This is a genomic window from Arthrobacter ginsengisoli (assembly GCF_031456935.1).
Classification (GTDB): domain Bacteria; phylum Actinomycetota; class Actinomycetes; order Actinomycetales; family Micrococcaceae; genus Arthrobacter; species Arthrobacter ginsengisoli.
Genome location: NZ_JAVDVQ010000011.1, coordinates 56,110 through 113,780, shown reverse-complemented (window position 1 = coordinate 113,780; position 57,671 = coordinate 56,110). Strand labels below are relative to the sequence as shown.

The window sequence follows — 57,671 nt, the reverse complement described above, 5'->3', positions numbered from 1 at the left end:
TTCCGCCGGCGCAGCGCCGCGTAGGCCTGGAACGGGGCCAGGGCGGCGGCGGGCAGTTCGGCCGCCAGCGCGGTGGTCAGGCAGACCTCGTAGGTGTTTCCCTCCGTGATCTCGTGCTGGGCTTGGGTGATTTTGGCCTTGTAGGAGGCTTCCGAGTCCCGCGCCCCAAAGTCCGGACGGGCCTGGGCGGCGGAAGGTTCGACGGCGCCGCTGCCGCCGGCCGCCGCCGGCTGCCCGTTTCCGGCCTCGACCGCGGCGGTGCGCGCCGTCTCCAGCCAGTCCCCGGCGTCGGCAGTGTCCAGGGCGAGCAGCCAGACTGTGCCCTTGACATGGTCCAGCACGACGGCCCGGCCGGCGAACAGCAGGCAGGCGTCCGGGGATTCCGCCGTGACGTCGCTGCCGCCGGTCTCGCGTTTGAGCTCGTAGCCCAGGTAGCCGAGCCAGCCCAGGGTGAACTCGCAGGGGTAGTCCGCGGGGCCGCGGAGGGCGCGGTGGCCCCAGACCCCGTCGAGCCAGCGGAAGAACGGCCCTTCAGCCCGGACCACGGCGTCGCCGACGCTCACCTGCGTTTCGCCCGAACTGTGCCGGACCGACTGGCCGAACGGGCCGCCGTCGTCCGCCAGGATGCTGAAGCGGCTCCGGTCCGCCGCGGTGCTGCCGTCCGCCGCCGCGTCCCGCGGGTCCAGGGAGGAGTCCAGCCAGACGGCATTGGCTGAGCGGCCGAAGAGGGCCGCGAACAGCCGGGCAGCGTCCGGGGTGCCGTCGAGCCGTTCCGCGCGGACCTCCAGGCCGCGGCGGGCGGCAAGTTCCGGGAGCAGCACCGGGGACAGTGCCGGGAGGTACTGGAGGGCCTGCATCACATCCGCCGGAGCGGTGCCGTCGGCCCGGTTGAGCACCCGGACATCGGCATGGGCAGGAACGTCGTCCTCAGCCAGCCAGTCCTGCTCCTGGGCGGCCCACTGGTCCCAGTAGGGTTCATAGCTGTCGCCGTCGCGGGCCAGGGCCCTGCTGCGCCGGTCCTGTTCCGGCGCCTCGGTCCAGATCACCGCACTCAGGAAGGGGCGGGCGGCGGCGGCGGCGGCGCCCACACCTTCCACCAGGACGATTTCGGCAGGTTGGGTGGTGCGGGGGTCGCCGTCGTAGTGCGCCGCCCAGTCCCAGCTGACCCATTCGGCAGGCAGGCCGCGGTGCAGCGGGGCCAGCACTGTTGTGGCGTAGCGTTCAATGCCGGCCGCGAGGCCGTTCCAGCCGGGATAGATGTCCTCCAGATGAAAGAGGGAAACCTTGTGGTGCTCTCGGAGCCGCGCCGCGAGTTCGATCGCCAGGGTGGTCTTGCCGGCGCCGGATCGTCCGTCGATGGCGATGATGACGGGTGCGGGGCTCATGAAATAGAGCGTACCCGGTGCCCTGTTGTGCCTGGCTGTTGCAGCTTGGGCCCCCGACGCTGGGCGAGCCCGGCCCGGACGTGTGCCACGATCCCGGGAAGTGCGGCGTGGATCAGGTCCCAGGTGAGGTCGAAGTCCGCGTGGCCGCCGTACCAGGGGTCTTCGATGCCTTGGTCGAGAGCGTCCCTGCCGGCGACGACCGGATCGAAACTGCGGAGCATCCGGATCTTGGACAGGGACTCGCTGTCCGGGGCCGCCTGCTGCAGCCAGCCGAAGTGGTCCACGTCGAGGGCCAGGATGAGTTCGCGGTGGTGGAACCATTCGGGCCGCCATTCGCGCGCAACGTGGCGGTCCGAGGAAATGCCCGTGGCGGTGAGTTTGCGGGCAGCCCGCGGGTCAATGGGACGGCCCACTTCATAGGCCGTGATTCCCGCTGAATCCACGACGGCGCCGGCCAGGCCCTCAGCGGCGATGGCCTCCGCCAGCATCAGTTCGGCCATCGGCGACCGGCAGATATTTCCGGTACAGACCATGATGATCCGGTACTGGCTCGAGGTTGGGCTCATAGTGCTAAGCATGAATCATGCCGGACCCGTTGGCTAGTTTTCGGGCCGCGGGTATTACAAGAATTGTCATGCTGATATTTTACACTTGTCATGACGCGGCGGCGGCGGGTTGGCAAGGCCGGGCAGGGCGGTTAGTGGATCAGGGCCAGCATGACGCCGACAGCCATAAACAGCACGCCGAAGGTCCGGTTGAGGATCCGCTGCCCGCGGGCATCGTGGGTGAAGCGCTGGAAGGTCGTTGCCGCGGCGGCGAAGAAGAACCACATCACCAGGATGTCGATCACAATGACCGTGGCGGACAGGACCAGGTATTGCGGCACCAGCGGATTCTCCGGGCGGATGAACTGCGGCATAAAGGCGAGGAAGAAGACGATCGCCTTGGGATTCAACAGGTTCACCCACAGGCCGCGGCGGAACATGGACGACGCCGGCTCGTTTCGCAGCTCGGCAGCCTTCTCCTGGTCCAGATCGGGTTTGTGCCGGAACTGCTGGATGCCCAGGAAGACAAGGTAGGCGGCACCGGCGTAGCGGATCACATTGAAAGCCACCGGTGAGCTGGCCACCAGCACCCCCACGCCGAGGGCCACGATCACGATATGCACGACCAGCGCGGCCTGCTGGCCGAGGATCCCCCAGATGGAACGCCGGAAACCGGAGTTCAGCGAGTTGCTCATGGTGTTGATGGCGCCCGCACCGGGCGTGAAGCTGATCAGGACGCCGGCGCCCGCCAGGGCCAGCCACAGGGAGGGTTGCACTGATTCAGTGTACGGCCGCGGGTGCGGCCCCCTGCCCCGGTGCTTCGGAACGCTGCTTGCCGGGACCATCCTGCTGGCCGTCTCATCCTGCGCCATACCAGGGGCCGGGCCGCCAGCAACCGCCCCGCGGACCACCGCCGCCAGCGCGGCTGTCACGCCGCAGGCTGCCGCCGCGACCCAGTTTGCGGCGGATCCAGGAAGCGCAGCGAGCCAGGCGGCTGTGGCTGTCCCCGGGGCGCGGTTCGCCAATCCGGACTACTACGCCATGCCCGGCCAGACGATCACCTTCGATGTCTCGGCGTCGCTGCCCGGCGGGGTCAACATCGCCCAGTATGAGTGGGACTTCGACGGCGACGGCGTTATTGACCAGGCGGGACCGCTCCCGGTCGCGAGCCACAGCTACGCTGCTGCATTCGAGGGCTCCGCCACGGTGCGGATCACGCACATCACGGGAGGCTCGTCGACGGCGTCGACCGGGGTCCATATCGGCAGGGGCCCCCGGGATGGGCTTCCCGTCGCCCCGGTCAACGTCAGGGTCGTGGTGACCGCCCACTCCGGAGGCATCAGCACCGTCCAAGTATCGTGGGAGCCGGACGGTGCGGAGCCCTATCGCTGGGGACTCACCGTGGACGGCTTTCCGGCCGGAATGGTGGAGGGCAAGGCGCGCACCGCGACCATGACGGATGTCCACCGGGCCATGGAAGTGGAGATCGGCGTGGTCGGATTCACCGAGAATCAAGGCATGGGAGACTCCGCCAGCGTGACGCTTCCGGCGCTGCCGGATTAGGCGCCGCACCCGCTCCGGCGTCGAAGCATCTCAGGCCCTTGCGATCACCTCGCCGTTGGGGATCAGGAACCAGCCATCGTCCGTGGAGCCCCAGCGGTGCCAGCCGGCTGAAATCCGGGCCAGGTCGGCGGCGTTGGCGAAGCCGTACTCGAGCGCCTGGTCTGCGAACGCCGAGTGCAGCACCCGTTCACCCCAGACCCGTGCCTGCCAGCGGCGCTGCTGGTTGGTGGCATAGAGCCAGTTGCTGCTGGTCGGGGAAACATCGGTGAACCCGGCGGACTGGGCCCAGGAAACCAGCCGGCGGCCGGCGTCGGGCTCGGCACCGTTGCGGCGGGCGATCCGCTGGTAGAGCTCCATCCACTCATCCAGTTCGGGGACGGCCGGGAACCAGCTCATGCCGTGGAAATCGGCGTCGCGCACCGCCACGATCCCGCCAGGCTTGGCAACGCGACGCATCTCCCGCAGGGCGGCAACAGGATCGGTCAGGTGCTGCAGCACCTGGTGGGCGTGCACGACGTCGAACGTTTCATCGTCGAGGTCGAGGTCGTAGATGTTGCCGGCGACAAAGCCGACGTTCTGCAGGCCGCGCTCGGCCGCGAGGGCGGTCGCCTGGCTGATCACTTCGGGCGAGCGGTCCAGCCCGGTGACCTTCCCGGGCGAGACCAGCCCGGCGAAATCACACGTGATGCTGCCCGGCCCGCAGCCGACGTCGAGCACCGAAACCCCGGGGGTGAGGTACGGAATCACGAAGGCCGCGGAGTTCTCCGCCGTCCGCGAGGCATGGGCGCGAACCACCGACTCGTGGTGGCCGTGGGTGTACACATCTTCAGGCTGCTCACTCATAAGGAAACGCTACCGCTCCGGCCGCGAAAATAGCCTCAGGGTGCGGTTTTTGGCGGTGCCGCCTGCTGCGCCGCCTCCTGCCCGGCCCGCATTGTCGCCTCGGTCATCGAGGTTATGAACCGGGTCGCGACTTCCAGTTCCTCCGGAGTGAATTCGGCCATCGCTGCGGCCATCTGGCGGGCCAGAGGCTGGAACATGGCGCCGCCGTCGCGGTAGGCCTTCGGAGTCATCCGGAGCTGGACCTGCCGCCGGTCCGGGCCCTGCCGTTCGCGGACCACGTGGCCCGAGCTGTGCAGCCGGTCAATCAGGGCCGTGGTGGCGGGTGAGCTCAGGTGGAGTTCCCTGCGGAGTACACCGGGGGTGACAACCTGGTTCTTCGCGGCGTGCTGCATGATCACGGACAGGGCATTAAGGTCCGTCCGGTGCATGTCATTGCGCCCGCCGGCGGAATCAGCGTAGCGGTTCGCCTCCAGGCTGAACTCCTGCAGCAGCCGGACCAGCGGTGGCGGTCCGGAAGATTCGGGGCGTGGCGGCGGATCGACTGTCACGGTGCACCTTCCTTTATCTCCATGATGGAGATAGTCTATTATGGATTCAATTCTACTCCTCCGAAGCCCTGCACCAGAAGGAATCATGAAAACGACCCCGCTCGGCAGTACCCGCGTCCCTTTCTGGCTGCGCTGGCTGGTTCCCGTGCTGCTCGTCCTCACCTGGCTGGCCATCGCCGGGATCGGCGGACCCACCTTCGGCCGGCTGAGCGAGGTTTCCTCGAACGACCAGGCGTCCTTCCTGCCGTCCGGAGCAGAGGCCACGGCGGCCCAGGACTGGCAGGCGAAGTTCCGGGACTCCAACGAGATCCCCGCCGTCATCGTCATTGAGAGCGACTCCGCTTTCACTCCGTCCCAGCTCGGCGAGGCGGCAGCCCTCAAGGACAGGCTTGAGGCACTGGGCGCGGGCAGCACCGTGATCGGCCCCATCCCGTCCGAGGATGCCCACGCCGTGCAGTTTGTGGTTCCGATCGATTCCTCAAGCACGGTCAAGGACGTCATCAAGGAGCTTCGCGCCGAGGTGCAGGCGTCCGCTCCGGAGGGAATGCAGACCTTCGTGACCGGTCCGGCCGGGCTCGCGGCCGACCTCGTCAGCGCCTTCGCCGGCATTGACGGCATCCTCCTGCTCGTGGCCCTCGGCGCGGTGTTCGTGATCCTGTTGATCGTTTACCGATCCCTGCTGCTGCCGATCGCCGTGCTGTTTACCTCGGTCTTCGCCCTGTGCGCCGCCATCCTGTTGGTCTTCGGCATGGCCAAGCTCGGCTGGATCCAGCTCAACGGACAAAGCCAGGGCATCCTGTCCATCCTGGTGATCGGTGCCGCGACGGACTACGCGCTGCTCTACGTGGCACGGTTCCGCGAAGCCCTGACGCACACCACCAACCGCACGGCCGCCGCGCTCACGGCGTGGAAAAAATCCTGGGAACCGATCATTGCCTCCGGCGCCACGGTCATTATCGCCCTGCTCTGCCTGCTCTTCTCCGATCTCAACTCCAACAAGGCCCTCGGGCCGGTGGCCGCAGCAGGCATCCTGTGCTCGCTCTTCGCCGCATTGACCCTGCTGCCCGCCCTGATGGCGCTGCTGGGCCGCGGCGCGTTCTGGCCCTTCCGCCCCAAGCTGCTCCCGGAGGCAGGACGCGGGCCTGAACTCGTCACCGGGCTTGAGGGCCAGAAGGGCTTGTGGCGTGCCACCGGCTCGCTCGTTTCCCGCCGTCCGAGGACCGTCTGGACTACCTCCGTGCTATTGCTCCTGGTCGCCTCCGCCGGCGTCCTGCAGCTCAAGGCCAACGGCGTCCCGCAGACCGACGTCATTCTCACTGCCTCCAACGCCGTCGACGGCCAGGACGCCCTGGCCCGGCACTTCGACGCCGGCTCGGGCAGCCCCGCCGTGATCGTCGTTGACGCGGCGAAGGCCCAGGAGGTGCTGGACAAGACCGCGGCGACCGCCGGCGTCGGGGACGCCTACCTGCTGGCCGACGGCGGCGCACCGATCGTCACCGGCGCACCCGCTGCCTCCGGCGCCCCCGCGGCGCCGGCAGCAGCCCCGGCGGTGCGGGACGGGAAGGTCCTGATCAATGCGACGTTGAACTTCGCTGCGGACTCCAACGAGGCCGAAAACGTTGTGGTGGCCCTGCGCCAGGACCTCAAGAAGATTGACGACGGCGCACTCGTTGGCGGCGTAACCGCGACGGCGCTGGACACCAACACCACGGCCCAGCGTGACCTCGTCACCATCATCCCGGTGGTCCTCGCCGTGATTCTCGTGATCCTGATGCTGCTGCTGCGCTCGGTGCTGGCGCCGGTGTTGCTGGTCGCCTCGGTAGTGCTGTCCTACGGCGCCGCGATGGGCGTCTCTGCCGTGGTGTTCAACAACGTCTTCGGATTCCCGGGAGCCGATGCCACCGTTCCGCTCTTTGGCTTCGTCTTCCTGGTCGCCCTGGGCGTGGACTACAACATCTTCCTGATGAGCCGGGTCCGGGAGGAATCCCTGAAGCACGGCACACGGCCGGGCATCCTGCGCGGCCTGGGGGTCACGGGGGGTGTGATCACCTCCGCCGGCGTGGTGCTCGCGGCCACCTTCGCGGCCCTGGGCATCATCCCCATCATGTTCCTGGTGCAGCTGGCCTTCATTGTGGCCTTCGGGGTGCTGCTGGATACCGTCCTGGTCCGCTCGCTGCTGGTCCCGGCACTCGCCTACGACCTCGGGCCGCGGATCTGGTGGCCAAGCAAGGTGGCACGTCCCGAGCCGGATGCCGCACCCCGTGCCCGTCCCTCCGCTCCGGAGCCGGAAACTGCGGAGGCGGGCCTCCGGTAGCAGGCACGCCTGGTCGCAGCCGTCGTCACTGCTCCTGGTTCCCCCACCAGGCAACCGTGGCGGCGGCTGCTGCTTTGAGCGGGGTGGGGTGCAGCCCCAGGGCCCGCTCGCTGGCGCGCGAGTCCATCACGAACGGGCGCTCGAACTGGTACAGGGTTTCTGCCAGTTCGCGGGAATCGGAGGAGAACATGCCCATCGTCCGCAGCACCCAGCCGGGGACGGCGGCCACCCGCGGTGTCCGGGCTCCGGCAGCGGCGGCGAACGCTTCGGCGATCTGACGCTGGCTCAGCGCGGGGCCGGTTGGCGTATGCCACACCCGGTTCCAGAGGGCGGGATCCTGCGCGGCCGCGATCATGGCGGCGGCCAGATCCGGCACATACGTGAAAGAGTGTGGCAGCCCCGTGTTGCCGACCACCATGAGGGATTTGCCCGCCCGGACCGGCTTCAGCATGCGCTCGCCGGCATGCGAGAGGCGCACCCTGGGACCGAAGAAATCGCTCGCCACGACACTCACGGTGTCCGTAGCGGACGCGGCGCGGGCCTTCAGCAGCGCCGTGCGCACACCCCGCTTGCCCCCGCGGGCATCCCGCGGCCCCGCCTCGGTCATCGGCCGGTCCGGTTCGCTGTAGGAGTACAGGCTTTCCGGAAATACGACGACGGCGCCGGCCTCGCCCGCCGCCGCAAGCACCGACTGCTCGGCGCCGGGGAGTTCCTCCGACCAGGTCCTGGCGCTGTACTGCGAGCCGTGGATGCAGTGGAAAACGGCGCTGGCGTCGCGGAAAGGCTCGCCGAGCTGCGACGGGTCGGACACGTCCACGGCCTTCTTCTCGATCCGGGGGTGGTCGGGCCCGCTGCCGGACCGGGTGAGCACCCGCACCCGGTGGCCCGCCGCGGCCAGTTGCTCGGCAACCGTCCAGCCGACAGGTCCTGCGCCGGTGACAACATACACGGCCTCCGCCGGGGACTCGGGGGACTGGGACATGGTGTTCTCGCTCTCGCTGGTTTGAATCGGGTGCTCGGGCTTGTGCCCGCCGACGCCGGGTCACGTCGTTGAGAGCGGTGCTCTCCGAATTCAGGATGCCCCCGGTTCCGACGTAAGTCAAGAGCGGTGCTCACATTTGTTGACACTGCTCTGCTTTGTGGAATGCTGGAATCATGCCGCAGACCGCCAGCACCCCGCCAGTGAAGCCGCCCACGCCCCGGCAGCGTGCCCGCGCCCGGACCATCGAGGACATTGTGCGTCTTGGCCGGGAGCATCTGGCGCTGCATGGGGCCGCTGCACTGTCCCTCCGCGCCGTGGCCCGCGATCTCGGCGTCGTTTCCTCGGCGGTCTACCGGTATGTGGAGAACCGCGAGGAGTTGCTGACCCTGCTGCTCATCGACGCCTACAACGAACTCGGCGACGAAGTTGACGCCGCAGTGGCTGCCCTGCCCGCGGCTGATTTTGCCGGACAGTTCCGCGCCCTGGGTGTCGCCGTGCGGCGCTGGGCGCTGCGCGAGCCGGCCCGCTACGGTCTCCTGTTCGGAAGCCCCGTGCCGGGATATCGGGCGCCGGTCGAGCGGACCACGGGACCGGGCACGCGTGTCGTCTACGCCCTGGTGGCACTCCTCGACGGCGCCTACCGTGCAGGACACCTGGCGGCACCCGGCGGCCACGCGACCGTCGCCGCGCCGCTCGCCGCCGACCTGGAACGCATCCGCAGCCAGATGGGACTGGCGGTGCCGGACCCGCTGCTGGCGCGCGGCGCGCTTGTGTGGACCTCGCTGTTCGGTGCCATCAGCTTCGAAGTGTTCGGCCAGTACGGCGCCGGCACCTTCGCTGCCGCGGATGAGCTGTTCGCCCACCATCTGGCCGTACTGGGGGATCTCGCAGGCCTTCGGCCGGCCGGGCGCCGGGCCGGCTGACGGGCCCTGGTGCTGCCCGGAACAGCCGTGCGGTGCTGCCCGGAACAGTCCAAGGTCCGGCGTTTCCGTCCCCTCTGTTGTCTCCCCGCGGCGCTCGATAGACTGCCCCTGCGCCTGCCTGGGCGCGCCGAAGCTTCCAGGAAGGATCCAACCATGTCCGAAAACAACGAGTCTGACCAGACTGCGGCGGAACCCGAAGACACCGCCGCCGAGGGCCAGTACGTCGAGGGCGACTATGGCCCGGCGGGCACTGCCGGGGAGAATCCGCCCGAGGCGGAAGAGGGCGAATATGCCACCGGCGACTACGGTGCGGCTGGCGTCAGTGGCACCACCGCCGTCGGCGTCGAAGAAGGCGATTATCCGGAGGGCGACTTTGGTGCGGCGGGCGTAACCGGTGCGCCGCCCGCCGCCGTCGAAGAGGGCGAGTATCCCGAGGGAGACTATGGCGACGCGGGCGCGGCGGGCGACGCCGGAGCCCGGCGGGCCCCCGGAAGGGTGGCCGGGCAACCCCCCGCACGGGACGACTCCTCCGGCGATGCGGGGCGCGGGGACCGCTAGGCGACCGACTTCGCGATCAGCGAACAGGGCAGGTGCCGGGCTTAGTGCTGCCTGAAAACGCCCGGAATTCCGGGAAGGAACGGTGCCCGGGATCGGCCAGGCGTCACTCCGGAATCCAAAGTTGAGCGCGTTGCACTCAACTTTGGATTGACTTTGTTCGGGGCCTGAGTAAAGTTGAGTGCAGATCACTCAATCACGCTCGGATTCCTTGGGTCCGCAGCAGCCCCGCAAGTTTCCCAGAAAAGAAGGAAGCACCACATGTCACGTGCAGTAGGTATTGACCTCGGAACAACCAACTCCGTCGTCTCAGTTCTCGAAGGCGGCGAGCCCACCGTCATTGCCAACGCCGAGGGTGGCCGCACCACGCCGTCGGTTGTTGCATTCTCCAAGTCCGGCGAAGTGCTGGTTGGCGAAATCGCCAAGCGCCAGGCCGTCAACAACATTGACCGCACCATCGCTTCAGTCAAGCGCCACATGGGCACCGACTGGAGCGTCGCCATTGACGACAAGAAGTACACAGCGCAGGAAATCTCCGCCCGTATCCTCATGAAGCTTAAGAACGACGCCGAGTCCTACCTGGGTGAAAAAGTTACCGACGCCGTGATTACGGTCCCCGCGTACTTCAACGACGCCGAGCGCCAGGCCACCAAGGAAGCCGGCGAAATCGCGGGCCTCAAGGTCCTCCGCATTGTCAACGAGCCCACCGCGGCCGCCCTGGCCTACGGCCTGGACAAGGGCAAGGAAGACGAGCTCATCCTCGTCTTCGACCTCGGCGGCGGAACCTTCGACGTCTCCCTGCTCGAAGTGGGCAAGGATGAAGACGACTTCTCCACGATCCAGGTCCGCTCCACCGCCGGCGACAACCGCCTCGGTGGCGACGACTGGGACCAGCGTGTCGTCAACTACCTGCTGAACCAGCTCAAGGTCAAGGGCATCGACCTTTCCAAGGACAAGATCGCCCTGCAGCGCCTGCGTGAGGCAGCCGAGCAGGCCAAGAAGGAACTGTCCTCCTCCTCCAGCACCAACGTCTCCCTGCAGTACCTCTCCGTCACCCCCGACGGCCCCGTGCACTTGGACGAGCAGCTCACCCGCGCCAAATTCCAGGACCTCACCAAGGACCTGCTCGAGCGCACCAAGAAGCCGTTCCACGACGTCATCAAGGAAGCCGGCATCCAGCTTTCCCAGATCGACCACATCGTGCTCGTCGGCGGCTCCACGCGTATGCCGGCCGTCTACGACCTGGTCAAGGAACTCGCCGGCGGCAAGGAGCCGAACAAGGGCGTCAACCCGGATGAGGTTGTCGCCGTCGGCGCCGCACTGCAGGCCGGTGTCCTGAAGGGCGAGCGCAAGGACGTCCTCCTGATCGACGTCACCCCGCTCTCCCTGGGCATCGAAACCAAGGGCGGCATCATGACGCACCTGATCGAGCGCAACACGGCCATCCCGACCAAGCGCTCCGAGACCTTCACGACGGCGGATGACAACCAGCCGTCCGTGGCCATCCAGGTCTTCCAGGGCGAGCGCGAGTTCACCCGCGACAACAAGCCGCTGGGCACCTTCGAGCTGACCGGGATCGCTCCGGCTCCTCGCGGCGTCCCGCAGGTCGAGGTCACCTTCGACATCGACGCCAACGGCATCGTGCACGTCTCCGCGAAGGACAAGGGCACCGGCAAGGAACAGTCCATGACCATCACGGGCGGTTCCAGCCTCTCCAAGGAAGACATCGACCGGATGGTCAAGGACGCCGAGGAGCACGCAGCAGAGGACAAGGCCCGCCGCGAAGCAGCCGACACCCGCAACACTGCCGAGCAGCTTGCCTACTCCGTGGACAAGCTGATCGCCGACAACGCCGACAAGCTGCCCGAAGAGGTCAAGACCGAGGTCAAGGCCGACGTCGACGCCCTCAAGGCCGCCCTCGAGGGCACCGACGACGCAGCGGTGAAGACCGCGTTTGAGAAGCTGCAGGCTTCCCAGAGCAAGCTCGGTGAGGCCATTTACGCGCAGGCCGGTTCCCCGGACGGCGCCACCGGCGCCCAGGGTGCTCCCGCGGGTGAGAAGGCAGCCGGAGCCGACGAGGACATCGTCGACGCCGAGATCGTTGACGAAGACGAGAAGAAGTAACCATGCCGCATCACGGTAACGAAGAAGAGCACGGTTCTTCCGAGAGCCGCCGCGACGCCGAACAGCGGGAGAACGAGCCGCAGAAGCCGATCATCCACGACAACCGCAAGGTTGATCCGAAGACCGGCCAGGCCCGCCACCCCGACCAGGAGCGCGCCGCAGGGGACGCTGGTTCCGGAGACGCGCTGTCACAGGCGGAGGACATCCTCAACAGTGTTGAGGTCCCGGCCGCGGAGTCCGTGGCCCAGGGTGCCGAAGGGGCGGAGGCGGAGGAGCTCAGGAATGACCTTCGCCGTCTGCAGGCCGAGTACGTCAACTACCGCAAGCGGGTCGAACGCGACCGTGCCGTGGCAGGGGAGATGGCCGTCATCGGCGTCATGAACTCCCTGCTCCCGGTACTGGACGACGTCGACGCAGCCCGCCAGCACGGGGACCTCACGGACGGGCCGTTCGCCGCGATCGCCGCCAAGCTGGAGAACGCGCTGAAGACGTACGGCCTGGAGCGCATCTCCGAGACGGGCGTGGAGTTCGACCCCACGATCCACGAGGCCCTCATCCAGCAGCCCGGCCCGGATGTCGAGATCGACACCGTCAGCCAGGTCCTGCGCTCGGGCTACAAGTCCGGTGACCGGGTCCTTCGTGCGGCACAGGTCATCGTGGCTGTCCCGGCGTAGCAGTACCCTCCACGCCTTCGCGGATGAGGGGGCCCCGCCCCTACGCGTGGCGGCCATGGTCCTGCGGACCACAGCCGCCACGCTTCGGCAGGCCCGATGCCACTCCCGGGCCCCCTCATCCGCTTCGGCGTTCAGCGGTAGTCTCGCCTTATCTCTTGTACTTTGAAAGGAAACGCCATTGGCTAGCCAGGACTGGGTGGACAAGGACTTTTACAAGATCCTTGGAATCGCCAAGGACGCTTCCGACGCCGATATCAAAAAGGCCTACCGGAAGCTCGCGCGGCAGCACCACCCGGACACCAATGCCGGCAACGCCGCTTCGGAGCGGAAGTTCAAGGACATCTCCGAGGCCTATTCCGTGCTCTCCGACCCCGATGAGCGGCAGCAGTATGACGCTATCCGGGCCATGGGTGGTGCACGGTTCGCACCCGGGGGCGCCGGTGGCGGGGCCGGCGGCGGGGCTGGCTTCGAGGATCTCTTTGGCGGGTTGTTCACCGGCGGCGGGGGACGCCACTCCGGCGGCTACAGCACGTCCGGCGGCATTCCCCCGGAGTTCGCCGACCTCTTCGGCGGTGGCGGCGGCTTCGGCGGGGGCGGCCAGTCCTTCCAGCGAGCACCGCAAAAGGGTGCGGACCGGACGGCGTCGACGTCCATTTCCTTCGCCGGATCCATCCGCGGCACCACCATCGGCCTGCGTGAACCGGACGGGGAAGTCATCGACGTGCGCGTTCCGGCCGGCATCAAGGATGGGCAGAAGGTCCGGGTCCGCGGCAAGGGCCAGTACGGTCCGGCCGGCAACGGGGACCTGATGGTCACGGTCTCGGTGAAACCCCACGATTTCTACGTCCGCGACGGTGACAACCTGCGCATCCACGTCCCGGTCACCTTCCCGGAGGCAGCCCTGGGCGCCGACATCGAGGTTCCGACCATCGACGGCGACAAGGTCCGGGTACGTGTCCCGGCCGGCACCCCGTCGGGCCGCACGCTCCGCGTCAAGGGCCGCGGCGTCAAGCACTCGAAGGCCACCGGTGACCTGCTGGTGACCATCGACGTTGCCGTCCCAAGGAAGCTGAACAAGGAAGCCGAGGAAGCCGTCAAGGCCTTCGCCGCGGCCACCTCCGGTGAGGACGTCCGCGCCGAACTGGCAGCCAAGGCCCGGCTCTAGGAACGGACGCCTGCCATGGCCATCGAGTTCGACTTCGACCAGCCGATCTTCGTGATCTCCGTCGCCGCCCAGCTGGCGGAGATGCACCCCCAGACGCTGCGGCAGTACGACCGCCTGGGGATTGTCTCGCCGAGCCGGGCGCCCGGCAAGTCCCGCCGCTATTCGCAGCGGGACATCAACGTGCTCCGCGAGGTGCAGCGGCTCTCGCACGAGGGCGTCTCGCTGGAAGGCATCAAACGGATCCTCCAGCTGGAGAACCAGGTCGCCGCGCTGCAGCGGCGCGTCACGGAACTGAGTGAAGAGCTCGACCGTCGCCCCCGCAGCCTGGAGTCACGCATCTTCGCGGCCGGCACTGCGGGCGACGTGGTCAGCCTGGCCCGCGGCAAGCGGCCCCGGGCCCGTTCCCAGGCCGTCGTCGTGTGGAGGCCGCGGAACAGCGAGTGAAGACAAGGCAGTGCCCGGGACCTTTGGCCCCGGGCACTGTTGCGTTACTTGCCTTCCGTAATGAGCTCGTCGACGGCGGCGCGTTCGCGCTTTCCCCAGGTTTCCCGGGTGACGAGGGCTGCGATGAGCCCGATGGCTCCGCACGCCATGTAGACGATTGACACGCCGCTCCAGCCCCAGGCGGCTGCCGTGGCTGCTGCGATCAGGGGGATGAAGCCTGATATGGCGGCCGAGAACTGGTATCCGATGGATGCGCCGGAGGTCCGGGTGTTGGCGGGGAACAGCTCGGAGAACCAGGCGCCCTGGGAACCGGCGAGCATGTCGTGGAGGACCGGCAGCCCGATGATGTACACGAGGATAACCAGGAATGGGACGCCGGTGTTGACCATGAGGAACATCGGGACGCCGAAGAGAATGATGCCGGCAGATCCGATGATGTAGAGCTTGCGGCGTCCGATGCTGTCCGTGAGTCGGCCCCAGAGGATGGTGGTCACCACGCCCAATGCTGCGGCGAGTACCAGACCGGTCAGTCCCGTCTGGCGGTCCACCAGCTTGTTGGCGACGATGTAGGAGAGCAGGTAGGTGACGATGACGTAGAAGCCGCCGGATTCTGCCAGCCGCAGGCCGATGACCCGAAGGATGGTGCGCCAGTCATTCTTGATGACGGTCAGGAGCGGATTCTTGACGAGTTCGCCTTTGGCTTTCGTTTCCTCGAACTCGGGGGATTCGCTGACCTTCATGCGGATGATGATGCCGGCAATGATCAGGATGGAGCTGGCGAGGAACGGCACGCGCCAGGACCATTCGTTGTTCCACCCGGTGGTGGCAAGGAAGACGAGGTTGGCCAGCAGCAGACCAAGCGGGACACCTGCCTGCGGGATGCCGGTGTAGCGGCCGCGCTGCCGCCATGGAGCATGCTCAAAGGTCATCATGATGGCGCCTCCCCATTCGGCGCCGAAGGCCAGACCCTGGATGATGCGGATCGCAACCAGAAGGATGGGGGCCAGGACACCCACCTGCTGGTAGGTGGGCAGGACGCCGATCAGGAACGTGGCAAATCCCATCACCAGCAGCGCGCCGACCAGGACCGGCTTCCGACCGTACTTGTCGCCGAGGTAGCCGCCGATCAGTCCGCCCAGCGGCCGCATGGCAAAGCCCACGGCGAGGGTGGCGAACGCCAGCAGGGTCGCGGCCACGGGGTCTTGGCCGGGAAAGAACGCGGTGCCGAAGTAAAGCGCGGCGGCCGTTCCGTAGGCGAGAAAGTCATAGTTCTCGATGGTGGTTCCGACGGCGCTGCCGATCGCGACCTTGAGTTTGTCCGGCGAGCCCTGCTCGGCCTGCTTGGCGTGTGATTGCGTAAGAGCGCTCATGTGCGTCCATATCTCCTTCGATATAGGGCCGGGATTCTCCCTGCCCTGCTTGCCGCAGACGCTGTACCAGATGAAGCCGGTCCTCCGGCGTCACGAGGCTGGTTCAGGCCCCGACGTTTCCTATGTTGTAAAAGCTGCGAATGTGGTCACCTACGGACTGCCTGGCCGCGGCCGGATCCCGGCGTTGAACGGCATCGAGGATTTCCCGGTGTTCGCGGCGCACCACGGTGGCCGTTTCTTTCCAGTTCTCCAGCCGGGCATATGCTTCGATCATTTGCCGGTTGATGGCGATCCTGAGTGACCCCATCAGGTGTGAGGTCAAGGAATTGCCCGTCGACTCGGCGATCCGGACGTGGAAGGCTGCGTCCAGCCGGTTGAACTCGGCCGTCGTGATGTCCGGGTCGTCCATCCGGTCCAGGATCAGTCCGAGGTCCCTGTGGTCCTGCTCGGTCGCCCGTCCAGCGGCTTCCTCGCAGCACCACGTCTCCAATGCGATGCGGGTTTCGAGTACATCGGTCTGGTCGAACTGTCCCAGCGCCAGCTGGAGTTTCAGCAGGTTGACGAAGCCGGATCCCGGCTCGCCCACGAGGACGGCTCCTCCTTCAGCCCCGCCACCTGGGCGGATATCCACGATGCCCAGGGCCTCCAGGACCCGGAGGGATTCCCTCAAGGACGGCCTGGATACCCCCAGCAACACGGCCAGGTCCCGCTCGCTGGGCAGCTTGTCGCCGGCCTTTAGCCGGCCATCGAGAATCCGCTCCTCGATCTGGGCCATCACTTGTTCGTATGTCCGGATCCGTTGTACGGGTTCCCATGCTTCTGCCGTCATACCGACCACCTCCTCGATTTCCTGCCGTCAGCGTGCTGCCGACGGGCTGCCCTTCCATCGTAGTTGTTGGCCTGACGGTCTGACCTAGGTGCTCAGGAGCAATTCGGCGCGGAATTCGCTCTCAAGTTCCCGCCGGATCTGGACGGCGAGGAGGGTTTCGTCAGCATCAATGTCGTCCCACGAAACTGTTCCGTCTTTGGGGACGTCGCGCTTGAGCTTCATGCCATGGGCGAGGCCAAGAGGCAGGGCGTTACGTTCGAGCGAGATCCTGGCCGGGGCCAGTTTCCCAAAGGCGGTGTAGCCGCCTTCCCCGTCCAGCGTTTCGCCGGCTTTGAGGTCCTTCTTGGCAGTGGTCATGACGTCTCCGCGGAAACCGGTAGGCGAGCCGGTGGCTTCGCCGCGAAGGACCGCGGAGGCGATGCTGACCCCCAGCTCCAGCCCGATCATGTGGTACGGACGGTACAGCGAGCCGTAGCGCCCGGTCGAGTCGGTCTTCACCCCGTACTCGGCAAAGCACTGCGCCGCGTAGTCTGTCTTCGCCTCGAAGGTGACGTAGACGCCCCAGCGGAGATCGCGCTCCACTTCGGTTCCATCACGGTTCAGGCTTGAGGCAATTTCCACGGTGCCGCGCCGGGTCAGGATGCCGCCGACCGACTTCTCGCGGTAGATGTTCGGAAGGTCGTCCACCCCGGCCGGCGGAAAGAAGAGGCCTTCATCCTGTGGGGTGAGCCCCGTGCCGTTCGCGACGGCCGCCATTTCAATGGCCGATTTGGTGCCGTCCAGGAACGAATTGAACATCTTGGGGTTAAAGTCCCCGGACGCGAGCTGCGCATCGCTGAAGCCGTAGTAGTTCCAGACGGTGTCCGGCGTGGAGTAGTTGTATTCGGGCAGGTACTTGGTGCCCTTGCCGGCGGCGACGATGTCGAAGCCCACCGTGCGGCACCAGTCGACCATTTCGCAGATCAGGGCGGGCTGGTCGCCGTAGGCCATGGAGTAGACGACTCCGGCAGCTTCGGCCCTGCGCTGCAGGATCGGGCCCACCATGCAGTCGGCCTCGACGTTGACCATGATGATGTGCTTGCCGTTGTCGATGCTTTGCACGGCGTGCGCTGTCCCGACGATCGGGTTGCCGGTGACCTCCAGGATGACCTCGACCTGCGGGAGCTGGATGAGCTCGGCGGAGCTTTCGGTGACGTAGGTGGTTCCGTTGCGGAGGGCTTCTGCGAAGTTCTTGGCCGCATAGCGGTCGGCGGGCCAGCCCGTGCGCTGGAGGGCGCCTCGCGCCTTCGGCACGTCGATATCGGCGACGCCGACGACGTGGATCTCCTCGGTGTTGAGGGCCTGGGTGAGGAACATGGAGGCGAACTTTCCGGCTCCGATGACACCGACCCGGATGGGTCCTTGCGCCGCGGTTCGCTTCTGCATCAGCGAGTAGAGATTCATGGGGCTACTTCCTCGTAAGTTTGGCTGGTACACGTTCCGGTCAGTTGGTCTGACCATCTGTTGTTAAACCATGACATTCGTGCCGGGATGTGTCAACCATCACGTTTGGCGTGAAGAGGTCCTGCCTCTTGAATCCGCGTAGCAGGCCTGCCGCACCTGAGTACATCGACTGCTCCATGGGTAGTCCTCGCCGGCAAAGACAGGTACAGGGAGGGCGTGACTTCAAGCCCGCCCGGCCGTTTGAATGAACCTGGCAGGAACGACTGGCGCCACAGCCAGCGGAGCAGCGAGGACAGCCGGGGGGCACCGCATGTTTGATCCAACGACGCCGGGGAAACCGGCGCCTGGGCCCGCAGTGATCGCGGGCGGGCCATGAATTCCGGGCTCCACGCTTTCGCCGTGTTCGCGGGATCTCTGACGGGTTCGATTCTGTTGTCGCTGGGCCAGGCAATCGTCGTCGTGTGTGTCTGTTTCGACATGGTCCGGGCCCTCTCGGTGCCGCGGTCCCACCGCCGCTACGTGGCAAACACCGTCTTCACTACACTCGCCTGGCCCTCGATCCTGATCTGTGCGGTCAGCGTGCTGATCGACGCCGCCAGCGGGACGTGGCAGGACGTTGCCGGCGGAGTCTTCATGATGGTGATGGTGATCTTCCGGTGGCACCACGGCGGTGATGAGGACAGCTGGTGGAAGGGCAGGGGAAAGAAACTGGCCACCTGGTTCCGGAACCAGACGTCCTCCCGGTCCGTGTCCGCTCCGGCCGCAGCCTGACCCGGACCATGAGGATTTCAAACGGAACGGGCCCCCGCACTGTTGCGTGCGGAGGCCCATTTGCGGACGGTGGTGGTTCTGTGGCGGCCCGGCGGGCCGTCCCCTATTTGGCGTAGGGGTCGGCGATGCCGATGTACTGGGTGGTGGTGTATTCGGCGATGCCTTCGGTTCCGCCTTCGCGGCCGAGCCCGGATTGTTTGACGCCGCCGAAGGGTGCTGCGGCGTTGGAGATGACGCCGGCGTTGAAGCCCACCATGCCGAATTCGATCTGTTCGGCCACCCGCAGCAGCCGATTGAAGTCGCGGCTGTACAGGTAGGACGCCAGACCGTATTCACTGGCGTTGGCGAGCCGGACCGCGTCCTCTTCCGTGGCGAAGGTCGTCACGGGGGCGACCGGGCCGAAGATTTCCTGGCCGAGGATCGACGCGTCGTTGGGCACGTTGGCGAGCACGGTGGGTGGGTAGAAGTAGCCGGGTCCGTCCACGGGGGCGCCGCCGGTGAGGGCGGTGGCGCCGGCGTCGACGGCGGCGGTGACGAGTGCGTGGACGTCGTCGCGGGCGCCGGCGTCGATCAGGGGCCCGACCTGGCTGGCCGGGTCGGTGCCCCGGCCAACGGTGAGGGCGCCCATGGCCGCGGCGAACTTCCGGGTGAACTCCTGCGCGACGGATTCCTGGACGAGGAACCGGTTCGCGGCGGTGCAGGCCTCGCCCATGTTGCGCATTTTCGCGGCCATGGCCCCCTCGACGGCCTGGTCCAGGTCCGCGTCCTCGAACACGATGAACGGGGCGTTCCCGCCGAGTTCCATCGAGGTGCGGAGCACGTTCTGGGCGGCGTCGGCGATCAGGCGTTTGCCCACCGGGGTGGAGCCGGTGAAGGAGACCTTGCGGAGCCGTGAATCCTTCAGCAGGGGCCCGGAGATCCCGGCGGCGCTGGAGGAGGGGACCACGTTCAGGACCCCGGCGGGCAGGCCGGCGTCCAGCATGGTCTGCGCGAACAGCTGGGCGGTCAGCGGGGTCAATTTGGCGGGTTTGAGCACCATGGTGCAGCCTGCGGCGACTGCGGGGGCGACCTTGCGGGTGGCCATCGCGAGCGGGAAGTTCCAGGGCGTGATCAGCAGGCAGGGGCCCACCGGTTTGTGCTGGACCAGGATCTTGTTTTTGCCCTCGGGGGCGGTGAGGTAGCGGCCGTAGTCCCGGACTGTTTCTTCGGAGAACCAGCGCAGGAATTCGGCGCCGTAGGCCACCTCGCCGCGGGCTTCGGCCAGCGGCTTGCCCATTTCCAGGGTCATCAGCAGGGCGAAGTCCTCGGCGCGTGCGGTGACCAGATCAAAGGCGCGGCGCAGGATTTCGGCGCGTTCCCGCGGCGCCGTCCGGGCCCACGAGGCCTGGACCGTGTTGGCCGCGTCGAGCGCGGCCAGGGCGTCTGCGCTGGTGGCCGAGGCGAGGGTGGCCAGCACCTCCCCGGTGGCGGGGTCATGGACGTCGAACGTGCCGCCGTCGGACGCGTCCCGCCACCGGCCGCCGATCAGCAAGCCGGTCGGCACGGACGCGAGGAGCGCGGCCTCCCGCTCGGGTGGGACGGCAGGGGTGATCGCAGCAGATGTCACAGTCATGAGGGGAGTCCTTAGCAAATAGCGGTCAGTAGCTGGCGGGGGTGTCGCCGTCGGCGCGCTGGACGTAGTTGGCGGCGAGGGCTTCGGAGCCCCTTGCCAGCAGGGCGACGTCGGCGCCGACCAGGATGAAGTCGGCCCCGGCGTCCAGGTAGCGGCGCGCGGTGTCGGGGTTGAAGGCGTTGACGCCGGCGGGTTTGCCGGCCGCGTTCGCGGCGGTGAGGCAGTGTTCGACGGCGGTGCGCACCTCTTCGTGGTCCTGCTGCCCCAGCAGGCCCATCGACGCGGCGAGGTCGGAGGGGCCCAGGAAGATGGCGTCCACACCGTCGACCTTCAGGATGTCCTCCACTGCGTCGACAGCGGCGGCCGATTCGATCTGGACGGTGACGCTGATGGTCTCGCCGGCCCGGGCCAGGTAGTCCGGGACGCGGTTCCAGCGCGCGGCGCGGGCCAAAGCAGAGCCCACCCCGCGGACACCCTGGGGCGGGTAGCGGGTGGCCGCGACGGCGGCTTCGGCGTCGGCCGCGGAGTTCACCATGGGGACCAGCAGGTTCTGCACGCCCAGGTCCAGGTACTGCTTGATCAGCACCGTGTCGTTCACCGGCGGCCGGACCAGGGTGTGGATCGGGTAACCATGGATGGCCTGGAGCTGGGCGAGGATGGATTCGAGTCCGTTGGGGCTGTGCTCGGCGTCGACCAGGAGCCAGTCCAGGCCCGACCCGGCGCAGACCTCGGCCACCAGCGGGCTGCCCGAGCACACCCACATCCCCGCCAGCGGACGGCCGGCAGCGCCCGTTTCGTTGCGCAGCGCATCCCGGAAGGTGTTTTGAGGTTCTATTCGAAGCGGCATGTCACAACTCCCAGTGGTCCGTAGTCTGCGTGGACGGTGTCGCCCTTGAACACCCACATCGGCCGGGTGAAGGAGCCGGCCAGGATGATATCGCCCGCCTTCATGCTGTCCCCGTGCGCGGCGATCTTGTTGGCCAGCCAGTGCACCCCGTTGGCCGGGTGGTCAAGGACCCCTGCGGCAACACCGGTTTCCTCCACGGTCTGGTTCTTATACAGGATGGCGGAAACCCAGCGCAGGTCCACGGCGTCCGGCTTGACCGGGTTGCCGCCGATCACCATGGCCCCCATCGCGGCGTTGTCCGAGATGGTGTCCACGATGGTCCGGCCCTCCATCTCGATCCGGGAGTCCAGGATCTCCAGGGCCGGAACCACGTAGTCGGTGGCCCTCAGGACATCAAAGATCGTGCAGCCGGGGCCCTTGAGCGCGTCCTTCAGGACAAACGCCAACTCCACCTCCACCCGCGGGTGGGTGTACTTGTCCCACTCCACCGAGCACCCGGTCTCCAGCACCATGTCATCGAAAATGGCACCGTAGTCCGGTTCGGTGATGCCCGTGGCAGCCTGCATCGCCTTCGACGTGAGACCGATCTTCCGGCCCACCAGGGTCCGGCCCGCTTCCTCGTTACGGCGCCGCCACAACTGCTGGACCGCATAGGAATCCTCCACCGTCATCCCCGGGTAACGGGCCGTCAGGCGGGGGATTGGTTTCCGGTTGCGGCCGGCGTCGACCAGTTCATCCGCGATGGCCTCGATCGTCTTGGCATCCAGCATGGCTACAGCTGCGCCCCGAGCTTGAAGCCTGTCCGGTCCCCGTCGGGGTTCCCGTCCTTGCGGGTGTAGGAGAAGCCGTCGGCGCCCACTGTGACCGCCATTTCGCTCTTCTCTTCGCGCTCGATGACGGGCTGGGGATTGCCGTCGAGGTCCAGGACCAGGGAGGCCTCGGTGTACCAGGACGGGACCACGGGGTTGCCCCACCAGTCGCGGCGCTGGTTGTCGTGGACGTCCCAGGTGATGGTGGGGTTGTCCGGGTCGCCGGTGTAGTAGTCCTGGGTGTAGATCTCGATCCGGTGGCCGTCCGGATCCAGGATGTAGAGGTAGAAGGCGTTGGACACGCCGTGGCGGCCGGGGCCGCGTTCGATCCGGTCCGAGATGCGCAGGGCTCCCATCTTGTCGCAGATCTGGATGATGTTGTGCTTCTCGTGCGTGGCAAACGCGATGTGGTGCATGCGCGGGCCGTTGCCGCCGGTCAGGGCGGTGTCGTGCACGGTCTGCTTGCGGTGCATCCAGGCAGCGTAGGTCACGCCGTCGGAGTCCTGGATGTCCTCGGAGACCCGGAAGCCGAGGTCCTCGAGGTACTTGCGGCCGCGGGGCACGTCCGGGGTGACCTGGTTGAAGTGGTCCAGCCGGACCAGTTCGCCGGCGGAGTACAGGTCGTAGCGCTGGGTGAGGCGCTCGACGTGCTCGACGTCATAGAAGAATTCGTAGGGGAAGCCGAGCGGATCCTCCACCCGGACGGAGTCGCCGATGCCCTTGGTGAAGCCTTCCTTGCGCCGTTCCGTGCGGCAGCCCAGTTCCTTGTAGTAGGCCTCGGCGGCGTCCACTTCAGCAGGTGACTTCACCCGGTAGGCGAAGGCTGCGACGGCGGCGATGGGTCCCTTGCGGAGCACCAGGTTGTGGTGGATGAACTCCTCCAGCGACCGAAGGTAGATGTTGTTCTCATCTTCCTCGGTGACGTGCAGGCCCAGCAGGTCCACGTAGAACGCGCGGGACTTGGCGAGGTCGGTGACCACAATTTCCATGTAGGCGCAGCGGACGATGTCCGGTGCCGGGATGGAGGGGGTGGGGACAAAGTTGGTCATGATGCTCTCTCTTCTTTGAAAGGGGGTCAGGTGGTTCTGTTGGCGCCGGAACTAGGCGCCGAATTTAGGCGTGTGGACGGTGCCGAGGGTGATGTGGACGGCCTGCTGGTCGGTGTAGAAGTCGATCGAGCGGTAGCCGCCCTCATGGCCCAGCCCGGAGGCCTTGACGCCGCCGAACGGGGTGCGCAGGTCGCGGACGTTGTGGCTGTTGAGCCACACCATGCCGGCCTCGACGTTCTGCGAGAAGTTGTGCGCGCGGGTCAGGTTCTGGGTCCAGATGTAGGCGGCCAGCCCGTACCTGGTGTTGTTGGCCAGAGCCAGCGCTTCCTCGTCGCTGTCGAACGGCGTGATCGCGACGACCGGGCCGAAGATCTCCTCCTGGAAGATCCGCGCGTCCGGGGCGACGTCGGCGAAAACGGTCGGCGCGATGTAGTTGCCCTCGGGCAGGTGGGCCGGACGGCCGCCGCCGGCCAGCAGCCGTCCCTCGGACTTGCCGATCTCCACGTAGGAGGCCACCTTGGCGTAGTGCTCGGGGTGGACCAGGGCACCGACCTCCGTTTTCGGGTCGTGCGGGTCACCGACCACAATGTTTTTGGCGCGGGCGGCGTATTTTTCGCAGAATTCCTCGTACACGCCGCGCTCTACCAGGATCCGGGAACCGGCCGTGCAACGTTCGCCGTTGAGCGAGAAGACCCCGAACAACGCGGAGTCGATCGCGGCGTCCAGGTCGGCGTCGGCGAACACGACGCACGGCGACTTGCCGCCGAGCTCCATGGATAGGCCTTTGAGGTTGGCCGCGGCGTTGCGGAAGATCGTCTGGCCGGTGGTGGTTTCACCGGTGAAGGAAATCAGCGGGACGTCGGGATGCTTCACGAGGGCGTCGCCGGCTTCCTCGCCGAGGCCGTTGACCAGGTTGAAGACGCCGTCGGGCAGCCCGGCGTCCTTGAAGATTTGTGCCCAGAGCGAGGCGGACAGCGGCGTGAATTCCGCCGGCTTGAGCACCACGGTGTTGCCGGTGGCCAGCGCCGGGGCGAGCTTCCAGGACTCCAGCATGAACGGGGTGTTCCAGGGCGTGATGAGGCCGGCGACGCCGATCGGCTTGCGGTTCACGTAGTTGATCTGCGCGCCCGGGACCTTCATGGCGTCGTCGAACTGGGCCACGATCAGGTCCGCGAAGAACCGGAAGTTCTCCGCCGCACGCAAGGCCTGGCCCTTGGCCTGGGTGATCGGCAGGCCGGTGTCGAACGTCTCCAGTTCGGCCAGCCGCGCCTCCTGGGCCTCGACGGCGTCGGCGATCCGGTTCAGGACGCGGGCGCGTTCGCGCGGCTTCATCCGCGGCCACGGGCCGTTCACGAATGCTTTGCGGGCGGCGGCGACGGCGAGGTCGATGTCCTCCTTCTGGCCCGCGGCGGCGGTGGCGTAGTTGGTGTTGGAGACCGGATCCAGGACATCAAAGGTCTTGCCGCCCACTGAATCAACGAACTCGCCGTCGATGTAGTGCTGGATGTGGGTGGGAAGGTCCTGCGGGACGTAATGGGATGTGGTTTCTGCGGCAGTCGTCATCATTGAGTCCTAACGGTGGTCATTACTGCTTGGTTTGTGCGAGGTAGGCGTCCAGAGTGGCGCTGCGGTGGAGCCGTGCTGCTTTTTCGATGGTGTCGGCGTCGGCACCTGTTTCAATGAGCTTCAGGAGGGTTTCGTGCTCGTCCACCGAGTCGTGCGCCCTGCCGGGCACGAACCTGAAGGTCGAGGAGCGGAGTGATGCGAGCCGGTTCCAGCCCCTATGGACGAGGTCCAGGATGTGCGGGTTAGGGCAGTGCTCAAACAGGACGCTGTGGAAGTCCTGGTTCAGCCGGGTGAAACGGACGGGATCGAAGTGCTGCAGGCAGTCGCGCATTTCCTCGTTCACAGCACGCGCCCGGGCGATGTCCGCCGCCCCCATCAGCGGCGCTGACAGTGACGTGGCGGCGCCTTCGACGATGCTGAGGGTCTGCATCGTGTAGAGGTACTCGGTGGGGTCGATCCCGGCGACAGTGGCCCCGACGTTCCGCTCGAAGGTCACCAGGCCCTCGGCCTCGAGCCGGCGGATGGCTTCACGGACCGGCACCACACTGACACCCAAATCCTCCGCGATCTTCGCCAGCACCAGCCGGTAGCCGGGGGAGTAGGTCCCGTCCACGATCCGGGCTTTGACAGCGGCGTAGGCCTGCTCGGATTTGCTGCCGGTTCCGGCTACGGCGGTGGCCGTCTCAGCCATTGGCTTTGCCGGCTTCCCACGTCTCGTACTTGGCCCGCCATTCGGCGTTCAGCGGGTAGAGGCCGTCCACGCTGTGGCCCTGCTGCACCATCTCGGCGATGAAGACCTCCTCGCGTTCCTGGGCGATGGAATCGTCCGCCAGTTCCTCGGCCAGTGCCGGCGGGATCACCAGGATGCCGTCTGAATCGGCCACGATGATGTCCCCGGGCTGCACGGTGGTGCCGCCGCACGCGATGGTGATGTCGGTGTCCCACGGGATGTGCCGGCGCCCCAGTACTGCGGGGTGCGGGTTGGCATAGTAGGTGGGCATGTCCATCGCGGCCACGGCGGAGAAGTCGCGGACACCGCCGTCGGTGATGATGGCGGCGGCGCCGCGGACCTGGGCGCGGAGGGCCAGGATGTCGCCAATGGTGCCCGTGCCCTTTTCGCCGCGGGCCTCCATCACCAGGATTTCGCCCTCGTTAACCGAGTCGATCGCCTTCTTCTGGGCGTTGAAGCCGCCGCCGTGGGTCTTGAAGAGGTCCTCGCGGTTGGGCACGTAGCGCAGTGTCCGGGCCAGGCCCACCACACGTTTTTCCGGGCGGGTCGCGGACAGCCCGTCGATGCTGACGTTGTTCAGTCCGCGCTTGCGCAGCTGCGAGGACAGGGTGGCCGTGCAGACGCTTTCCAGCTTCGCCTTCAGCTCCGGCGACAGGATGGGAGCCGGCGCTGCCAGCCCGGCGGCTTCGCGGGAACCGTAGGCTTCCTCCCGCTGGAGATCATCGGTCCTGGGCCGGGCGCCGAAGTCGGCGAACGGCGTCGTGCCTTCCTCCACCCGGGTGACCAGCCTGCCCGAGGTGAGGTCCCCGGCGCTGACTTCAACCTCGACGACGTCGCCCGGCTTGGCCACGGAGGCCCCGGCGGGAGTGCCGGTGAGGATGATGTCGCCCGCTTCGAGCGTGAGCAGCTGGGACAGGTCAGCGACGAGCCGGGCGAACGGGAAGAGCAGGTCCCCGGTGGTGTCGTCCTGGACCAGTGCGCCGTTGTGCCAGGTGCGGATCCGCAGCTGTGCCGGGTCGACGGAGTCCGCGGCGATCAGCCCGGGACCGACCGGCGTGAAGCCGTCGCCGCCCTTGGACCGGAGGTTGGAGCCCTTGTCCGCATAGCGCAGGTCGTATACGCCGAGGTCATTGCTTGCGGTCACCCACTCGACGTGGCTCCACGCGTCCTCAAGGCCAACCCGGCGCGCCGGCTTCCCGATGATCAGTGCGATCTCGCCCTCGTAACCGAGGAGTTCGCAACCGGCGGGGCGTTCCACCGTTGAACCGCTGAGAGCCAGGGAGGACGATGGCTTCAGGAAGTACGAAGGCTGCCCGGGTGTACGGCCCCGCTGGGCTGCCCGGCTGGGGTAGTTGATATGCACCGCGATGACCTTGCGGGCCGCGGCCAGGATGTGGTCGGTGACCTGTTCCAAGAATCTCTCCTCATCGAGTACGAAATCGTATACGATGACTATGACTCAGGAAGCGCGGATCGTCAACCCCTGGTTCCCGGGGTGTTTTCAATGCATTTGTAACCTGCGTCATATCTGCCGTAGAGTTCTGGATCACAGACATCAATTCGATTATCGAACACTAAGTTCTATTATCGAACGCCAAAGCAGGCGGCAGACCGCCACACAACGAAGTGAGGAAAGCCCATGCATTTCCACCATCACGGTTACGTATCCGGTGACCCGCGCGTCCAGCCGGCCGCCGGCGTCGGTATCGACCGTCCCGCTCAGCTTCCTGACGAGGTCGACGTGCTCATTGTGGGCACCGGGCCCGCCGGTATGCTCGCCGCCGCCCAACTGTCCCAGTTCCCGGGCATCACGACCCGCATTGTGGAACGCCGCGCAGGACGGCTCGCCATTGGCCAGGCCGACGGGATCCAGGCCCGGAGCGTTGAGACCTTCCAGGCCTTCGGCTTCGCCGAGCGGATCATCGCCGAGGCATACCGGATCACGGAAATGGCGTTCTGGAAACCGGACCCCGCGGACCCGGCCCGCATCGTCCGCGCAGCCCGTGCCGTGGACGACACGACAGGCATCAGCGAGTTCCCGCACCTGATCGTCAACCAGGCCCGTGTTCTGGACTATTTCGGCGAGTTCATGGCCAACTCACCCACCCGCATCTCGCCTGACTACGGCTACGAATTCCTCGGGCTCGAGGGTGGCGCAGGGGAGTACCCTGTCTCGGTGACGCTCCTCCGCACGGCCGGCCCCGACGAGGGCCAGACGCGCACAGTCCGGGCTAAGTACGTCGTCGGAGCGGACGGCGCGCGCAGCAAGGTCCGGGAGTCCATCGGCTGCACCATGGCCGGCGACCAGGCCAACCATGCATGGGGCGTCATGGACGTGCTCGCGAACACGGACTTCCCCGACATCCGCCTCAAGTGCGCCATTACATCCGGCACGGGCGGCAGTATCCTGCTGATCCCGCGCGAGGGCGGCCACCTGTTCCGCATGTACGTCGACCTCGGCGAGGTCGCCGCGGACGACCGCGGGGCCGTCCGCAAGACCACCATTGAGCAGATCATCGCCAAGGCCAACGCGATCATCCACCCCTACACGCTCGACGTGCGCAACGTGGCCTGGAACAGCGTGTACGAGGTGGGCCACCGCCTCACCGACCGGTTCGACGACGTCCTCCCGGAGGAGCTCGGTACCCGCACTCCGCGCGTGTTCATCACCGGCGACGCCTGCCACACGCACAGCGCCAAAGCCGGCCAGGGCATGAACGTCTCGATGCAGGACGGCTTCAACATCGGCTGGAAGCTCGGCCACGTGCTTGAAGGCCGCAGTCCGGACAGCCTGCTCTCCACCTACTCGGCCGAGCGGCAGGTTGTCGCGAAGAACCTCATCGACTTCGACAAGGTGTGGTCGACGCTGATGGCAAAAAAGCCCGAAGAGTTCGAGAGCCCCTCCGAGCTGGAGGACTTCTATGTTCGCACCGCCGAGTTCCCCGCGGGCTTCATGACCGAGTACGCGCCGTCAATGATCGTCGCTGAAGCGACACATCAGAACCTGGCCACAGGCTTCCCCATCGGAAAGCGCTTCAAGTCCGCGCAGGTGCAGCGCGTCTCCGACACCAACCCGCTCCAGCTCGGCCACCAGGCCACGGCCGACGGCCGCTGGCGCATCTACGTCTTCGCGGACGGGGCTGTGGCCGGAGCGCCGTCGCCGACAACGGATCTCGCCGCGTGGCTGGCCAACGCTCCTGACTCGCCGCTCGCCGCCACCCCCGCAGGGGCGGACCGTGATGCGTGGTTTGACGTGAAGGTGGTTTACCAGCAGGAGCACACGGGCGTCGACATCAGCGCCGTCCCTGCCGTGTTCAAGCCGGAGGTGGGGCCGTTCAAGCTCACCTACCTGGAGAAGGTCTACGGCACCGATCCCACCGCGGACATCTTCGAGCTGCGCGGCCTCGACCGCGGCGGCGTCGTCGTAGTGGTCCGCCCGGACCAGTACGTGGCAAACGTCCTGCCCCTGACGGCGACGGCGGAACTCGGCGCGTTCTTCGCGCCCATCCTGCAGGCAGGCAACCGCGCCCCCGAATTCCAGGATCACGTGGGCTAAGCGACGTCACCGCGCCCTGCCGACGGCGTGGTGACGCTCCCGCCCAGTTGCTTCTGGCCGCACCTCTGACCACCCGCGGAATCCCGCGGGTGGTCAGACGTGCGGCGGGGTCCGGCACCGAGTAACTGGGCTGGAGCGTCGTCCCCGGCACGTCGTACTTTTGTGCGCGGCGAGGACCTCAGCTTGCGGCTGCCTGCGCGGTCCGGTATTCGGCGGCGGCATACACGCCCAGGATGCGCACTTCGGTGGTGAAGAAGCCCAGCTCCTCAAGGGCCAGGCGGACGGGCAGGTCCTCGGGGTGACCTTCGACGTCGGCCATGAACATGGTGGCAGCAAACTCGTCGCCCACCATGTAGCTTTCCAGCCTTGTCATGTTCACGCCGTTCGTGGCAAACCCGCCCAGTGCCTTGAACAGTGCGGAGGGGACGTTCCGGACCCGGAACAGCAAGCTGGTCACCGCCGCTTCCGGCAGGGCCTCCCGCGACGGCAGTTCCTTTTCCCGCGCCAGGACCACGAACCGGGTGGTGTTGGATGGGTCATCCTCCACCCGCGAAGCCAGCACCTGCAAGCCGTAAATCTGGGCCGCCAGCGGAGGAGCGAGGGACAGCTTGGCCGGATCGTTCCACTCCCGCACTTCACGGGCAGAACCCGCGGTATCGCCGGCAATAACAGGCTTCAGGCCGGCACTGCGGATCAACTTGCGGCACTGGCCCAGGGCGTGGATGTGGCTGTGGACCTCAGTGGCCCCCTCGATGGTGCTGCCGGGGATGCCCAGCAGGTCGAAATGAATCGGAAGAAAGTATTCGCCCACTATCTGCAGACGGGATTGTGGCAGCAGGATGTGGATGTCCGCCACCCGGCCGGCGATCGAGTTCTCAATGGGAATCATGGCCAGGGCAGCCTCACCACCGGACACCAGTTCTAAAGCGTCCTCAAAGCTGGCGCACGGGACGCTTTCCAGTTCGGGAAACATCTGTGCGCACGCAATATTGGAATTGGCGCCGGGCTCACCCTGGTACGCAATCTTCTGGACCATGGTCGGTATGGTTTCATGCCGGGAGCCCACATACCCAACTGGCCCGCATTCAGCGTCACGCTTAGGGAGGCTGTCGCGCCGGCACGCGCCACTCAGAGGGGATAACCGGGAGGCCGGGGCGGACGCCCCGGCCTCCCGGTCAGGTTACCGTAGGCCGGTCAGCCGTTGATGACCTGGGGTACGCCGAGGGCCTTGAGGCCTTCGACGCCGAATTCCAGGCCATAGCCGGATTGCTTTGCACCGCCGAAGGGGACCCTCGGGTCAACGGCGCCGTGCTTGTTGATCCAGACGGTGCCGGCCTGGATCCGGGTGGCCACCCCGCGGGCCGCGGCCGGATCGGAGGACCAGACCGAGGCGCCGAGTCCGACGTCGAGGGCGTTTGCCATCGTGACGGCCTCGTCAACCGTGCTGTAGCGGATGATGGGCAGGGCGGGACCGAACTGTTCCTCGGCCACCAGCGGATTGTTGTTGTCGATGTCGGCAACCAGGGTGGCAGGGTAGAAGTATCCGGGCTGGTCCGTGTCCGGGTTTCCGCCGAGGAGGATCTTGGCCCCGGCGTCGCGGGCGGCGTCGACCAGCCGGGCCACGATATCGAACTGCTGCCTGTTCTGCAGCGGGCCGAGCACGTTGGCCTCATCCAGTCCTACGCCCATGGGCATGGCGGCGGCGACGGCCGTGAGCTCCTCGCAGACTGCATCATAGATGTCGCTGTGGACGTAGAGGCGCTTCAGGGCCGCGCAGGTCTGGCCGGTGTTGATGAAAGCGCCCCAGAACAGGCCTTCGGCGATGGCTTTGGGGTCGGCGTCGGGCAGGACAATGCCGGCGTCGTTGCCGCCGAGCTCCAGGGTGAGGCGTTTGACGGTGTCTGCGGAGGACCTGATGATGGCCTTGCCGGTGGCGGTGGAGCCGGTGAACATGATCTTGCCGATCGCGGGGTGTCCGGCGAGGGCCTCGCCGACGTCGCGGCCGCCGGAGACCACCGTGAGGAGGCCCTCGGGGAGCTCTTCGTTGAGGACCTTGGCGAGGGCCAGGACGGACAGCGGGGTGTATTCGGAGGGCTTGACCACCACGGCGTTGCCCATCCGGAGTGCCGGGGCGATCTGCCAGATGGTGATCATCATGGGCCAGTTCCAGGGCCCGATCGCGCCGACGACGCCGATGGGCCGGTGGTGCAGTTCGGCGCGGGTCTCGCCGTCGTCCACCACGGTTTCCGGCTCCATTGGAGTGCCGGCGGCGGCGCGGAGCCACGCCGCGCACGCGCCGACCTCAAACCGGGCATTCGGGCCGTTGAGCGGTTTGCCCTGCTCGCGGGAGAGCAGCCGGGCGAGTTCTTCGGCAGAGCGTTCGACGGCGTCGGCGGCCCTGAGCAGGGCGGCGCTGCGGGCGTCGTGGCCCAACGCTGCCCACTCCGGCTGGGCAGCCGCGGCGGCGGCAACGGCACGCTCCAGGTCCTCCAGCGCGTGCACCGGCGCTTCGCCAACGACGGTGCCGGTGGCGGGGTCAAGGATGGTCCGGGATTGCCCGGAGGTTGGGGCGATCGAGGCCAGGAGGGCGTCGTAGGTTTCCACGGGGGTACTCCACTTCGAGTAGGTGATGCAGGGTAATTGAAGGGCTGGGGGTGTTGACGTGCGGTGCGGGATGGTTCCAGTGCGGCCGCACTGTCACGTCCGAGTGTCCTCCGGCGCGGGGCGCCAGTCTTGTCATTGCGCGAACTGCAGTTGACCCACCGCGAAGGATCGCGACGGACTTGGATGCCGTTGCGCTGAGGAACAACAACCGATCGCTGATCGACAAAAGAGTGACGGGCGTCACCTGCCATGCTGGTTTGCACAGTGCATGCACCCCCAGTTCTCAGACCACCATTTCCCCGACTCATGACCGTTAAGAAGGATCCGATGAGTATTTCAAATTCCGAGACCCGGACCGCGGAAGCCAGTCCCCGCGAGGAGCACTCCACCGCGCTGCGCGCTGGCAGCGTCGGCGTCATGGGCATTCTCTTCTTTGTTTTGTCCGCCCAGGCCCCGCTGACCGGAATCGTCGGGGCGTCACCGCTGGCCGCAGCCCTCGGCAACGGTCCCGGAGCGCCCGGGGCGTATCTCGTGGTGGGCATCGTCATCGTCATCTTCGCGGTCGGGTTCGTGGCAATGAGCCGCAAGATCCAGGCCAATGGCGCCTTTTACGCCTACGTGACGGCAGCCTTTGGGCGCAATACCGGAGCGGGAGCCGCGTGGCTCGCTCTCCTCGCCTACAGCACGGTCCAGGCCGCGATGTACGGGCTGTACGGCGCGGCGTTCTCGGGGCTCCTCGCGTCCGCCGGCATCGTGGTTCCCTGGTGGCTGCTGGCCGTGGTCACCATGGCGGGCGTGCAGGTGCTGGGATCGCTCAACATCGAACTTGGGGCGAGGGTCCTTGCCTTGCTCGTGGGCCTGGAGGTCGCCATCCTGATCATGTTTGGCTTCACCGTGCTGTTTCGGGGCGGCGGGCCGGAAGGAATCAGTCTCGCGGCTTCCTTCTCTCCCGCGGCGATCGCCACGGGCGCCCCTGGCGTCGCCATCATGTTCGCTGTCGCCTCCATGTTCGGCTTCGAGTCAACGGCCATCTACTCGGCCGAGGCCAAGGACGCCCACCGCACGGTGGCCCGTGCCACGTACCTGTCGGTCGGGGTCATCTCGGTGTTCTTCTCCTTCATTTCGTGGATGCTGGTCAGCTACTACGGCCCCTCACATGTCATCGATGCTGCAGGGGCGGCCCTCGAATCCGGCGATTCCACCTCCTTCGTGTTGACGCCGATGGTGGAGCTGTTCGGGCCGTGGGCCGGAATAGCCACCGGCATCCTGCTCGTGACCTCATTGCTGGCCGGCATCATCGCCTTCCACAACGGCATCAACCGCTACCTGCATTCACTGGCGCTGCGCGGGTCGATGCCCGGCGCCGTGGCCCGCACCAACCGTCACCGGGCGCCCGCCGTAGCTGCGCGGATCCAGACCGTGGTCGCATTCCTGCTCGTGGCGCCGTTCGCCCTGCTGTCCCTGGATCCTGTCCTGACCCTCTTTTCCTGGTTCAGCGGGCTTGCCGTGGCTGCGCTCCTGGTCTTGTATATCCTCTGCTCCCTTGCCGTCGTGGCGTATTTCCGGCGCGAAAAGGTTGCCGGCCAGGTGTGGCAGACCAAAGTGGCGCCGACACTCGCCACCTTGCTTCTTGGCTGGGTTCTGTCCCTCGTTGTCAGCAACTTCACGGCACTGATCGGCGGCAGCCCCGAAACGGCCGTGGGTCTGCTGATCGCCGTGCCCATCGTGTTTGCGGCCGGCGTGCTGGTGGAAATCGGCGTGGAGCGCCGGGCCGCACGGCAGGGAGTCCCCGCTTAGCGACCGGCCTTAAATGCAGGGGGCGGTGCCGGACGGATCCGGCACCGCCCCCTGCATCCCTGCTGGCGTTACTGCCGTCGGGTGCTGCCAGCGCAACGGGAACTGTCACTGCGGGAGCGGTGCCCTTCCTAAGCGCCGCGCCGCCAGTCGCTGGGGGATTCGCCGAAGGCGTCCCGGAACGTGCGGCTGAAATGCGCCGCATCCAGGAAACCCCACCGCCCGGCCACGGCTCCTACGGGCAATCCGGCCAGGAGTGGATCCCGCAGCTCGCGGCGCACGCCTTCCAGCCGCTGGGTCCGGATCCAGCTCGCCACGGTGGTTCCGGACTCATGGAAGACGTTGTGTAGGTGCCGCGTGGAGATGAAATGGGCGGCCGCAATCGAAGCGGGCGACAGCAGCGGATCGGCCAGGTTTGCGTCGATGTATTCGCGGACGGATGCCGCCAGCAGGGCCTGCGGCCTCATTCGGTCCGGGGACATGTCCAGTTCCGAATGCAGCATCGTGGAGACGAGATCGAGGGCGTTCGTGGCGAGGCGGGAACCGCTGGGGCCGCTCAGTGCATCCAGATTCTCCGCCAGATGGGCGATGAACGGCCCGACGATCGCGGCGAGGCCTGAGTCAGCGGCCATCCGCACGGCCGAAAGCTGCGCGATGCAGTCCGGCGGCAGGGACAAGGCGTCCCAAGGAAACATCAACACCATCAGGCGGGCGTCGCCCTCGAAGGCAAGTGTGTAGGGGCGGCTGGTGTCATAGATGGAGATGTCGCCCGGCTGCAGGACTGCCTCGCGGTTGTCCTGGATGAGGAGACCGGTGCCCTGCATCTGGAGATTGAGCTTGAAATAGCGCTCGTTGGACTGCGCAATGAGCGCCGGCGTGCGGTGGACCTCATGGCTCGTGGAGGAAACCTCCACGACCGCCACGCGGTCCAGCCTGCGGGCCCTCATGCGGCCGCGGAAGTTGTCCGCATCCCTGCTCGACGCGGCCAGGGGAACGAAGGACTCCGCGACGAGGTGCCTCCAGTGGTCGAAGGAGGCCGCCGTACTGGTGTGGACGGCCTGCCCGGCGGCACTAAGCGATGGGCGGGCTGCAACTGCGGTCATCGAAGATCCTGACGCCGTCGTATTTCGGGGACTATGTCATGGGACACAGTCCTTTCAGGGTAGCGTCGCAGCACACCACTGTCACCTTTTTTCGACAACCGGCGAAAAAAGATTCCCCGCGGGCCTAGCAGGCCAGGAGGGTCAAGAATCCCTCCAGTTGCTCGTTCAGCCCGAGCTCTAGCTGGCCTTCCGGGGCGAGTGCTGCAGCGATCTGCGCGCCGAGGAGGAGGTTGAGCAGTTGCCCGGCCAGGGCGGCGTCGTCGACGGCGGTCGTGACGGCGCCGGCCTGCCGCGCCTCGGCCAGGTACTGCCGCATCGCGGCAAGCCACTGCTCCATCGATTCACGGTGGATGCGGGCCTTGCCGGGATCGTTGATGGCCTTCTGCCAGAACGGAATGACAATCCGGGCCTCGTTGATCCGCTCCTCATCCAGGGGTAGCACCTCGACGCAAAACGCCCGCAGGGCCGCCAGTCCAACCTGCCCGGCGGTAACTGAGGCGATGCGCTCGTTGGTGCGGTTGAAGACGTGCCCGAATGCGAAGGTCAGCAGGTCATCCTTCGTGGGGAAGTACGGCTTGAGGGCCCCGTTCGCGAAGCCGGCCTCGAGGGCGATCTCCCGCATGGTGGCGCCTTCGATGCCCAGCCGGGCGATGATCCGCCAGGTAGCATCCACCAGTTCCAGGCGCCGCACATCATGGTCAACAATCTTTGGCACGCTGGTGATCCCCCGGAACTTTTTTGGCTCGAACTCTTGTGACACATCTTACGTACGGTTATTCTCTGCAACTATAGAAAATAAAAATACGACCTGCCAAGGTCCCGGACAAAAGGCCGTCACGACACTCTCCACAACTGGCACGGTGACGCCGTACCGCCTTGCAGCGGCCGCGGAAATCACGGAAGTCCAAGGCATTCTCCGCGCCGGGGGACTTCTCGGGCCCGAGAAGCGGATCGCGTACCTCGGTCTGCTGGATCCCGCCCGGGGCGCGGCGGTGGATACCGAGGACCGTCGCTTCCGGGTATTCATCCATGATGTTTCAGGCGGCCGTCCCCTGGACGTCGCTGTTTCCGTCACGAGCGGCGAGGTGACCTCCGTCGTCGAGTTGGACAAAGCGTTAGCCGGTGAGCTTCCTGTCCTGGAAGAAGAGTTCGACGTCGTCGAGCAGCTCCTGGCGGCGGACGAGCGCTGGCTTAGGGCGCTGGCGCACCGCGGGCCCGACGTCGGCAAGGTCCGCGTTGCCCCGCTGTCAGCAGGAGTCTTCGAATACCCGGAGGAAAAGGGCCGCCGCATTCTGCGTGGCCTGGCCTTCGTGCAGGATTTCCCCGAAGACAGCGCCTGGGCGCACCCGGTGGACGGTCTTGTGGCGTACGTGGATGTGGTCAGCAGGGAGGTCACGCAGGTGCTGGACCTGGGCGCCATGCCGATTCCCGCCGAGCACGGCAACTACCATGGTGGCGGTGTGCCTGCCGTGTGCTTTGCACATCTGGCGGCAGGGGCGGGTCAGCGCCCTGCGCCGGGTCATGGCCTCGGCAGTGGCGATGACCGGGGTGCACGCAGTCCTGCTCTTGGGCGTCGGGTCCGGAGCGGTGTCGGCGGGCCACGCCCACTACGGAGCCGCCGCCACCGCCGGAGCCGCACCGTCGGGCGCCGGGGCGCTCCTGGCGGTCATTGCACTGGAAATGACGACGTCGCTGCTCGCCGCGACGCTCCTGGCCCGGCTCCGGGTGCAGTCCAGCGGTTGAAACGCGACAGCCAGGAACTCAGTCGTTGAACAGCCCGGCCAGGTCCTCCGCCGTGAGGGCTCCGCCGGAGAGCGCGTCGCCCTCCATGACGTCGGCGAACAGCTGGGACTTCCTGGCCTTGAGCGCCATGACCTTCTCCTCGATGGTGTCCTTGGCGACGAGCCGGTAGACCATCACGTTGCGGGCCTGCCCGATCCGGTGCGTGCGGTCCACGGCCTGCGCCTCCGAGGCCGGGTTCCACCACGGATCCAGCAGGAACACGTAGTCCGCCTCGGTCAGGTTCAGGCCGAAGCCGCCGGCCTTGAGGCTGATCAGGAACACCGGGGCGGCGCCGTTCTTGAACTCATTGACGACGTCGGTGCGGTTGCGGGTGCTGCCGTCGAGGTAGCAGAACTCAATGTTCTCCTCGACCAGCCGCTCGCGGACCTTGCCCAGGAAGCCGGTGAACTGGCTGAAGATCAGGGCCCGGTGCCCTTCCGCCACCAGGTCCTCCAGCTGTTCGAAGAGCACATCGAGTTTGCTGGACCGGACCCCTGACAGCGAAGGATCGATCAGCGAGGGATCCAGGCTGAGCTGCCGCAGCAGCGTGAGGGACTGGAAGATGGTGAAGCGGTTCTTGTTGACGTCGTCGATCAGGCCCAGGATCTTCTGGCGTTCGCGCTGCAGGTGGGTCTGGTAAACCTTCTGGTGCCGCGGGTTCAGCACGACCTCGAGGATCTGCTCCTGCTTTGGCGGCAGGTCGTGGATGACCTGCTCCTTGGTGCGCCGCATCATCAGCGGACGGACCCGACGCCGGAGCTTGTCCAGCTGCGCCTTGTCACCGTTCTTTTCGACCGGTTTCTGGTAGTACTCGGCGAACCGCTTCGGACTGGAAAACAGCCCCGGCGCGACGATCGAGGTGAGCGCCCAGAACTCCATCAGGTTGTTCTCCAGCGGGGTGCCGGTGATGGCCAGTTTGAACACCGCGGGAAGTTTCCGGGCGCACTGGTAGGCCTTGGACTGGTGGTTCTTGACGAACTGGGCCTCGTCCAGGACCAGGCCGGCCCATTCCTTGGAGGCGTAGGCCTCATAGTCGATCCGGAACAGGGCGTAGGAGGTAATGACGATGTCCGCCCCCGCCATTGCTTCCGCAGGGCTGGAGCCGCTTTTGGCGAAGGTCTCGCTGATGGCGCGCACCGTGAGGCCGGGGGCGAACCGTGCGGTCTCTGCCTCCCAGTTTCCGACGACACTCGTGGGGGCGACCACGAGGAACGGGGCCGCGCCCGGCGCGGCAGCGGCGCTGTCCTCCGCTGGTTCCGGGGCAGCGTCAGGGGCGGCCGCGTCGCCGTCGGGGGCAGCAGCAGCCCCTCCGGCCGCGACTTTGGCGGCGCAGATCAGCGCCAGCGCCTGCACGGTCTTTCCCAGGCCCATGTCATCGGCCAGCACGCCGCCGAGCCCGTGGCGGTAGAGGAAACTCAGCCAGTTGAACCCCTCCAGCTGGTATGGGCGCAGCTCGGCGTTCAGCGTTACCGGCAACGGCAGGCCCTTCACCCCGCCTTCCAGCAGCCCGCCGACGGCCTCGCGCCAGGCCGCGGCCTGCTGGTCCACGATGCCGAGCTGGGCCAGTTCATCCCAGAGCCCGGCCTGGAAGCGGCTGATCTGCAGCGGCGCGTCCTTGTTGCCCTGGTTGTCCTGAAGGATGCGGGCTTCGTCAATCAGTGCGCGGAGCTGGTGCAGTTCTGGGAGGTCCAGCGAGAAGTAGGCGCCGCTGGGCAGCAGCATGCGGGTCTGCCCCGCGGCGAGGGCGGAGAACAGCGCCGCGAAGGACACCGGCTGGCCCTCCAGGGTGATCACGATGCCAAGATCGAACCAGTCCCGGCTGTCGGTGGCCTTGGTTGAGATCGCCACGACCGGGGCCTCTTCTGCTTCGCGGTAGTCGGCGATGTCGCCGGCGGTATCCACTGCGACGCCGGGGATCTCACGGAGCCGCGGGAGCAGCTCCTCGGTGAACGCCAGCGTGTCCAAGCCGCTGAGTTCAGCCGATGCTGCCAGCCGCGGTGTGCCCCAGCCGCCCGTCGCGGACTCGCCCAGAGCGGGCACCAGGTCCCAGGGCTGCCCCACGGCTTCGAGAAGCCGGGCCTCGGCAGGGTCGTCCCGATAGCCGTGATCGCCGGGGTGGCGCCACAGCGGCTGGGCGGTGACGAGCTTGCCGGACTTGTAATGCCATTCCCAGTGCAGCCGGACCCGGTGGTCGGCGCCGTAGTTCGCCAGCAATGAGAGCGTGGGAACGGCCAGCTGGGGCAGTTCCACGGACTCATCGGAGGCGGTCACCCGGGCGCTCTGCTTGAGTTTGGGATAGAAGCCGGTCAGGAAGCGGCTCTCGTCCCGGGCCGGAATATGCAGCGTGGTTCCCGCCGTAACGAAGGTCAGGAGCTCCTCGCTGAGTCCGGGTTCCAGCGGGGCGAGCGTGATGACAGAGTCCGTCGGCGCGACTCCGGGCAGGGCGTCCGCTCCGGAGGTCAGGAAGATCCCGTGCGCCGGGCGCCCGATGGTCCCGACGGAAGCCGGATCGACTACCTCACCCTCAACCGTGATGGTAGGGGCGAGGGACAGCCCGCCGCCGTCCCCGCCGCCGGCCGGCGTAACGCCGTCGCCGTCGTTCGCCCCGGCCGGGACCGGTGCGGCGCCGAAACGGGTCAGGTTGAGCCCGACGGCGGCCGGCTGCTCAACGAGCCGCACGGGCTCCGGACCCCGGCTGTGGACGAGGGCGACGCCGACCTTCCGGGCCTGCGCCAGCAGGCTCCACAGGTTCTTGCCGGCATAGGTGTTCAGGCCCAGCCACAGCCCGGTCCCGGCATGCTGGCGGTTGGCCTGGGCGGTGTGCGAGGCGAGGAACTCCTGCATCCACTCGACGTGGGCCTCGTTGCATTCGCGCCGGTAGCTCAGGTAGCTCAGGGTGTTCCAGGAGACATCGCCGCGGATCCACTTGCCCTTGGTTCCCATGATCACGGGACGCGCCTTAAGCTGCCGGACGCTGCGGAGCGGATCTCGGCGGCCGGTGTAGGAGAAATGCGGGGCGGGTTCTTCGATTTCGAACTGCAGCGCCAGTGGGATGCCGTTCGTGGACTGTGTGATTCCCGGCCGGGCGATCAGCGGGCTGAGAGCCTGTTCCCAATCCGGCGCCTCTTGCACCGGCGCCTGCCGGGACAGCCGGCTGGTATCGGCCGGCGCCAGCAACTGGACACGGATCGCCGGGCTGTCTTCAGCGGCGAACAGCAGTGCGGCCACATGCTTGCAGTCCTTCCGGACCGGGCAGCTGCAGACGCCCACGGTGCAGCTCCAGCCGCCCGACTTCCGGACCAGCTTCGCCGTCGTTGAATACGGCACATCGGTGCTGCCCCGCACCTTGCCGAGCATGAGTCCGGTGGCGGCATCGAAGGAAATCCCGGAAACTCGGCTCCCCATGGCGTAGGCAAGTCCGGCCGCGAGGGAGCGGTCGTTGATCGCGGGAGTCTGTATTGCCAGTGCCGCACTCTCGTCCGGATGGGATGGCATGTGCGCACTACTTTCAGCAGTTGGTCATCTGATCCATCTTAGCGAGCCCGGCAGGAGTCCCCGTACCCGGCCGTCGGCCCACGTGGACAACGCGAGGGCGACGTGCACACCGGGACACCCAAACTTCGCCGGACGTTCAGCTCCGGCTCAACCGCGGCGCGGGCAAGGCCCCGTAGCGTGAAGGGGTTCGGAGCGCCACCCGCCTTCAGCAGTGAGGATTTTCCATGAGCAACGGCCTTGCCACCACCCTGCCCGCCACAAATTACGCGCCGGTCCTGCCGCGGGAGAGCATCAACGGCAGCGACGCGGATGTCGTTGACGCGAACGTGGACGTGGTCAACTCCATGTACGCGGAGTTGCTTGACATCGAGGAAATCGCGCCAAACGCACTGCGCAGCTACTACGTTGACTTCTACCTGACGCAGACTCTGGGCGGCGGGTTCGCCCAGTACGTGTTCACCACGCCCGATCGCGAGGACACCGACGCGTACGTCCGGGCGGGGCTCGAAGGTATGGGGGCCACCGCCCACCTGGACCTTTTCAACCGCACCGTCGCCGCCTTCGATTCCCTTTCCGAGGAGGAAGCAGACGCGTACCTTGACGGGGACGCGGACCTGGAAGATGCCACGGACACGGCTGTTCCGGACGCTGTCCGTTTTCTGGAAGAGCTCGACGGCGAGTTCGGAACCCTGCTGGAGACCGAAGACCTCATCGTCCTCAACGCCGCCTGGCTCCGCAGCCAGGCGGACCTCCTCCTGCTGGACGAGGAGGAACTCGACCGCCACATAGCCGAGCGCGTGTCCCGCATCCCGAACTTGGCTGAACGCCAGGCCGAGGCCGCCGAAGACGACCTGCTGGACACCCCGGAATTCGAGATAATCATCCGCGAGCTCTGCGCCGTGGCCGGCCACACGCTCCTGAAGATCACCATGGGCGACCCCAACTATGACCACGACGGCCAGACCACCCTGGCCTGGCATTTCAGCACGGACCAGGGCGAGTTCCTCATGCTGGAGGATGAACGCGAAGCGGTCATGATCCACCCGGACACGAAGGAGATCCTGGCAGCCGTCGAGTTCGAGGACGAGGACGACTGAGCCTGGCCTGCCGCCGCTGCCGCCGGCTAGTACCCGGCGGCGGCGGCGGTGATCATCTCTCCTGACGGTGCCACGAGATACCAAACGCCGCCGACGCCCTGGCCCAGGATGTCCCCGGTGGCCAGATCTTTGGCGTAGTAGTACACCGGCATCCCGTTGATGGTCAGTTGCTTCTTCCCATCGGGGGTGGCAATCGTTCCCACGGTGCCGGTGACACCCTCGACCGTCGGGGTGTCGGCGGCGGCGAGGACCGCGGGCCACGCGTCGAGGCAGCCGCCGGTGCACGTGCTGGTTCCGGAGTCCTTGACGTCCTTCGTGTAGTAGTAGACGCTCATTCCTTTGCCGTCGACCACGATTTTGCCGGCTGCGGAATCCGCGACCTTGAGGTCCGCCGTGGACACGGCCGGTGCCGAGGTCGACGCCGGAGCCGAACCCGGTGCGGCACTGCCGGGCGCCGTCGTCGTGGCTGCCGGCGGCGTGGAGGTGTTGGTTCCGCTGGTGCCGGCACAGCCGGAGAGTAGTGCGGCGAGGGCGAAAGCGGACAGGCCAATGCTGAGGTGCTTGTTCATCTGCTGCTCCTTGACTCGAACCGGCCAACTGGCCTGGCCGGCGCTAACCGGTACGACGCCCCTGGGGGAAGAATGGTTCACAGCAGATCGCGGACCGTGCCCGGGATTCCGCGCGTGTGAACCTTTCCGGCGGTCCGCACGTCATAGGGGTAGCGCGGACCGCATGAGCCAGGGAGGACGGTTATGTCGCTGGATGAAGACGTGGTGGCGGCGATCTACCGCGACCACGGGCCGGCGCTCAGGCGTTTTGTCCTCAGTGCCTGCCGGGATCCGCAGCTGGCCGACGACGTTGTGCAGGAGACCGTGCTGCGGGTCTGGCAGCAGGCGCCCCACATCACCGGAAGCCTGCGCAGCTACCTGTTCCGGACGGCCCGCAACATCATGATCGACAATTACCGCAAAGCCCAGCGAAGGCCCCGCGAAACGGCGGACCGTGATCTGGCCGACCCGGCCGACGGCGAGGAACGCGTCGACGAACTCCTGAACCGCGTGCTGATGGAAGAGGCGCTGCTGCGGCTCAGCGCGGAGCACCGGGAGGTTCTTGTGGCGCTCCATTACCGCCGCTTCACCGTCCAGGAGGCATCGGTCAGTTTGAATATCCCGAGCGGAACGGTGAAGTCCCGCGCGTTCTACGCCGTGCGCGCGCTCCGAACGATCCTTGACGAGATGGGGGTGCAACGGTGAGCGCCACTGAACTCCACCAGCTGCTCGGCGCCTACCTGCTCGGCGGGCTGGAGCCCGACGAGGCCGCCGCCTTCGAACAGCACCTGGGCAGCTGTGCGGACTGCCGGCGGGAGCTGGACGAACTGGCCAGCCTACCGGCGCTGCTGGACGCGCTCCCGGTGCCCGACGCCGTCGCCCTCGGCGCCGTTGCGGTCCGGGACCCGGCCCCGCCGGTTCCCGCGCCGGCTGCGGTGCCGCAGCGGATGCTCGACGAATTGTCCGCGCGCCGGCGAAAGGCGCGGCGGCGCTGGACCGCGGCGCTGGCTGCGGCGGCCGCGGCGTGCCTCACGCTCGGCATCCTGGCCGCGCCGCTGGCCAACCAGCCGCCCAAACCGGACGCCAGCTATTCCGTCCAGGCCGGCGACGGGCTGCAGATCACTGTGGGCATGGTCAAAAAGACCTGGGGCACCGAGCTCGCGGTCGAGGGACGGAGCCTGCCGGTGGACGGCACCTTGTCGCTGTGGGTGAAGGACACCGGCGGCGGCGAGGACCGCGCCTGCGCATGGTCTGCCACACCCAGCGGGAGGGTCAGGATTACCGGAGCCACGCCCCTGCAGCTGACCAACATCTCCAGCGTCGAGATGCGCGACGGCCAGCAACAGACCGTGGCTGTCATTGCCGTGCCCCGCGGGTAGGTAAGCGGCGGCGCTTTACCCGCATTAAGTGTCAGACCTCCTGCTCTACTCATGCTGGGGGAGCTGACCGCCACGAGGGTCGGAATAGCGGCCATCTGTGGAGAACCGATGGAGCCAAGCCGGGGAACGCGCCCACCCGGCCGCCCATCTGACACGAATGGCCGCCACCCGGGACGTCCGGCCGCCCATCTGACACGAATGGCCGCCATCCGGGACGTCCGGCCGCCCATCTGACGCGAACGGCCGCCACGAGGGGTGGAGTGGCGGCCATGTGTGGAGAATCGATGGAGCCAGTCCGGAGAATGCGCCACCCGGCCGCCCATCTGACACGAATGGCCGCCATCCGGGACGTCCGGCCGCCCATCTGACATGAATGGCCGCCACGAGGGACACACTCTCGCCCATCTGACGCGAACGGCCGCCACGAAGGTTGGAGTGGCGGCCATGTGTGGAGAATCGATGGAGCCAGTCCGGGGAACGCGCCCGCCCCGCCGCCCAGCTGACGCAAATGGCCGCCATCCGGGACGTCCGGCCGCCCATCTGACGCGAATGGCCGCCACGAGGATTGGAGTGGCGGCCATGTGTGGAGAATCGATGGAGCCAGTCCGGAGAATGCGCCACCCGGCCGCCCAGCTGACACGAATGGCCGCCACGCGGGACACACCCTCGTCCATCTGACGCGAATGGCCGCCACGAGGGTCGGAATAGCGGCCAGCTGTGGCGATTCGGCGCTGAACGAGGTGGCATAGGGGCCGTTCGTGGAGAATCGATGGAGCCAGTCCAGAGAACCCGCCCACCCTCGCCCAGCTGCACGGCTGTCACGGAAGGCCGCACCGTTCGAGCGTCGGGTTGGACACCGCGGGGCCCGCTGCCGGACCCCGTGGTGCCTGGCTAGGCCCGCAATGGAGCCAAACCGGTCGGCTTCACCGTTGCCGCAGCCGACAGCTCACTGAACGCCCCGCGGTACCGCGCTGCCGGGTGGCTTGACTCAAGTTTCGGGCCGCGGCCGAAGACCTTCTCACGCAGTGTGCCCGGCGCGTATTCCGTCTGGGCCAGTCCGCGGCGCCGCAATTCGGGCAGCACGCCCTGGATGAAGTCCGTGTAGGAACCGGGGATGATCTGGTTGATGATGTTCAGTCCGTCGATCCCGGCATCCTGCCAGCGTTCCAGTTCGTCCACGATCTGTTCCGGCGTGCCGGCGATCTGCTGGGCCTTGGCGCGGTAGCGGGCCAGGTCACCGATCGTTGGTTTGCCGCCCGGAACGGAGGCAATCGCCGCCTGGAGTACGCCCTGGGCACCCTCGGTCTCGATCTCGCCCAGCGGGGTGTCGAGCGGGAGGCCGCCCAAATCGACGCCAATCCCGCCGCCGATATGCGCGATGATCGTGTCGAGATCCAGGTACTCGTCATATTCGGCCTGCTTGCGCGCGACCTCGGCCTCGGTGCTGCCGATCACGAAGGATAGGCCGCCGAAGATCTTGACGTCGCCGGCCGCCCGGCCCGCCGCGGCTTCGAGGGCGCGGATCGAGGCTGTTTGCTTTTTTACGTATTCAACGTTGGGGGCAAAGAGGAATGTTGCCTCGGCGTTCTCCGCGGCGAACTTCTTCCCGCGCGACGAGCTCCCCGCCTGGAACAGGAAGGGGGTGCGCTGCGGGCTCGGCGAGACCAGGTGCGGGCCGTCAATGGAGTAACGGGGCCCGCGGTGGTTGATCTTGTTGACCTTGGCAGGATCCGCGTGGATGCCGCGGACCTTGTCGGCCAGCAGCGCGTCGTCGTCCCAGGAACCCTCCCAGAGCTTGTAGACGGCCTCGGTGTATTCTTCGGCCCAGTCGTACCGGTCGTCGTGCGGGGTGAGCCCGGCGTTACCGAAGTTCCGGTGGGCGTTCTCCAGCACGCTGGTAACGATGTTCCAGGCAACACGGCCATTGGAAATATGGTCCAGGGTCGACAACTGACGGGCGAGCTGGAACGGATCGGACTGGATCACGGAGCTCGTCATGGCCAGTCCGATGTCCTTTGTTACGGCCGCCAGTGCGGAGCAGAGGACCAGCGGATCATTCGAAGGTACCTGCAGCCCCCGCCGGAGCAGGGAGGCCCATCCGCCGTCGTGGTCGCCGTACAGCCCCACGACGTCGGCGAAGAACATCGCATCGAACTTTGCCTCCTCCAGCTCCCGGGCCAGCTCGACCCACAGCTGGAGTTCGTTGAAGCGGTGCTGCTGCGCCTCCGGATGGCGCCATTGACCGCCGAGGATGTGGTTGGTCGTGTTCATCACGAAAGCACTCAGGAGCAGGCGGGGACGTGCGTCGAAGGTTCCCATCAGGAATCGCTCCCCTGGCTGGTCTTGGTTGAGGGCACGGCATCGCCGATGCTGTTGAGCCCGGTGGGAATGGTCCCGTTGATGTGATAGTCGCCGACGGACCGCGCCTTGAACACCACCGGGTTGTGGGTGGCCACCGTCCGGGCGTTGCGCCAGTGCCGGTCCAGCCCTTTGCTGAGGCTGGTCGACGAGGCGCCGGTGACGTCGAAAAGCCCGTTGGCAGCGGCCAGGACCAGGCCGGGGACCGTCACATGGGCCTGCTGCACTCCCAGCTCGGCCCGGAGGAAGGCTGCTTCCTCATCAAGCCCAAGGGAAGGATCGACGGCGGCGTCCAGGTCGCGTGCGGCTGCCAGCACGATGGACTGGGCGGCGTAGACGCCGGCGGCGATCTGGCCGACGCGTTCCTGAATCAGCGGATCGTCACGGAACAGTGAACCGGAGCCGGTGTTGAAGGTGCGTGTGCGTTCCCGGACGAGTGTGCTTGCGTCGCGAAGCGCAGCGTGGCCGATTCCGACGAGCACGGTCAGCAGTGCGAGCTGGAAGAAGGCCGGTTCCAGGGTGCTGGTGACCTTGCGCTGGATGATGTCCTGGGGGTCGACGACCACGTCGGCAAAGATGGCGGTGCCGGTGCCGGTGAGGGGCTGGCCGAAGCCGTCCCAGTCATCGAGGATCGTGACTTGGGGGTCATTCACGCGGACCAGCGCATACTGCCGGCCCTCCAGTCCCTCCGTGCTCGCCATGACCACGACCCAGTCGGCGAAGATACTGCCGGTTGTGTAGTATTTTTCGCCGTTGAGCAGCCAGTGGCCATTCTCCTCACGGAGTTTCGTCTGGGTGGTGCCGAGTGCGTTGCCGGAACGTTCCGTGGCGGCGTTGCCGAAGATCTCCCCGGCCAGGACCCGCGGGAACCAGCGGCTGCGGAATTCGACGGGCTGAAGTGCGATGGTTTCCACGAACGAGAAGTGCGACCGCAAAAGATGCGAAACGTTGGAGTCCGCGGCGGCGAGTTCGATCAGCAGCCGGCTCAGGTGCTCGTAGCTGACCGGGTCCCCGCCGTGCTCGGCGGGGACCCGGATTGTGGTGAAGCCGCTGTCCCGCAGCCAGGCGACCGGTTCAAAGGGCAGGACGTGGTTCGACTCGCGTTCCAGTGCGCCCTCGGCGATGCGCGCGAAGACTGGCTGGAATCTGGCGGATAACGCCGCGTAGCGGGCCTCTTCGCTGAGTTCCCGAACTTGTGTGGAGATTGTCATCTTGTTCCTAACATGGACGTGGTTCTGAGTTCCAGGGGTTCTAGTGGGCGGTTGACGCAACGAGTTCGCGCAGGCGCCGGCCGGGATTGGAGTCCAGCAACAAACGCGTGTATTCGCTCTGTGGGTTGGCGAAGACCTGCGCAGTCGGGCCGACTTCCCGCAGCTGTCCCCGGCTCATCACGCCCACGTCTGAGGCGAAGCGTTCGACGACGTGCAGGTCGTGGGAAATGAACAGGTAGGACAGCCCCAGGTCGCGTTGCAGGTTTTCGAGCAGGACCAGAATCTGGGCCTGCGTCAGGACGTCCAGGGCGGAGAGGGCCTCGTCCAGCACAAGGGCCCGGGCGCCCAGGGCGAGTGCCCGGGCGATGGCCACGCGCTGGCGCTGGCCGCCGGAGAGCTCCTTGGGCCTGCTGCCGGCGACGCGCGCGGGCAGGTTCACCTGGTCAAGGAGCTCGGCAACCCGGGCACGGCGTTCCAAACGCGACCCGACGCGGAAGCTGGCCAGGGGCTCGGCGACGATGTCCCGGACGGTAAGCCGGGGATCAAGCGCCGAATCCGGATTCTGGTACACCAGCTGCAGGGAGCGCCACAGTTCCCGTTTGTCCTTCCCCTGGGTTGACGTGACATCGGTGCCGTGCACCCGCACGGTGCCTGAACTGGGGTCCAGCAGCCGCATGATCATGCGGGCCGTTGTCGACTTGCCTGATCCGGATTCGCCGACCAGTGCGAAAGTGGTTCCCTGGCGCACCGCGAAAGTGACGTCATCCACGGCACGGTGTTCGGTGTGGCCCCGGCCGAAGACTTTGGTGAGTCCGCGGACGTCGATCGCCGCGACGGGCTCGTCCCGGGCCGAATCCACGGCGGCCGGGACCTCCTTCGGGCCGGCCGGAGAGGCCTCCCGGAGCAGCCTGACCGTGTAGTCGTCCTCCGGATGCGCCAGGATGTCGGAGACCGGACGGTCTTCGCGGATTTTTCCCTGCTGCATCACCACAATCCGATCGGCCAGATCGGTGGCGACGGCCAGGTCGTGCGTCACGAAGATGACAGCCGTACCGTGGTCCCGTGCCAGCCTGCTGAAGACTTCGAGGACGCGGCGCTGCACGGTGACGTCCAGCGCCGAGGTCGGCTCATCGGCAATCAGCAGTTTCGGCCCGAGGCTGAAGGCGATCGCGATCAGGACGCGCTGCTTGAGTCCGCCGGAGAGTTCGTGGGGGTACTGTTTCAGCCGCTCCGCGGGACGGTCGATCCCCACCAGTTCGAAGAGCCGGATGACCTCCGCCCGGATCTCGCTCTTGGAGCGTTTGCCTTCCTCCGGGTGCAGCCGGAACACCTCGGCCACTTGGGACCCGACCGTCTTCACCGGATCCAGCGAGGCCCCGGGATCCTGCGGGACCATGCCGATCCGGCGGCCGCGGAACTTCTCCATTGCGCGTTCGGAAAGGCCGGCCAGATCAACGCCGTCGAAGAGGATGGATCCGGCGGAAACGGTGGCCGACTCGGGGAGCAGCCCGATGAGCGATTTGGCGAGGGTGCTTTTGCCCGACCCGGATTCGCCGACGAGGGCAACGATTTCGCCCGGTTTGAGGACGAGTCCAAGTGAGTCTGCGGCCACGATCGCCTCTGGGCCGTGGCCGTATTCGACATGTAGTCCACGCACCTCAAGCAAAGGCGCGGCGTCGCCGCTGGGTTTCACTGCGTTGATGGTCATTTGGGGCTCCTGACTAGAACCGGAAGATCTTGAGAAGTTGGCGTCCGAGTCCGGCCAAAAGAACGACCGTCAGCACGATGACCAGGCCCGGCAGGCTGGTCATCCACCACGCGCCGGCGAGGTATTGCCGCCCTTCTGAGATCAGCAACCCCCATTCCGGGGTGGGAGGAGGAGCTCCGAAGCCGAGGAAGCCGAGCCCGGAAATTGCCAGGATGGCGGCGCCGAGGTCGACGGCGAGCAGGGCGAGGACCGGGCCGCAGGAGTTCGGCAGAACATGCTTCCAGACGACGGACCAGTAGGATCCCCCGTTGAGGAATGCGGCCTCGATGTAGTCCAGGTTTCGCACGCGGAGGACTTCCGAGCGCACCACCCGGGCGAACGAGGCAATCGAGGCGATTCCCACGCCCACCCCGAGTGAGATGGGTCCGGGCGCAAACGCCGTCACGATGATCAATGAGATCAGGAACCCCGGCACTGCCAGGAGCACGTCAACGAGGCGCATGGTACTGGCATCGGCGGCGCGGCCGGCCGTCGCAGCGAAGAGGCCAAAGGCTGTTCCCACCACGACGCCGATCAGGACAGCGAGCCCCGCGGTGAGCAGCGTCTGCGAGGTGCCGTGGACGACCCTCGCATAAACGTCCCGGCCCAGGTGGTCGGTACCGAACCAGTGCCCCGAACTTGGCGGCTGGAATTTCTCCTTCGGAATGCCGCTGATGGGGTCGAAGCCGCTGAACAGGCCCGGCAGGAAGGCCCACCCTACGACAACCAGCAACGGAATGACGGTCAGCCACAGGCCCGCTGAGCGCAGGATGGTTCCGCGCTTTCCCTGGCCAGTCCGGACGGCGCCGCCGCCGGCCGGCGGCAGCGCCACCTCATGGACAGGGGCTGTTGGCAATAGCTCGAGGCTCACAGGATTCTCCGTTCGGTCTCAGGCGGTCAGTGCTCGTGGCGAGCCGTGGGCGCTGCTCTTGAGGATGCGGGGATCCAGCAGCGGGTACAGCAGGTCGACGATCAGGTTCACGGCGACGAAGGCCGAAGCCGTCAGCAGGACCAGGCCCTGGACCAGCGGGACGTCCTGGACGGTGACGGCCTGAAGGACCACCGATCCCAGGCCGGAGCGGGCGAAGACGGTCTCCGTGATGACGGACCCTGCGAGCAGGGTTCCGACGGTGATACCGGCAATGGTCATGGCCGGCCCCGCCGCGTTCTTCAGTGCGTGGCGGTAGAAGATCCACGCCGGGGAGGCGCCCTTGGCCCGCAGCACGTCGATGAACGGCTGCTCGTACACGTGGGTGGTGCTCTTGAGCAGTACCTGCGCGATCGGGGCGGAAACGTGCAGGGCCAGGACGAGGACGGGAACGGCCAGCGACGCGAAGGAGCCGTCCGGGAAGAGCGACATCACACCGAGCTGGATGGACAGAAGCTGCAGCAGCACGAGCCCGAGCCAGAACACCGGAACGGCTGCGAACAACGGCGGGAGGTTGGTGATGAAACGCTTCAGTGCCGACGATCGGCTCAAGGTGGCCGCGGCAACGAGCGCCACCGCAAGAACAACGGCCAACACGAACGCGCTGGACGCCAGCGCCAAGGTGGATCCGGCAACCGCGCCGATGCGGGTCGCCACCGACTGCCCGGAGGCCAGGGAGTACCCCACGTCCCCACCGAGCAACTGCCCGAGCTGGTTGACGTACTGCACCAGCAGCGGCTGGTCATAGCCGTATTGGGCCTTCATGGCATCAATCGTTGCCGGGTCGGCCGCAGCGTCCGCCGACAGGAAGATCGTGACCGGATCGCTGGGCAGCAGCTGCACCGCAAGGAAGACGAGGGTGTACGCCAGCCAGATGACAAGGAGTGCCTGTCCGAGGCGCCGCGCAAAGTAGAGGCCCATGACGCTCTACTTGCCGGTCTTCCAGGCACCCTGGAAGACCGGTGCGGTGCCGGAGGTGAACTCGACGTGCGACCTCGCGTTGGCGCCGTAGACCTGGACTTCGTCCCAGAGAACGAGGGCCAGCGCTTGGTCGACAACCAGCGCGCGCTGTTCTTCGGCGACGAACTGCTTGTGCGTGGCGGTGCTGGTGGCGGCGCGTTCCGTGGCGAAGAGCTCGTTGAGCTGGTTGTCCGCAGTCAGTGTCTGCGTGTTGGTTGCCGGGCCGAAGACCGGCCCCAGACCGCCGTACGCGAATTGCCGGGTTCCGAAGAATTCCACGCTGGGGTCCTTCATGGCAGTCGCCAGGAACGCGTTGTCCGCCGCGCGGTTGACCAGCTTCACGCCGATCTCGCGCCACTGCTGCTCGATCAGTTCGAAAGCGGGCTTGATCACGACCGAGTTGTTTGATGACGTGACCGTGACCTCGAGCTTCTGGCCGTCCTTGGCCCGGATGCCGTCGGCGCCAACTGTCCAGCCGGCCTCCTCCAGCAGGCTCTTCGACTTCTCCGGGTTGTAGGCCAGGTCGGCGGAGAGATCAACGAAGTCAGGTGCTTCGCGGTTCAGGATGGAGCCGGCGATTTCGTAGCTGTCGGAGAGCACCGTGTCTTTCAGGGTTTGCCGGTCGATTCCGAGCTGCAGCGCCTGGCGAACCTTCGCGTCGGCGAGCTTGCCGCTGCCGATGCGCACGGCGGCCATGTTTGCCGTCAGGTCGATGCCTTTGGCCGGCAGGACCTGGTTGCCGCTCCCGGCAAGGGAAGTTTCATCGGCCGGCTGCAGGCCACGGACCAGGTCAACCTGGCCGGTCTGCACGGCCCCGGCACGGTGTGCCACCTCCGGCAGGTACTTCACAATGACTTTGTCCAGGTAGGCGGCTCCCTGGTTGGCGGCGCCTTCCGGAGCCCAGGCGTAGTCGGGCCGCTTCGCCAGGACGATTTCCTCATCGGCCTTCTCCGATTCGAAGGTGAAGGGACCCGATCCCGAGATCTTCGCGATGGCCGACTGGCCAGCGTTATCGAGCGTGAGGGTTTTCGGCGAAACGAGTCCGGCGGTGACGGAGGAAGTGGCGCGCAGGAAGTTGGCGTCGGGAGAGGACAGTGTTACTTCCACCTGGTCCTCGCCGATGACCTGTGAGGACTGGTACGTGGAGAAGTCAACGTTGGGCTGGATCTTGGCGCTCTCGATGCCTTTTCCCAGCGCCTCGAAGTTGGCCTGGACCGCCTTGGCGTCCAGCGGCGTTCCGTCACTGAAGCTCACTCCCGGGCGGATCGTGAAGGTGAACTTGGTCTGATCCTCGCTCGCGGTGAACTTGCTGGCGATCCAGGGGACCAGTTCGCCCTTCTTGGCATCGAAATAGGTCAGCCGGTCCAGCACGCTGTTCAGGACGTTGGCCTTTTCGTAGAAGCGCGCCGCCTGGGTCTGGAAGTTGTTGATGGGGGTGACTTCGGCGAACACGAACGTTCCGCCCTGCACCGGCGTTCCATCCTGGCTTTGCGCTGCCGGGGTACCGGCCGTGTTGGCGCCGCAGGCGCTCAGGGCCAAGGCCGCGGCTCCCATCAGCGTCAGCAAACGCAGCGGGCGGCGTTTTGCTTTTGCGTTCGTAGTGGCCGGGCGCGATTCGTTGGTATCCATCGTGGATCCTCTCGGTCATGACCGAGGAACTCCAGAATCACCGGTCCCCCCAGCCGACGCGGCGCGCCGGTTGGTGGAACGTGGGATCTTGGCAATCTCCATCGGTCCTGGCATTAGCACCGTGCCCGAAGGGTGGTTGCTACGGCGTCATCGAGCCAGGTCTCTCAGCCGATCTGGATGGTTGTTTATTCGCCCAGGAGGACTTTTGTCGTTGCCGCAACCGTTCCGGGTCGAGGCAAGATCCACTTTGCTGCAGAATCTTCGATTTCCCAACAATTGCGACACGTTCTGCAATAAACGATTCCCGGAGAGCCACATCACCGCCGCATGGCGTCATGAGCCTGGTCAGGTGGGGCGCACCAGGGGTTGCCCGCCGCGCAGGACCGCAACCAGCCCGAACTCCCGGTCCACCGCCAGGATGTCGGCGCGCAGGCCCGGCCGCAGGCTCCCGATCTCGGTTTCGAGGCCCAGGATTCCCGCCGGTATCAGGGTCGCAGCCTTAACGGCGTCTGCGGGTGCCACCCCGGCCTCGATGGTCCGGCGGACCACTTCGAGCAGCGTGGCCGTGCCGCCGGCGAGGGCACCGCTGCCCTTCAGCGTCGCCACGCCACCGTGCACCACGACGGCGGAGCGGCCGAGCTCGTAGTCGCCGTCGGGCAGGCCGGTCGCCGCCATCGAATCCGTGACCAGGATGATGTTGTCGGCGCCGACCAGCCCGAACACCATCCGGACGGTCTCGGGGTCGAGGTGGACGCCGTCGCCGATGAGTTCCACGGCAACGGTGCCCTCCGCCGCGAGGCGCAGGCACGCCGCCGCAGCTCCGGGGCTCCGGTGGTGCAGCGGCGGCATGCCGTTGAACAGGTGCGTCACTGTTGGACGCCGGCCGGGCGGCGTCCCCAACGACGCGCCGGAGCCGGCCGTGGGGGACCCGGCGGACGCGGTGACGGCCGTGCCGGCCCGCAGTGACTCCGCCGCGTCCGCCAGCGAGCCTGCGGTGGTGCGGGCGTCGGCGTCGGTGTGGCCCAGCGACGGTATGACACCGTTTCCGGTGAGCATGCTGACCAGCTCGCCGGCTCCGGGCAGTTCCGGCGCATACGTCATCGACTTGAGCGTGCCGCCGGCCGCGTGGAGCAGCCGGCGGAGCAACGCCGGATCGGGGTTCCGGAGCCACTGCGGGTTCTGCGCCCCGCAGCGGGCCCGGGACAGGAACGGGCCTTCGGAGTGGATGCCGGCGATGAGCCCCTCGTCCGCGAGCGGCCGCAGCACTCCGATTCCCCGGATCAGATCCTCCGCCGACGCCGTCACGAGGCTGGCCAGCAGCGTCGTTGTTCCGCTGCGGTGCAGGAAGCCGGCAGCGTCGCGGCACAGCCTGCTGTCGCCGGTGGGAAAGCCGCCGCCCGCGGCGCCGTGGCAGTGGAGGTCAACGAGCCCGGGAAAGATCGAGCTGCCCGGCGGAAGGTCGAGCTCCTCGGCGCCGCGGAAGCCGGCAGCGTTGAAGCCGCTCCGGGGCCCGGAGTAGGCGATCCTTCCGTCGGCCACCGCCACAACTGAATCAGCCGCAGCGTAGCCGTCCGAGATCAGGGTTCCGGCCAGGACATAGGCGTCCGGCATTACATCTTGGCGAGTTTGGCCCGCACCATCATGAAGATCCCGTAGCAGATCAGGCCGACGCCGACGGCGGCCAGCATGTAGATGCCGAACGGCTGGTCGCGGAGGGCCTTCAAACCGCCGTCGAGCCCGGTTGACTCCTCGGGGTGCACTTTGATGGTGGCGATGATGACCAGCAGCCCCACCAACAGCAGGGCGATGCCTTTGGCGGCGTAGCCAACGACGCCGAGGATGGTCACTGCCGAGCGCGCCCGCGGCGAGGCCGGGAGCCGGAGGTGTTTGGCGAAGGACTGCCGGAAGCCCCGGATGGCGTAGACGATTCCGGTGATCGCCACGGCGGCGCCGATGGCGAGCAGGAGCAGATAGCCTCCCGGGGCTTTCATCACGGACGCCGTGAGGTCGCTCGTGGAAGTGGTGTGGTCCTTGCCGGCGCCGTTGGCGAAGGAGTACAAGGTGATGGCGAGTCCGGCGTAGACCACCGCCTGGAGAACGGCCTTCGCCTTCTTCCCCAGTTTTTTCTTGGCCGGAAGGTGTTCAAAGTCGAAGATCGCGTCACTGGCCTGCCAGATCGCGAGTGCCACACACGCCGCGAAGGAAGTCCAGAGCAGCAGCGGCCCGGCCGGCTGCCCGGCGAGTTGCTCCACTGCCCCGCTGACATCGGCCTCGCCCTGGCCACCCATGGCAAGTCGGATCGCGACGAGTCCGATCAGCAGGTGCAGGATGCCGCTGACTGCAAACCCGGCACGGGCCACCAGCTCCAGCGGGCGGGAATTGGTGATCTCTTCCGCCGCGTCCGCGGCGTCCTTCAGTTCTCGTTTGATGGTGGATCCCTCGACTGCCTCGGTGGTTCTGCCGGGTCAGCTCCGCCCGGTTGATGCCTTTCCGTAATCGTGCCACGCGGAGCCCGCCGGGAACAGCACCATTTTGTGGCTGCCTAGCGGCGCCGGTAGCTGAGGTCGAAGATCAGCCGCCCTGCCTCGTGCGCCTTGTTCTCGAAGCTCGTCAGGATCCGTCCGTCGAACCGCGGTGCCCAGCCGCCGGTCTCATCGATGCCCTCGTTCGGACCGGTGTGTTCGGTGCTGACGGGTGCCCGGCCCTCCTTCACCGGGGCGCCGCCCACGAGGGACTCGACGCCGGATTCCCAGACCTGGGTGAGCGGGCTCTCCGCACCGCTGCGCTCCCCGTCGTGCAGGTTTTCGAAGTCGGGGGAGCCGGCGAGGACCTCGCGGACGTGGACGGCATAATTGGACCAGTCTGTGGCGATGCGCCAGATGCCGCCCGGCTTGAGGGCCCGTGCGGCGAGCTCGGCGAAGGCGGGCTGGATGAGGCGGCGCTTGTGGTGCCGGGACTTGTGCCACGGGTCCGGGAAGAAGACCCAGAGTTCCGTCACGGATCCGGCCGGCAGCATGGTGGCGAGTACCTCTGGGGCATTCGCTTCCACGACGCGGACGTTGCCCAGGCCGCGGCTGTTGATCTTGATCAGCGTGTTGGCCAGCCCCGGGGTGTAGACCTCAACGGCAAGGAAGTCCTTGTCGGGGTTCTCTTCGGCGGCGTAACAGACGGCGTCGCCGAGTCCGGAACCGATCTCCACGATCAACGGGGCCTTGCGGCCGAATTCGGCTTCGGCGTCGAAGAGGTAGTCCGGATGCACGGAGGTGTTGGCGATGTGGCGGGGGACCTCGACGGCCCACCGGTCGGAATGTTCCTCCCACGCGACCTGCCGGCGGCCCTGCAGGCGCGTGCCGCGGCGCACAAAGCTGACCGGACGGCCGCCGTACGTGCCGAAGGAAGCTTGGCTGCCGGGCGTCACCGGGCGCGACGGCTTTGGTGTTTCGGGGGATTCTGGGGATTCACTCATCCCTTCCAGAATAGTGGAGTCCCGGCGTCCGCCCGGCTGGGCAGGATTGCCCGGCCGGCCGCCGGTGGAACGGCAGGCGGTGGGGGAGCCTGCCAGAATGGGGCCGTGACTGCACCGAAAAGCTCCCAGGACCCGGCCTTGACCGGCCTCGACGTCGAAGACCGCCGAAGCATGCTGGTGGACGCCGAGATCGACGACGTCCCCGCGGCGGAGCCCACCCGGGTCGGCAGCCGCCGCAGCCTGGCCTACCTGGGCGTGTGCCTGGTTTTGATCGGGCTGAATCTGCGCACGGTCTTCTCCAGTTTTTCCGCGGTCCTTCCCGAAGTGACGGCCGACGCCGGGCTGCCAGGCTGGGCTGTTGTCGTCCTCACCACGGTGCCGGTGACGCTGCTCGGCGTGTTCGCTCCGATCGCTCCCGTCCTGGCCCGCCGCTTCGGCGCCGAGCGTGTGCTCCTGGGCGCGATGGCCGTGCTCACGGCCGGACTCCTGCTGCGGCCCCTGGAGGCCGGGGGAGCCGGGCACCTCCCGGCCCTGCTGGCCGGGACGGCTGCCTGCGGTGCCGCGATTTCGCTCTGCAACGTGCTGCTGCCGGGCGTGGTCAAGCGTGACTTCCCGGACCGGCTCGGCCTGATGGGCGGCCTCTACACCACGGCAATCTGCGCCTCCGCGGCCCTCGGTGCCGGCTTCACGTACCCGGTCTACGCCGCGACGGGGGAGTGGACCGCGGCGCTGCAGGTCTGGGCGCTGCCCGCCGGCGTCGTTCTGCTATTGTTCCTGCCGCTGGCCATCAGGCAGCGCCACGGCCGTCACCAGGCCGCCCGCGGCGGCGTGAATGTGTGGCGCTCGGCGGTTGCGTGGCAGGTGACCCTCTTTATGGTGCTGCAGGCGATGATGTCATTCAGTGTCTTCGCCTGGCTCGCCCCGATCCTGCGCGAACGCGGGGTGGATGGCGGCACGGCCGGGGTGATCGTTTCCGTGTCGATCCTGCTGCAGATGCTCGGGTCCCTGTTCGCCCCGGCGCTCGCCACCCGGTTCCGCGACCAGCGAGCGATCAATACCGTGGTGGCGCTTATGACCGGAGGCGGCTTCGCGCTGAGCATCTTCGGCCCGCTGGAGCTGGTCTGGCTGTGGACCGGGCTGCTGGGCCTGGGCCAGGGCAGCCTGACCGCCGTCGCGCTGACCATGATCATGGTCCGCACCCGGGACGGGCACACCGCCGCGCACCTGTCCGGCATGATGCAGGGCGTGGGCTACGGGGTGGGGTCCACCGGCACCCTGATGGTCGGCCAGCTGCACCAGGCCACGGGTTCGTTCGCGGCGGCAGGTCTGCTCTTCCTCGCCGTCGGCTCGCTGGCCGCGGTCTTCGGCTACCGCGCCGGGCGGAACCGCTTCATCGGCTGACGGCCGGGCCGGGTCAGAACCGCCGGACCTGCAGGTACTGGTCGATCAGGTGGTCGGCGATGGCCAGGCACGATGTGGCCGCGGGCGACGGCGCATTCCGCAGCAGCGTCACCGGGCCGATCTGGTCCACGGCGAAGTCATCCAGCAGCGACCCGTCGCGGCCCCAGGCCTGGGCCCGGACTCCCGCGGCGGTCTTCGCCGTCAGGTCCGACATGGCCAGTTCCGGGATGAAGCGCCGGGCCTTGCGGTAGTAGAGCGGTTTGACGAACGATGCGCTGATCTCGTCGATCCCCATCCGCCAGTGCTTCTTCGCCAGCGGCCCCGCCCCGGGCCACCGCAACGACTCCCAGGTGTCTTTCGCCGAGACCGACAGCCACCCGTAGCCCTCCCGGGCGAGCGCCGGTACGGCGTTGGGTCCCACGTGCACGTCGTTGTACACGCCGCGGGTGAAGTGCACCCCGAGGAAGGGGAAGCGCGGGTCAGGGACCGGGTAGATCATCCCGCGCACCAGGCCGTTCCGCTCCGGGGCCAGGGACCAGTATTCGCCCCGGAAGGGGAGGATTTTCGGCGAGGGGTCGGCACCCACGAGGCGGGCCACGACGTCGGACTGCAAACCGGCGCAGGCGATCACCCGGTCGAAGCGGTGCTCCGACCCGGCTGTGCCGACCCGCACGGTGGCGCATTCGACGGCCATCGACACCACCTCCTGCCCCAGCAGGATCGTGCCGCCGGCTTCCCGGACGTCCTGTGCCATCGCTTCTGTAATCGCCGCAAAGTCGACGACGGCGGTGTGCGGGGAGTGGACCGCGGCCACGCCGGCGACGTGTGGTTCGATGTCATGGAGCTCTGCGGCGTCGTCGATCCGGGCAAGGCCGGGCACGCCGTTGGCCCTGGACCGTTTTTCGATTTCCGCCAGGGCCGGCAGCTCGGACTCGTCGACAGCGACCACGAGTTTGCCGACTTCCCGGTACGGGAGGTTCTGCTGCCGGCAGTAGTCCCGCAGGGCCGACCGTCCCGCCACGCACAGCTGTGCTTTCAGCGACCCCGCGGCGTAGTAGAGGCCGGCATGCACGACGCCGGAGTTATGGCCGGTCTGGTGGGCGGCAAGCCGGTCTTCCTTTTCGAAAACCGTGACCTCACCGAGCCCCCGCTGCACGAGTGCGCGTGCCAGCGCGATGCCAACGATCCCGCCACCAATGATTCCGATTCGTTCACTCACGTCATTGTGTCCTTTCGCCGCGGTCTTCCCGTGAGTATAGAACCGGAGCGCGGGGTGTGCCCCGCCCGCCGGTTGTGGCATGCTTCCCCTTTAGCCACTATCGATCAGGCCACGCCCTTGCCCCGTTCCGTCCCCGCCCCGACCCTGGAATCAGCCGGCATCTTCCACCGCGCCTACCTGCTGGTGACACTGGGCGCCTGTGCGCTCGTGTTCCTGGCCGCCTTCGAGTCGCTGGCGGTAACCACGATCATGCCGGTGGTCAGCCGCGAACTGGATGGAGCCAGCCTCTACGCCCTGGCGTTC

Annotated in this window: 48 protein-coding genes, 1 pseudogene and 1 riboswitch (2 of these 50 only partly in view); of the genes and pseudogenes, 17 read left to right on the top strand and 32 right to left on the bottom strand. The window is 67.0% G+C overall.

The features are described 5' to 3' along the window. The 3 genes from pabB to J2X01_RS13880 form a co-directional block, all read right to left on the bottom strand. Positions 1-1,385, bottom strand: partial view of an aminodeoxychorismate synthase component I gene (gene pabB / locus J2X01_RS13890; protein WP_310058358.1) — the 5' portion only. Its footprint begins 685 nt before the window's first position; 1,385 of the gene's 2,070 nt are visible here — the first part of the coding sequence; the start codon lies at positions 1,383-1,385; its stop codon lies off the left edge, out of view. Next, positions 1,382-1,951: a low molecular weight protein-tyrosine-phosphatase gene (locus tag J2X01_RS13885; RefSeq protein ID WP_310058355.1), complete on the bottom strand. Its 570-nt coding sequence runs from the start codon at positions 1,949-1,951 to the stop codon at positions 1,382-1,384. The genes pabB and J2X01_RS13885 overlap by 4 nt, the downstream gene beginning before the upstream one ends. Before the next feature lie 131 nt (positions 1,952-2,082). Then, positions 2,083-2,706, bottom strand: a complete 624-nt coding sequence (locus J2X01_RS13880) for a LysE family transporter (RefSeq protein WP_310058351.1) — start codon at positions 2,704-2,706, stop codon at positions 2,083-2,085. A 220-nt stretch (positions 2,707-2,926) separates the two neighbouring features. On the opposite strand from J2X01_RS13880, the gene J2X01_RS13875 reads away from it, so the two are divergent. Then, a complete protein-coding gene (locus J2X01_RS13875) occupies positions 2,927-3,493 on the top strand; it encodes a PKD domain-containing protein (RefSeq protein WP_310058348.1) in 567 nt (188 codons plus the stop codon). A 30-nt stretch (positions 3,494-3,523) separates the two neighbouring features. On the opposite strand, the gene J2X01_RS13870 is transcribed toward J2X01_RS13875, so the two are convergent. After that, entirely contained in the window at positions 3,524-4,336 is an 813-nt protein-coding gene (locus J2X01_RS13870; protein WP_310058345.1) for a methyltransferase domain-containing protein, read from the bottom strand. Positions 4,337-4,371: 35 nt separating this feature from the next. Continuing rightward, a complete protein-coding gene (locus J2X01_RS13865; RefSeq protein ID WP_310058343.1) occupies positions 4,372-4,884 on the bottom strand; it encodes a MarR family winged helix-turn-helix transcriptional regulator in 513 nt (170 codons plus the stop codon). An 85-nt stretch (positions 4,885-4,969) separates the two neighbouring features. On the opposite strand from J2X01_RS13865, the gene J2X01_RS13860 reads away from it, so the two are divergent. Then, positions 4,970-7,198: an MMPL family transporter gene (locus J2X01_RS13860; protein ID WP_310058340.1), complete on the top strand. Its 2,229-nt coding sequence runs from the start codon at positions 4,970-4,972 to the stop codon at positions 7,196-7,198. A gap of 25 nt (positions 7,199-7,223) precedes the next feature. Here J2X01_RS13860 and J2X01_RS13855 read toward each other — a convergent pair whose 3' ends face one another. Beyond that, positions 7,224-8,180: an NAD-dependent epimerase/dehydratase family protein gene (locus J2X01_RS13855; protein WP_310058337.1), complete on the bottom strand. Its 957-nt coding sequence runs from the start codon at positions 8,178-8,180 to the stop codon at positions 7,224-7,226. Positions 8,181-8,353: 173 nt separating this feature from the next. Here J2X01_RS13855 and J2X01_RS13850 point away from each other — a divergent pair, with 173 nt between their 5' ends. The 6 genes from J2X01_RS13850 to J2X01_RS13825 all read left to right on the top strand — a co-directional run bounded on the left by J2X01_RS13850 (position 8,354) and on the right by J2X01_RS13825 (position 14,065). After that, positions 8,354-9,103 (top strand): TetR/AcrR family transcriptional regulator, encoded by a 750-nt coding sequence (locus J2X01_RS13850; RefSeq protein ID WP_310058334.1) that lies wholly within the window; start codon positions 8,354-8,356, stop codon positions 9,101-9,103. Positions 9,104-9,256: 153 nt separating this feature from the next. Further along, positions 9,257-9,661 carry a hypothetical protein gene (locus tag J2X01_RS13845; RefSeq protein WP_310058330.1) on the top strand — a complete coding sequence of 135 codons (405 nt, stop codon included), beginning with the start codon at positions 9,257-9,259 and terminating at the stop codon, positions 9,659-9,661. 258 nt (positions 9,662-9,919) lie between these two features. Then, positions 9,920-11,782 carry a molecular chaperone DnaK gene (gene dnaK / locus J2X01_RS13840; RefSeq protein WP_310058326.1) on the top strand — a complete coding sequence of 621 codons (1,863 nt, stop codon included), beginning with the start codon at positions 9,920-9,922 and terminating at the stop codon, positions 11,780-11,782. Positions 11,783-11,784: 2 nt separating this feature from the next. Continuing rightward, entirely contained in the window at positions 11,785-12,456 is a 672-nt protein-coding gene (locus J2X01_RS13835; protein WP_310058322.1) for a nucleotide exchange factor GrpE, read from the top strand. Positions 12,457-12,634: 178 nt separating this feature from the next. Next, a complete protein-coding gene (locus J2X01_RS13830) occupies positions 12,635-13,621 on the top strand; it encodes a DnaJ C-terminal domain-containing protein (RefSeq protein ID WP_310058319.1) in 987 nt (328 codons plus the stop codon). A gap of 15 nt (positions 13,622-13,636) precedes the next feature. Then, positions 13,637-14,065: a heat shock protein transcriptional repressor HspR gene (locus J2X01_RS13825; protein ID WP_310058317.1), complete on the top strand. Its 429-nt coding sequence runs from the start codon at positions 13,637-13,639 to the stop codon at positions 14,063-14,065. A 44-nt stretch (positions 14,066-14,109) separates the two neighbouring features. On the opposite strand, the gene J2X01_RS13820 is transcribed toward J2X01_RS13825, so the two are convergent. The 3 genes from J2X01_RS13820 to J2X01_RS13810 all read right to left on the bottom strand — a co-directional run bounded on the left by J2X01_RS13820 (position 14,110) and on the right by J2X01_RS13810 (position 17,707). Then, entirely contained in the window at positions 14,110-15,435 is a 1,326-nt protein-coding gene (locus tag J2X01_RS13820; protein ID WP_310058314.1) for an MFS transporter, read from the bottom strand. Positions 15,436-15,538: 103 nt separating this feature from the next. Then, positions 15,539-16,264: a FadR/GntR family transcriptional regulator gene (locus tag J2X01_RS13815; protein WP_310058311.1), complete on the bottom strand. Its 726-nt coding sequence runs from the start codon at positions 16,262-16,264 to the stop codon at positions 15,539-15,541. A gap of 84 nt (positions 16,265-16,348) precedes the next feature. Beyond that, complete coding sequence (locus J2X01_RS13810; protein WP_310058308.1) at positions 16,349-17,707, bottom strand: NAD(P)H-dependent oxidoreductase; 1,359 nt, start codon at positions 17,705-17,707, stop codon at positions 16,349-16,351. A gap of 399 nt (positions 17,708-18,106) precedes the next feature. Between J2X01_RS13810 and J2X01_RS13805 the strand changes: the two genes are divergently transcribed. Beyond that, the gene (locus tag J2X01_RS13805) at positions 18,107-18,478 is read left to right on the top strand and encodes a hypothetical protein (protein ID WP_310058304.1); all 372 of its coding nucleotides are present in this window, start codon (positions 18,107-18,109) and stop codon (positions 18,476-18,478) included. 103 nt (positions 18,479-18,581) lie between these two features. On the opposite strand, the gene J2X01_RS13800 is transcribed toward J2X01_RS13805, so the two are convergent. From J2X01_RS13800 to J2X01_RS13770, 7 genes are read right to left on the bottom strand one after another with little or no spacing between them, the layout of a single operon-like run. Further along, positions 18,582-20,090 (bottom strand): NAD-dependent succinate-semialdehyde dehydrogenase, encoded by a 1,509-nt coding sequence (locus J2X01_RS13800; RefSeq protein ID WP_310058302.1) that lies wholly within the window; start codon positions 20,088-20,090, stop codon positions 18,582-18,584. A 25-nt stretch (positions 20,091-20,115) separates the two neighbouring features. Continuing rightward, on the bottom strand, positions 20,116-20,937 hold the full coding sequence (locus J2X01_RS13795; RefSeq protein WP_310058299.1) for an HpcH/HpaI aldolase family protein: 822 nt from the start codon (positions 20,935-20,937) through the stop codon (positions 20,116-20,118). Continuing rightward, complete coding sequence (hpaH, locus tag J2X01_RS13790) at positions 20,922-21,707, bottom strand: 2-oxo-hept-4-ene-1,7-dioate hydratase (RefSeq protein ID WP_310058297.1); 786 nt, start codon at positions 21,705-21,707, stop codon at positions 20,922-20,924. Before hpaH ends, J2X01_RS13795 begins: the two co-directional genes overlap by 16 nt. Positions 21,708-21,709: 2 nt before the next feature. Next, positions 21,710-22,795, bottom strand: a complete 1,086-nt coding sequence (hpaD, locus tag J2X01_RS13785) for a 3,4-dihydroxyphenylacetate 2,3-dioxygenase (RefSeq protein WP_310058294.1) — start codon at positions 22,793-22,795, stop codon at positions 21,710-21,712. A gap of 51 nt (positions 22,796-22,846) precedes the next feature. Next, positions 22,847-24,358 carry a 5-carboxymethyl-2-hydroxymuconate semialdehyde dehydrogenase gene (gene hpaE, locus J2X01_RS13780; RefSeq protein ID WP_310058292.1) on the bottom strand — a complete coding sequence of 504 codons (1,512 nt, stop codon included), beginning with the start codon at positions 24,356-24,358 and terminating at the stop codon, positions 22,847-22,849. A 22-nt stretch (positions 24,359-24,380) separates the two neighbouring features. Then, a complete protein-coding gene (locus J2X01_RS13775) occupies positions 24,381-25,052 on the bottom strand; it encodes a GntR family transcriptional regulator (RefSeq protein WP_310058289.1) in 672 nt (223 codons plus the stop codon). After that, positions 25,045-26,505 carry a fumarylacetoacetate hydrolase family protein gene (locus tag J2X01_RS13770; protein ID WP_310058286.1) on the bottom strand — a complete coding sequence of 487 codons (1,461 nt, stop codon included), beginning with the start codon at positions 26,503-26,505 and terminating at the stop codon, positions 25,045-25,047. Before J2X01_RS13770 ends, J2X01_RS13775 begins: the two co-directional genes overlap by 8 nt. A 225-nt stretch (positions 26,506-26,730) precedes the next feature. Here J2X01_RS13770 and J2X01_RS13765 point away from each other — a divergent pair, with 225 nt between their 5' ends. Next, the gene (locus J2X01_RS13765; protein WP_310058283.1) at positions 26,731-28,647 is read left to right on the top strand and encodes an FAD-binding monooxygenase; all 1,917 of its coding nucleotides are present in this window, start codon (positions 26,731-26,733) and stop codon (positions 28,645-28,647) included. A 178-nt stretch (positions 28,648-28,825) separates the two neighbouring features. Here the strand turns inward: J2X01_RS13765 and J2X01_RS13760 are convergent, their stop codons facing one another. Together J2X01_RS13760 and J2X01_RS13755 are read right to left on the bottom strand one after the other, a co-directional pair. Continuing rightward, complete coding sequence (locus J2X01_RS13760) at positions 28,826-29,683, bottom strand: prephenate dehydratase (RefSeq protein ID WP_310058282.1); 858 nt, start codon at positions 29,681-29,683, stop codon at positions 28,826-28,828. 158 nt (positions 29,684-29,841) lie between these two features. Continuing rightward, complete coding sequence (locus tag J2X01_RS13755; RefSeq protein ID WP_310058280.1) at positions 29,842-31,251, bottom strand: aldehyde dehydrogenase family protein; 1,410 nt, start codon at positions 31,249-31,251, stop codon at positions 29,842-29,844. A gap of 327 nt (positions 31,252-31,578) precedes the next feature. On the opposite strand from J2X01_RS13755, the gene J2X01_RS13750 reads away from it, so the two are divergent. After that, complete coding sequence (locus J2X01_RS13750) at positions 31,579-33,048, top strand: APC family permease (protein WP_310058279.1); 1,470 nt, start codon at positions 31,579-31,581, stop codon at positions 33,046-33,048. Positions 33,049-33,176: 128 nt separating this feature from the next. Here J2X01_RS13750 and J2X01_RS13745 read toward each other — a convergent pair whose 3' ends face one another. Both J2X01_RS13745 and J2X01_RS13740 read right to left on the bottom strand, forming a co-directional pair. Then, positions 33,177-34,148 carry an AraC-like ligand-binding domain-containing protein gene (locus J2X01_RS13745; protein ID WP_310058275.1) on the bottom strand — a complete coding sequence of 324 codons (972 nt, stop codon included), beginning with the start codon at positions 34,146-34,148 and terminating at the stop codon, positions 33,177-33,179. 124 nt (positions 34,149-34,272) lie between these two features. Beyond that, entirely contained in the window at positions 34,273-34,863 is a 591-nt protein-coding gene (locus tag J2X01_RS13740) for a TetR/AcrR family transcriptional regulator (RefSeq protein WP_310058273.1), read from the bottom strand. Between the two features lie 145 nt (positions 34,864-35,008). Between J2X01_RS13740 and J2X01_RS13735 the strand changes: the two are divergent. Beyond that, positions 35,009-35,596: pseudogene (locus J2X01_RS13735) on the top strand (primary-amine oxidase); the annotation flags it as partial. A gap of 313 nt (positions 35,597-35,909) precedes the next feature. Here J2X01_RS13735 and J2X01_RS13730 read toward each other — a convergent pair. Beyond that, on the bottom strand, positions 35,910-39,425 hold the full coding sequence (locus J2X01_RS13730; protein WP_310058269.1) for a DEAD/DEAH box helicase: 3,516 nt from the start codon (positions 39,423-39,425) through the stop codon (positions 35,910-35,912). A 224-nt stretch (positions 39,426-39,649) separates the two neighbouring features. On the opposite strand from J2X01_RS13730, the gene J2X01_RS13725 reads away from it, so the two are divergent. After that, positions 39,650-40,522 (top strand): DMP19 family protein, encoded by an 873-nt coding sequence (locus tag J2X01_RS13725; RefSeq protein ID WP_310058266.1) that lies wholly within the window; start codon positions 39,650-39,652, stop codon positions 40,520-40,522. Positions 40,523-40,548: 26 nt separating this feature from the next. Here the strand turns inward: J2X01_RS13725 and J2X01_RS13720 are convergent, their stop codons facing one another. Next, positions 40,549-41,091: a COG4315 family predicted lipoprotein gene (locus J2X01_RS13720; RefSeq protein WP_310058263.1), complete on the bottom strand. Its 543-nt coding sequence runs from the start codon at positions 41,089-41,091 to the stop codon at positions 40,549-40,551. A gap of 183 nt (positions 41,092-41,274) precedes the next feature. Here J2X01_RS13720 and J2X01_RS13715 point away from each other — a divergent pair, with 183 nt between their 5' ends. Further along, complete coding sequence (locus J2X01_RS13715; protein WP_310058259.1) at positions 41,275-41,775, top strand: sigma-70 family RNA polymerase sigma factor; 501 nt, start codon at positions 41,275-41,277, stop codon at positions 41,773-41,775. Next, positions 41,772-42,449, top strand: coding sequence for an anti-sigma factor family protein (locus J2X01_RS13710; protein ID WP_310058257.1), 678 nt, complete (start codon positions 41,772-41,774; stop codon positions 42,447-42,449). The genes J2X01_RS13715 and J2X01_RS13710 overlap by 4 nt, the downstream gene beginning before the upstream one ends. An 891-nt stretch (positions 42,450-43,340) precedes the next feature. Here J2X01_RS13710 and J2X01_RS13705 read toward each other — a convergent pair. The 9 genes from J2X01_RS13705 to trmB form a co-directional block, all read right to left on the bottom strand. Next, entirely contained in the window at positions 43,341-44,768 is a 1,428-nt protein-coding gene (locus tag J2X01_RS13705) for an NtaA/DmoA family FMN-dependent monooxygenase (RefSeq protein WP_310058254.1), read from the bottom strand. Then, entirely contained in the window at positions 44,768-46,018 is a 1,251-nt protein-coding gene (locus J2X01_RS13700) for an acyl-CoA dehydrogenase family protein (RefSeq protein ID WP_310058251.1), read from the bottom strand. The genes J2X01_RS13705 and J2X01_RS13700 overlap by 1 nt, the downstream gene beginning before the upstream one ends. Before the next feature lie 40 nt (positions 46,019-46,058). After that, positions 46,059-47,726, bottom strand: a complete 1,668-nt coding sequence (locus tag J2X01_RS13695) for a dipeptide ABC transporter ATP-binding protein (RefSeq protein WP_310058248.1) — start codon at positions 47,724-47,726, stop codon at positions 46,059-46,061. A gap of 13 nt (positions 47,727-47,739) precedes the next feature. Beyond that, positions 47,740-48,636 (bottom strand): ABC transporter permease, encoded by an 897-nt coding sequence (locus J2X01_RS13690; protein WP_310058246.1) that lies wholly within the window; start codon positions 48,634-48,636, stop codon positions 47,740-47,742. Positions 48,637-48,654: 18 nt separating this feature from the next. Then, positions 48,655-49,614 carry an ABC transporter permease gene (locus J2X01_RS13685; protein WP_310058243.1) on the bottom strand — a complete coding sequence of 320 codons (960 nt, stop codon included), beginning with the start codon at positions 49,612-49,614 and terminating at the stop codon, positions 48,655-48,657. A gap of 6 nt (positions 49,615-49,620) precedes the next feature. Beyond that, complete coding sequence (locus tag J2X01_RS13680; protein WP_310058240.1) at positions 49,621-51,282, bottom strand: ABC transporter substrate-binding protein; 1,662 nt, start codon at positions 51,280-51,282, stop codon at positions 49,621-49,623. A gap of 95 nt (positions 51,283-51,377) precedes the next feature. Then, positions 51,378-51,466, bottom strand: a riboswitch (SAM riboswitch). A gap of 161 nt (positions 51,467-51,627) precedes the next feature. Beyond that, complete coding sequence (locus tag J2X01_RS13675; RefSeq protein ID WP_310058237.1) at positions 51,628-52,893, bottom strand: N-acetylglucosamine-6-phosphate deacetylase; 1,266 nt, start codon at positions 52,891-52,893, stop codon at positions 51,628-51,630. Further along, complete coding sequence (locus J2X01_RS13670) at positions 52,893-53,699, bottom strand: DUF1206 domain-containing protein (RefSeq protein ID WP_310058482.1); 807 nt, start codon at positions 53,697-53,699, stop codon at positions 52,893-52,895. The genes J2X01_RS13675 and J2X01_RS13670 overlap by 1 nt, the downstream gene beginning before the upstream one ends. 125 nt (positions 53,700-53,824) lie before the next feature. Beyond that, positions 53,825-54,748, bottom strand: a complete 924-nt coding sequence (gene trmB, locus J2X01_RS13665; RefSeq protein WP_310058234.1) for a tRNA (guanosine(46)-N7)-methyltransferase TrmB — start codon at positions 54,746-54,748, stop codon at positions 53,825-53,827. Between the two features lie 171 nt (positions 54,749-54,919). Here trmB and J2X01_RS13660 point away from each other — a divergent pair, with 171 nt between their 5' ends. Beyond that, positions 54,920-56,149: an MFS transporter gene (locus J2X01_RS13660; protein ID WP_310058479.1), complete on the top strand. Its 1,230-nt coding sequence runs from the start codon at positions 54,920-54,922 to the stop codon at positions 56,147-56,149. A gap of 13 nt (positions 56,150-56,162) precedes the next feature. Here J2X01_RS13660 and lhgD read toward each other — a convergent pair whose 3' ends face one another. Then, on the bottom strand, positions 56,163-57,368 hold the full coding sequence (gene lhgD / locus J2X01_RS13655; protein ID WP_310058231.1) for an L-2-hydroxyglutarate dehydrogenase: 1,206 nt from the start codon (positions 57,366-57,368) through the stop codon (positions 56,163-56,165). Between the two features lie 117 nt (positions 57,369-57,485). Here lhgD and J2X01_RS13650 point away from each other — a divergent pair, with 117 nt between their 5' ends. Further along, positions 57,486-57,671 carry the 5' end (the start) of an MFS transporter gene (locus J2X01_RS13650; RefSeq protein WP_310058228.1) on the top strand. Its footprint extends 1,221 nt past the window's final position, so the window shows 186 of its 1,407 coding nt (coding positions 1-186); the start codon lies at positions 57,486-57,488; its stop codon lies off the right edge, out of view.

Coding starts and splice junctions, on each gene's coding strand:
- J2X01_RS13885 (WP_310058355.1), bottom strand. CDS start 1,951: ATGAGCCCAACCTCGAGCCAGTACCGGATCATCATGGTCTGTACCGGA.
- J2X01_RS13870 (WP_310058345.1), bottom strand. CDS start 4,336: ATGAGTGAGCAGCCTGAAGATGTGTACACCCACGGCCACCACGAGTCG.
- J2X01_RS13860 (WP_310058340.1), top strand. CDS start 4,970: ATGAAAACGACCCCGCTCGGCAGTACCCGCGTCCCTTTCTGGCTGCGC.
- J2X01_RS13855 (WP_310058337.1), bottom strand. CDS start 8,180: ATGTCCCAGTCCCCCGAGTCCCCGGCGGAGGCCGTGTATGTTGTCACC.
- J2X01_RS13850 (WP_310058334.1), top strand. CDS start 8,354: ATGCCGCAGACCGCCAGCACCCCGCCAGTGAAGCCGCCCACGCCCCGG.
- J2X01_RS13845 (WP_310058330.1), top strand. CDS start 9,257: ATGTCCGAAAACAACGAGTCTGACCAGACTGCGGCGGAACCCGAAGAC.
- dnaK (WP_310058326.1), top strand. CDS start 9,920: ATGTCACGTGCAGTAGGTATTGACCTCGGAACAACCAACTCCGTCGTC.
- J2X01_RS13835 (WP_310058322.1), top strand. CDS start 11,785: ATGCCGCATCACGGTAACGAAGAAGAGCACGGTTCTTCCGAGAGCCGC.
- J2X01_RS13825 (WP_310058317.1), top strand. CDS start 13,637: ATGGCCATCGAGTTCGACTTCGACCAGCCGATCTTCGTGATCTCCGTC.
- J2X01_RS13820 (WP_310058314.1), bottom strand. CDS start 15,435: ATGAGCGCTCTTACGCAATCACACGCCAAGCAGGCCGAGCAGGGCTCG.
- J2X01_RS13815 (WP_310058311.1), bottom strand. CDS start 16,264: ATGACGGCAGAAGCATGGGAACCCGTACAACGGATCCGGACATACGAA.
- J2X01_RS13810 (WP_310058308.1), bottom strand. CDS start 17,707: ATGAATCTCTACTCGCTGATGCAGAAGCGAACCGCGGCGCAAGGACCC.
- J2X01_RS13800 (WP_310058302.1), bottom strand. CDS start 20,090: ATGACTGTGACATCTGCTGCGATCACCCCTGCCGTCCCACCCGAGCGG.
- J2X01_RS13795 (WP_310058299.1), bottom strand. CDS start 20,937: ATGCCGCTTCGAATAGAACCTCAAAACACCTTCCGGGATGCGCTGCGC.
- hpaH (WP_310058297.1), bottom strand. CDS start 21,707: ATGCTGGATGCCAAGACGATCGAGGCCATCGCGGATGAACTGGTCGAC.
- hpaD (WP_310058294.1), bottom strand. CDS start 22,795: ATGACCAACTTTGTCCCCACCCCCTCCATCCCGGCACCGGACATCGTC.
- hpaE (WP_310058292.1), bottom strand. CDS start 24,358: ATGACGACTGCCGCAGAAACCACATCCCATTACGTCCCGCAGGACCTT.
- J2X01_RS13775 (WP_310058289.1), bottom strand. CDS start 25,052: ATGGCTGAGACGGCCACCGCCGTAGCCGGAACCGGCAGCAAATCCGAG.
- J2X01_RS13765 (WP_310058283.1), top strand. CDS start 26,731: ATGCATTTCCACCATCACGGTTACGTATCCGGTGACCCGCGCGTCCAG.
- J2X01_RS13760 (WP_310058282.1), bottom strand. CDS start 29,683: ATGGTCCAGAAGATTGCGTACCAGGGTGAGCCCGGCGCCAATTCCAAT.
- J2X01_RS13750 (WP_310058279.1), top strand. CDS start 31,579: ATGAGTATTTCAAATTCCGAGACCCGGACCGCGGAAGCCAGTCCCCGC.
- J2X01_RS13745 (WP_310058275.1), bottom strand. CDS start 34,148: ATGACCGCAGTTGCAGCCCGCCCATCGCTTAGTGCCGCCGGGCAGGCC.
- J2X01_RS13730 (WP_310058269.1), bottom strand. CDS start 39,425: ATGCCATCCCATCCGGACGAGAGTGCGGCACTGGCAATACAGACTCCC.
- J2X01_RS13725 (WP_310058266.1), top strand. CDS start 39,650: ATGAGCAACGGCCTTGCCACCACCCTGCCCGCCACAAATTACGCGCCG.
- J2X01_RS13720 (WP_310058263.1), bottom strand. CDS start 41,091: ATGAACAAGCACCTCAGCATTGGCCTGTCCGCTTTCGCCCTCGCCGCA.
- J2X01_RS13715 (WP_310058259.1), top strand. CDS start 41,275: ATGTCGCTGGATGAAGACGTGGTGGCGGCGATCTACCGCGACCACGGG.
- J2X01_RS13705 (WP_310058254.1), bottom strand. CDS start 44,768: ATGGGAACCTTCGACGCACGTCCCCGCCTGCTCCTGAGTGCTTTCGTG.
- J2X01_RS13700 (WP_310058251.1), bottom strand. CDS start 46,018: ATGACAATCTCCACACAAGTTCGGGAACTCAGCGAAGAGGCCCGCTAC.
- J2X01_RS13695 (WP_310058248.1), bottom strand. CDS start 47,726: ATGACCATCAACGCAGTGAAACCCAGCGGCGACGCCGCGCCTTTGCTT.
- J2X01_RS13685 (WP_310058243.1), bottom strand. CDS start 49,614: ATGGGCCTCTACTTTGCGCGGCGCCTCGGACAGGCACTCCTTGTCATC.
- J2X01_RS13680 (WP_310058240.1), bottom strand. CDS start 51,282: ATGGATACCAACGAATCGCGCCCGGCCACTACGAACGCAAAAGCAAAA.
- J2X01_RS13675 (WP_310058237.1), bottom strand. CDS start 52,893: ATGCCGGACGCCTATGTCCTGGCCGGAACCCTGATCTCGGACGGCTAC.
- trmB (WP_310058234.1), bottom strand. CDS start 54,748: ATGAGTGAATCCCCAGAATCCCCCGAAACACCAAAGCCGTCGCGCCCG.
- J2X01_RS13660 (WP_310058479.1), top strand. CDS start 54,920: ATGCTGGTGGACGCCGAGATCGACGACGTCCCCGCGGCGGAGCCCACC.